62 protein-coding genes (2 of these 62 only partly in view) are annotated in these 57,671 nt (G+C 32.3%); 26 read left to right on the forward strand and 36 right to left on the reverse strand.

What is annotated here, in order from left to right:
- Window positions 1–879: the final stretch of a hypothetical protein gene (locus EZM65_RS01930; protein WP_136666830.1), read on the forward strand. The gene continues 2,061 nt to the left of window position 1, outside the view; only the last 879 of its 2,940 coding nucleotides appear in the window; its start codon lies off the left edge, out of view; it ends in the stop codon at window positions 877–879.
- A gap of 51 nt (window positions 880–930) precedes the next feature.
- Entirely contained in the window at window positions 931–1,083 is a 153-nt protein-coding gene (locus EZM65_RS15840; RefSeq protein WP_371682981.1) for a DUF6048 family protein, read from the forward strand.
- Window positions 1,084–1,118: 35 nt separating this feature from the next.
- On the opposite strand, the gene EZM65_RS01935 is transcribed toward EZM65_RS15840, so the two are convergent.
- Window positions 1,119–1,352: a hypothetical protein gene (locus tag EZM65_RS01935; protein ID WP_136666831.1), complete on the reverse strand. Its 234-nt coding sequence runs from the start codon at window positions 1,350–1,352 to the stop codon at window positions 1,119–1,121.
- 40 nt (window positions 1,353–1,392) lie between these two features.
- Window positions 1,393–2,556: a class I SAM-dependent RNA methyltransferase gene (locus EZM65_RS01940; protein WP_136666832.1), complete on the reverse strand. Its 1,164-nt coding sequence runs from the start codon at window positions 2,554–2,556 to the stop codon at window positions 1,393–1,395.
- Window positions 2,557–2,671: 115 nt separating this feature from the next.
- On the opposite strand from EZM65_RS01940, the gene EZM65_RS01945 reads away from it, so the two are divergent.
- The 7 genes from EZM65_RS01945 to EZM65_RS01975 all read left to right on the forward strand — a co-directional run bounded on the left by EZM65_RS01945 (window position 2,672) and on the right by EZM65_RS01975 (window position 7,859).
- Entirely contained in the window at window positions 2,672–3,415 is a 744-nt protein-coding gene (locus EZM65_RS01945; RefSeq protein WP_136666833.1) for a cyclopropane-fatty-acyl-phospholipid synthase family protein, read from the forward strand.
- Between the two features lie 81 nt (window positions 3,416–3,496).
- Entirely contained in the window at window positions 3,497–4,192 is a 696-nt protein-coding gene (locus EZM65_RS01950; RefSeq protein WP_136666834.1) for a ZIP family metal transporter, read from the forward strand.
- 316 nt (window positions 4,193–4,508) lie between these two features.
- A complete protein-coding gene (gene murQ, locus EZM65_RS01955) occupies window positions 4,509–5,321 on the forward strand; it encodes an N-acetylmuramic acid 6-phosphate etherase (protein ID WP_136666835.1) in 813 nt (270 codons plus the stop codon).
- A 279-nt stretch (window positions 5,322–5,600) separates the two neighbouring features.
- On the forward strand, window positions 5,601–5,828 hold the full coding sequence (locus EZM65_RS15685) for a DUF6095 family protein (protein WP_136666836.1): 228 nt from the start codon (window positions 5,601–5,603) through the stop codon (window positions 5,826–5,828).
- Window positions 5,815–6,390, forward strand: coding sequence for a DUF1572 family protein (locus EZM65_RS01965; RefSeq protein ID WP_136666837.1), 576 nt, complete (start codon window positions 5,815–5,817; stop codon window positions 6,388–6,390). Before EZM65_RS15685 ends, EZM65_RS01965 begins: the two co-directional genes overlap by 14 nt.
- A 211-nt stretch (window positions 6,391–6,601) precedes the next feature.
- Window positions 6,602–6,970: a DNA topoisomerase IV gene (locus EZM65_RS01970; protein ID WP_136666838.1), complete on the forward strand. Its 369-nt coding sequence runs from the start codon at window positions 6,602–6,604 to the stop codon at window positions 6,968–6,970.
- 34 nt (window positions 6,971–7,004) lie between these two features.
- Window positions 7,005–7,859, forward strand: a complete 855-nt coding sequence (locus EZM65_RS01975) for a TerC family protein (protein ID WP_136666839.1) — start codon at window positions 7,005–7,007, stop codon at window positions 7,857–7,859.
- Window positions 7,860–7,916: 57 nt separating this feature from the next.
- Here EZM65_RS01975 and EZM65_RS01980 read toward each other — a convergent pair whose 3' ends face one another.
- The 13 genes from EZM65_RS01980 to EZM65_RS02040 all read right to left on the reverse strand — a co-directional run bounded on the left by EZM65_RS01980 (window position 7,917) and on the right by EZM65_RS02040 (window position 20,128).
- Window positions 7,917–8,618, reverse strand: coding sequence for a response regulator transcription factor (locus tag EZM65_RS01980; RefSeq protein ID WP_136666840.1), 702 nt, complete (start codon window positions 8,616–8,618; stop codon window positions 7,917–7,919).
- Between the two features lie 2 nt (window positions 8,619–8,620).
- The gene (locus EZM65_RS01985; protein WP_136666841.1) at window positions 8,621–10,207 is read right to left on the reverse strand and encodes a sensor histidine kinase KdpD; all 1,587 of its coding nucleotides are present in this window, start codon (window positions 10,205–10,207) and stop codon (window positions 8,621–8,623) included.
- Between the two features lie 68 nt (window positions 10,208–10,275).
- The gene (gene coaE, locus EZM65_RS01990; RefSeq protein WP_136666842.1) at window positions 10,276–10,863 is read right to left on the reverse strand and encodes a dephospho-CoA kinase; all 588 of its coding nucleotides are present in this window, start codon (window positions 10,861–10,863) and stop codon (window positions 10,276–10,278) included.
- Window positions 10,863–11,864: a glycosyltransferase family 2 protein gene (locus EZM65_RS01995; RefSeq protein ID WP_136666843.1), complete on the reverse strand. Its 1,002-nt coding sequence runs from the start codon at window positions 11,862–11,864 to the stop codon at window positions 10,863–10,865. Before EZM65_RS01995 ends, coaE begins: the two co-directional genes overlap by 1 nt.
- Window positions 11,865–11,949: 85 nt before the next feature.
- Entirely contained in the window at window positions 11,950–13,143 is a 1,194-nt protein-coding gene (gene fabV / locus EZM65_RS02000) for an enoyl-ACP reductase FabV (protein ID WP_136666844.1), read from the reverse strand.
- A 13-nt stretch (window positions 13,144–13,156) separates the two neighbouring features.
- Entirely contained in the window at window positions 13,157–13,678 is a 522-nt protein-coding gene (locus EZM65_RS02005; RefSeq protein WP_136666845.1) for a tetratricopeptide repeat protein, read from the reverse strand.
- 4 nt (window positions 13,679–13,682) lie between these two features.
- On the reverse strand, window positions 13,683–15,335 hold the full coding sequence (recN, locus tag EZM65_RS02010) for a DNA repair protein RecN (RefSeq protein ID WP_136666846.1): 1,653 nt from the start codon (window positions 15,333–15,335) through the stop codon (window positions 13,683–13,685).
- A 9-nt stretch (window positions 15,336–15,344) separates the two neighbouring features.
- Window positions 15,345–16,232: a DUF4835 family protein gene (locus tag EZM65_RS02015; RefSeq protein ID WP_136666847.1), complete on the reverse strand. Its 888-nt coding sequence runs from the start codon at window positions 16,230–16,232 to the stop codon at window positions 15,345–15,347.
- Complete coding sequence (gene coaBC, locus EZM65_RS02020; protein WP_136666848.1) at window positions 16,225–17,433, reverse strand: bifunctional phosphopantothenoylcysteine decarboxylase/phosphopantothenate--cysteine ligase CoaBC; 1,209 nt, start codon at window positions 17,431–17,433, stop codon at window positions 16,225–16,227. The genes EZM65_RS02015 and coaBC overlap by 8 nt, the downstream gene beginning before the upstream one ends.
- An 11-nt stretch (window positions 17,434–17,444) precedes the next feature.
- Window positions 17,445–17,759, reverse strand: coding sequence for a DNA-directed RNA polymerase subunit omega (locus tag EZM65_RS02025; protein ID WP_136666849.1), 315 nt, complete (start codon window positions 17,757–17,759; stop codon window positions 17,445–17,447).
- Between the two features lie 8 nt (window positions 17,760–17,767).
- Window positions 17,768–18,562 carry an outer membrane protein assembly factor BamD gene (locus EZM65_RS02030; protein ID WP_136666850.1) on the reverse strand — a complete coding sequence of 265 codons (795 nt, stop codon included), beginning with the start codon at window positions 18,560–18,562 and terminating at the stop codon, window positions 17,768–17,770.
- A 102-nt stretch (window positions 18,563–18,664) separates the two neighbouring features.
- Window positions 18,665–19,546 (reverse strand): 4-hydroxy-tetrahydrodipicolinate synthase, encoded by an 882-nt coding sequence (gene dapA / locus EZM65_RS02035; protein WP_136666851.1) that lies wholly within the window; start codon window positions 19,544–19,546, stop codon window positions 18,665–18,667.
- A gap of 3 nt (window positions 19,547–19,549) precedes the next feature.
- On the reverse strand, window positions 19,550–20,128 hold the full coding sequence (locus tag EZM65_RS02040) for a hypothetical protein (protein ID WP_371682982.1): 579 nt from the start codon (window positions 20,126–20,128) through the stop codon (window positions 19,550–19,552).
- A 40-nt stretch (window positions 20,129–20,168) separates the two neighbouring features.
- Between EZM65_RS02040 and EZM65_RS02045 the strand changes: the two genes are divergently transcribed.
- Window positions 20,169–20,921: a 5'-nucleotidase C-terminal domain-containing protein gene (locus EZM65_RS02045; protein WP_136666853.1), complete on the forward strand. Its 753-nt coding sequence runs from the start codon at window positions 20,169–20,171 to the stop codon at window positions 20,919–20,921.
- Window positions 20,922–20,933: 12 nt separating this feature from the next.
- Entirely contained in the window at window positions 20,934–21,857 is a 924-nt protein-coding gene (locus EZM65_RS02050) for a bifunctional UDP-sugar hydrolase/5'-nucleotidase (RefSeq protein ID WP_136666854.1), read from the forward strand.
- 50 nt (window positions 21,858–21,907) lie between these two features.
- Here the strand turns inward: EZM65_RS02050 and EZM65_RS02055 are convergent, their stop codons facing one another.
- From EZM65_RS02055 to rpsF, 9 genes are all read right to left on the reverse strand, one after another.
- Window positions 21,908–22,597 carry a lysoplasmalogenase family protein gene (locus tag EZM65_RS02055; RefSeq protein ID WP_136666855.1) on the reverse strand — a complete coding sequence of 230 codons (690 nt, stop codon included), beginning with the start codon at window positions 22,595–22,597 and terminating at the stop codon, window positions 21,908–21,910.
- Entirely contained in the window at window positions 22,594–23,268 is a 675-nt protein-coding gene (locus tag EZM65_RS02060) for a hypothetical protein (protein WP_136666856.1), read from the reverse strand. Before EZM65_RS02060 ends, EZM65_RS02055 begins: the two co-directional genes overlap by 4 nt.
- The gene (locus tag EZM65_RS02065) at window positions 23,261–23,962 is read right to left on the reverse strand and encodes a hypothetical protein (protein WP_136666857.1); all 702 of its coding nucleotides are present in this window, start codon (window positions 23,960–23,962) and stop codon (window positions 23,261–23,263) included. The genes EZM65_RS02060 and EZM65_RS02065 overlap by 8 nt, the downstream gene beginning before the upstream one ends.
- A complete protein-coding gene (locus tag EZM65_RS02070; protein WP_136666858.1) occupies window positions 23,963–24,661 on the reverse strand; it encodes a lysoplasmalogenase family protein in 699 nt (232 codons plus the stop codon). It lies immediately after the preceding gene.
- On the reverse strand, window positions 24,654–26,657 hold the full coding sequence (gene ligA, locus EZM65_RS02075; RefSeq protein ID WP_136666859.1) for an NAD-dependent DNA ligase LigA: 2,004 nt from the start codon (window positions 26,655–26,657) through the stop codon (window positions 24,654–24,656). The genes EZM65_RS02070 and ligA overlap by 8 nt, the downstream gene beginning before the upstream one ends.
- A gap of 87 nt (window positions 26,658–26,744) precedes the next feature.
- A complete protein-coding gene (locus EZM65_RS02080; protein WP_136666860.1) occupies window positions 26,745–27,212 on the reverse strand; it encodes a DUF6495 family protein in 468 nt (155 codons plus the stop codon).
- A gap of 121 nt (window positions 27,213–27,333) precedes the next feature.
- Window positions 27,334–27,777, reverse strand: a complete 444-nt coding sequence (rplI, locus tag EZM65_RS02085; protein WP_136666861.1) for a 50S ribosomal protein L9 — start codon at window positions 27,775–27,777, stop codon at window positions 27,334–27,336.
- 64 nt (window positions 27,778–27,841) lie between these two features.
- Window positions 27,842–28,138, reverse strand: a complete 297-nt coding sequence (gene rpsR, locus EZM65_RS02090; RefSeq protein ID WP_073311282.1) for a 30S ribosomal protein S18 — start codon at window positions 28,136–28,138, stop codon at window positions 27,842–27,844.
- Window positions 28,139–28,143: 5 nt separating this feature from the next.
- Window positions 28,144–28,485: a 30S ribosomal protein S6 gene (gene rpsF / locus EZM65_RS02095; RefSeq protein ID WP_136666862.1), complete on the reverse strand. Its 342-nt coding sequence runs from the start codon at window positions 28,483–28,485 to the stop codon at window positions 28,144–28,146.
- Between the two features lie 169 nt (window positions 28,486–28,654).
- On the opposite strand from rpsF, the gene EZM65_RS02100 reads away from it, so the two are divergent.
- Entirely contained in the window at window positions 28,655–29,350 is a 696-nt protein-coding gene (locus EZM65_RS02100; protein WP_136666863.1) for a LytTR family DNA-binding domain-containing protein, read from the forward strand.
- 121 nt (window positions 29,351–29,471) lie between these two features.
- Here the strand turns inward: EZM65_RS02100 and priA are convergent, their stop codons facing one another.
- Genes priA through nadC form a run of 4 tightly spaced genes read right to left on the reverse strand, consistent with a single transcriptional unit; the run spans window position 29,472 to window position 34,146 of the window.
- Window positions 29,472–31,919, reverse strand: coding sequence for a primosomal protein N' (priA, locus tag EZM65_RS02105; protein WP_136666864.1), 2,448 nt, complete (start codon window positions 31,917–31,919; stop codon window positions 29,472–29,474).
- Window positions 31,920–31,922: 3 nt separating this feature from the next.
- Window positions 31,923–32,342, reverse strand: coding sequence for a DUF2147 domain-containing protein (locus EZM65_RS02110; protein ID WP_136666865.1), 420 nt, complete (start codon window positions 32,340–32,342; stop codon window positions 31,923–31,925).
- The gene (locus EZM65_RS02115; protein ID WP_136666866.1) at window positions 32,339–33,271 is read right to left on the reverse strand and encodes a YihY/virulence factor BrkB family protein; all 933 of its coding nucleotides are present in this window, start codon (window positions 33,269–33,271) and stop codon (window positions 32,339–32,341) included. Before EZM65_RS02115 ends, EZM65_RS02110 begins: the two co-directional genes overlap by 4 nt.
- A gap of 14 nt (window positions 33,272–33,285) precedes the next feature.
- Entirely contained in the window at window positions 33,286–34,146 is an 861-nt protein-coding gene (nadC, locus tag EZM65_RS02120) for a carboxylating nicotinate-nucleotide diphosphorylase (protein ID WP_136666867.1), read from the reverse strand.
- 98 nt (window positions 34,147–34,244) lie between these two features.
- Between nadC and rlmH the strand changes: the two genes are divergently transcribed.
- Complete coding sequence (gene rlmH / locus EZM65_RS02125) at window positions 34,245–34,718, forward strand: 23S rRNA (pseudouridine(1915)-N(3))-methyltransferase RlmH (protein WP_136666868.1); 474 nt, start codon at window positions 34,245–34,247, stop codon at window positions 34,716–34,718.
- Here rlmH and EZM65_RS02130 read toward each other — a convergent pair.
- Complete coding sequence (locus tag EZM65_RS02130) at window positions 34,712–35,533, reverse strand: 2OG-Fe(II) oxygenase (protein ID WP_136666869.1); 822 nt, start codon at window positions 35,531–35,533, stop codon at window positions 34,712–34,714. The two genes, rlmH and EZM65_RS02130, sit on opposite strands and share 7 nt — an antisense overlap.
- Before the next feature lie 28 nt (window positions 35,534–35,561).
- Entirely contained in the window at window positions 35,562–36,689 is a 1,128-nt protein-coding gene (locus tag EZM65_RS02135) for a glycosyltransferase family 4 protein (RefSeq protein WP_136666870.1), read from the reverse strand.
- A 64-nt stretch (window positions 36,690–36,753) separates the two neighbouring features.
- On the opposite strand from EZM65_RS02135, the gene EZM65_RS02140 reads away from it, so the two are divergent.
- Window positions 36,754–37,689, forward strand: coding sequence for a glycosyltransferase family A protein (locus tag EZM65_RS02140; protein ID WP_136666871.1), 936 nt, complete (start codon window positions 36,754–36,756; stop codon window positions 37,687–37,689).
- On the opposite strand, the gene EZM65_RS02145 is transcribed toward EZM65_RS02140, so the two are convergent.
- Together EZM65_RS02145 and EZM65_RS02150 are read right to left on the reverse strand one after the other, a co-directional pair.
- The gene (locus EZM65_RS02145; protein WP_136666872.1) at window positions 37,686–38,081 is read right to left on the reverse strand and encodes an FdtA/QdtA family cupin domain-containing protein; all 396 of its coding nucleotides are present in this window, start codon (window positions 38,079–38,081) and stop codon (window positions 37,686–37,688) included. The two genes, EZM65_RS02140 and EZM65_RS02145, sit on opposite strands and share 4 nt — an antisense overlap.
- Complete coding sequence (locus tag EZM65_RS02150; protein WP_136666873.1) at window positions 38,071–39,174, reverse strand: glycosyltransferase; 1,104 nt, start codon at window positions 39,172–39,174, stop codon at window positions 38,071–38,073. Before EZM65_RS02150 ends, EZM65_RS02145 begins: the two co-directional genes overlap by 11 nt.
- A gap of 45 nt (window positions 39,175–39,219) precedes the next feature.
- Between EZM65_RS02150 and EZM65_RS02155 the strand changes: the two genes are divergently transcribed.
- Window positions 39,220–39,918 carry a glycosyltransferase family A protein gene (locus EZM65_RS02155; RefSeq protein WP_248574805.1) on the forward strand — a complete coding sequence of 233 codons (699 nt, stop codon included), beginning with the start codon at window positions 39,220–39,222 and terminating at the stop codon, window positions 39,916–39,918.
- Between the two features lie 181 nt (window positions 39,919–40,099).
- Here EZM65_RS02155 and EZM65_RS02160 read toward each other — a convergent pair whose 3' ends face one another.
- The 4 genes from EZM65_RS02160 to EZM65_RS02175 are packed head-to-tail and all read right to left on the reverse strand — an operon-like array spanning window position 40,100 to window position 44,417.
- The gene (locus tag EZM65_RS02160) at window positions 40,100–41,389 is read right to left on the reverse strand and encodes an O-antigen translocase (protein WP_136666874.1); all 1,290 of its coding nucleotides are present in this window, start codon (window positions 41,387–41,389) and stop codon (window positions 40,100–40,102) included.
- A gap of 3 nt (window positions 41,390–41,392) precedes the next feature.
- Entirely contained in the window at window positions 41,393–42,388 is a 996-nt protein-coding gene (locus tag EZM65_RS02165) for a glycosyltransferase family 2 protein (protein WP_136666875.1), read from the reverse strand.
- Window positions 42,388–43,467 carry a DegT/DnrJ/EryC1/StrS aminotransferase family protein gene (locus EZM65_RS02170; RefSeq protein ID WP_136666876.1) on the reverse strand — a complete coding sequence of 360 codons (1,080 nt, stop codon included), beginning with the start codon at window positions 43,465–43,467 and terminating at the stop codon, window positions 42,388–42,390. The genes EZM65_RS02165 and EZM65_RS02170 overlap by 1 nt, the downstream gene beginning before the upstream one ends.
- Window positions 43,464–44,417: a FemAB family protein gene (locus EZM65_RS02175; protein WP_136666877.1), complete on the reverse strand. Its 954-nt coding sequence runs from the start codon at window positions 44,415–44,417 to the stop codon at window positions 43,464–43,466. The genes EZM65_RS02170 and EZM65_RS02175 overlap by 4 nt, the downstream gene beginning before the upstream one ends.
- A 98-nt stretch (window positions 44,418–44,515) precedes the next feature.
- Between EZM65_RS02175 and EZM65_RS02180 the strand changes: the two genes are divergently transcribed.
- The 11 genes from EZM65_RS02180 to EZM65_RS02230 form a co-directional block, all read left to right on the forward strand.
- Entirely contained in the window at window positions 44,516–45,304 is a 789-nt protein-coding gene (locus tag EZM65_RS02180) for an RNA methyltransferase (protein ID WP_136666878.1), read from the forward strand.
- 52 nt (window positions 45,305–45,356) lie between these two features.
- Entirely contained in the window at window positions 45,357–47,576 is a 2,220-nt protein-coding gene (locus EZM65_RS02185) for a bifunctional (p)ppGpp synthetase/guanosine-3',5'-bis(diphosphate) 3'-pyrophosphohydrolase (protein ID WP_136666879.1), read from the forward strand.
- A gap of 66 nt (window positions 47,577–47,642) precedes the next feature.
- A complete protein-coding gene (locus EZM65_RS02190; protein ID WP_136666880.1) occupies window positions 47,643–48,098 on the forward strand; it encodes a Fur family transcriptional regulator in 456 nt (151 codons plus the stop codon).
- Window positions 48,099–48,161: 63 nt separating this feature from the next.
- On the forward strand, window positions 48,162–49,433 hold the full coding sequence (locus tag EZM65_RS02195; RefSeq protein WP_136666881.1) for an adenylosuccinate synthase: 1,272 nt from the start codon (window positions 48,162–48,164) through the stop codon (window positions 49,431–49,433).
- 69 nt (window positions 49,434–49,502) lie between these two features.
- Entirely contained in the window at window positions 49,503–51,320 is a 1,818-nt protein-coding gene (locus tag EZM65_RS02200) for a chloride channel protein (protein ID WP_136666882.1), read from the forward strand.
- Window positions 51,321–51,443: 123 nt separating this feature from the next.
- Window positions 51,444–53,087: an OstA-like protein gene (locus EZM65_RS02205; protein WP_169051627.1), complete on the forward strand. Its 1,644-nt coding sequence runs from the start codon at window positions 51,444–51,446 to the stop codon at window positions 53,085–53,087.
- 93 nt (window positions 53,088–53,180) lie between these two features.
- The gene (locus tag EZM65_RS02210) at window positions 53,181–53,792 is read left to right on the forward strand and encodes a hypothetical protein (RefSeq protein WP_136666884.1); all 612 of its coding nucleotides are present in this window, start codon (window positions 53,181–53,183) and stop codon (window positions 53,790–53,792) included.
- A 1-nt stretch (window position 53,793) separates the two neighbouring features.
- Window positions 53,794–54,981 carry an aspartate aminotransferase family protein gene (locus EZM65_RS02215; RefSeq protein WP_136667155.1) on the forward strand — a complete coding sequence of 396 codons (1,188 nt, stop codon included), beginning with the start codon at window positions 53,794–53,796 and terminating at the stop codon, window positions 54,979–54,981.
- Between the two features lie 144 nt (window positions 54,982–55,125).
- Window positions 55,126–56,523 carry a tetratricopeptide repeat protein gene (locus EZM65_RS02220; protein WP_136666885.1) on the forward strand — a complete coding sequence of 466 codons (1,398 nt, stop codon included), beginning with the start codon at window positions 55,126–55,128 and terminating at the stop codon, window positions 56,521–56,523.
- Window positions 56,516–56,995, forward strand: coding sequence for an energy transducer TonB (locus EZM65_RS02225; RefSeq protein ID WP_136666886.1), 480 nt, complete (start codon window positions 56,516–56,518; stop codon window positions 56,993–56,995). The genes EZM65_RS02220 and EZM65_RS02225 overlap by 8 nt, the downstream gene beginning before the upstream one ends.
- A 33-nt stretch (window positions 56,996–57,028) precedes the next feature.
- Window positions 57,029–57,671: the 5' portion of a shikimate dehydrogenase gene (locus EZM65_RS02230; RefSeq protein ID WP_136666887.1), read on the forward strand. 95 nt of this gene lie beyond the right edge of the window; 643 of the gene's 738 nt are visible here — the first part of the coding sequence; it begins with the start codon at window positions 57,029–57,031; its stop codon lies off the right edge, out of view.

Below are 57,671 nucleotides of genomic sequence, written 5' to 3' on the forward strand. Positions count from 1 at the left end.
GGATTAATACATGAGGATCCTGTGAAGGGCTCTACAAATTACGCCTATGTAAAAATTAAAAATCGCGGAACCCTAACAGCAAATAATATCACGGTTAGAGGTTTCAATTGTATACCAGGTGGAGGTTTGGTATGGCCCGGTGATTTTCAGGAAATGGGACCAGTGGGAGGATTGCCAGTTGCAACATTAGGTGCTAATAGTTTAGAAGAGATTATTGTGGGGCCATTTACATGGTCGCCAAATGTTAATATATATGGTCATGATTGCATGCTTATGATAGCTTCCTGTGCAGAAGATCCAAGTAACATTGATAATTTTACCGTTGGAGATACAATTCCCGAATGGCGCCTAGTGCCGAATGATAATAATGTAGGTCAGCGTAATGTCGACATAGCACCCGCAGAATCTGGTGAGAGTTTGCTTGCTCATTTGGATGGCAGAAACTTTTTTATTGGGAATTCTTTCCCGAAAAAGGCAAATGCTGAAGTGCATATTCAACTGCCAAACTTTTTGACAAATAAGGGATGGAAAATTTCAGTAGCAGAAATGACCGGAAAATCTTTGTTATTGAAATCTGGAGAAAAGCGCATGTTATCTTTAAAAGTAACGAAAGGTACTGCATTTAATAAATCTGAACTAATGGACGCTTCCCAGAAAGATATTACTATTTCTATTTTGGTAAACGGTATACTTATGGGAGGTATGACTTACAGACTTGATGCCAACAAACATGCTGTTACAACGATAAAAGATGATAATTGCAAGATTGCAGCAACAGAATTGCTGAACTGCTTGAATTTAGGTACTAATCGTGTTAAAAAAGTTTGTGTTAAAAAAGTATCTCTTGATATCGAAATTGATAACGATTGTAAATGCTGATATATAAAATTATAGAAATACATTCTTGGTAATTCAGAGAGTAAATCATTAGTGTTATGCTACCGAATAGCTTACAGTGTACAGCCGGTTAATTCAACAGAATCAAAATTCATTATTGGTTGCAAAACCAGTTATGAGGGAAATTTTGATGTAGGCTGGAATTATACTTTGATTTATTTTATTCCTTTGTATAAGAAGAAGTAGTAGTAATAAAAAAAGCCTTCAATTGAAGGCTTTTTTTATTTAATTTCTTTAAGTCCTTTGGTGAAAATCCAACTCATAAAAAGCTTTTCACCATCTTTTGTCTTTACGGTTTGAAATTTAGGTGCGAGAATCGTACTCACTACAAAAGCAGTAAACGGAATCCAGAACCCTTCCAAATGAGTATAACTTACCACTAAATATCGGGTAGCAAAAAAGAATACCGCAAACCCAATAAAATTATAGATGAATCCTTTTGTTTTTTTGTTCATGTCTTACAATTATGAATTATAATTTGATTACTGAAAGTTATTACTCAGCTTTCTGGAATTTAGTTCTTTTACTTCCTTCATACATTTCGTATTTAACCAAACGTGCTTCAAGTTTCCCGTTAAACAATTTTATTTTACGTGATGGCTTTAATCCAACAAATTTCAGAGCTTCTAAATTACCTGTTATAAACCACGCATTTGTATTAGGATAACTCTGCTTTAATGTATCGCCTATCTCTCTGTAAAAACGTTCTAAATGAATATCCAATCGTTCCCCATAAGGCGGATTGAACACCATATGCAATGGTCCTTCCAATGTTTTTTCAGTATCAAAAAAGTTTTGCTCACGAACAACAATATACTCATCCAGATTGGCTTGAGTGATATTAGTACGCGCTTTCATCACAGCACTTGGTGCCTTATCATAACCAATTATTTTATAATGGAATTCGCGTGTTTTATTCAATAATGAATCGGTGATTTTATCAAACAAATCATTATCCCAATCCATCCATTTTTCAAAAGCGAATTCTTTTCTGTTAATATTTGCTGGAATATTACAAGCAATCATAGCAGCTTCAGCTAAAATAGTTCCTGAACCGCACATAGGATCCATAAAATTTCCATTACCATCCCAACCAGACAATAACAAAATACCTGCTGCAAGGACTTCATTAATTGGTGCAATATTAGTAGCTGTTTTGTAGCCTCTTTGGTGCAATGAATCTCCCGAAGAATCTAAAGAAACAGAGCAATTATCTCTGTCAATATGTACGTTGATACGCAAATCCGGACGGTCTTTTTCAATACTGGGACGATGACCATATTTTGCCTTAAACTGATCTACAATAGCATCTTTACATTTTTGTGCCACAAATTGTGAATGCTTAAAATTATCCGAATGTACCGTAGTATCAATCACAAACGTTTGATCTGCTTTCAAATAATCATCCCATTGTATTTGTTGAATACCTTTATACAGACTATTTTCATTAAATGCTCTAAACTGATGTATTGGTTTTAGTATTTTCAAAGCAGTGCGTAAAGCCAAATTCGCTTTATACATAAACCCTTTATCACCTACAAAACTCACCATGCGGGTTCCTATTTCAACATTTTGCGCACCTAACTGACGTAATTCTTTTGCTAATACTTCTTCTAATCCAAAAAGTGTTTTGGCAATCATTTTAAAGTTCTGCTCCATAATCTCTTGAAGTTCCAAATAAAAAATTCTAAATCCCAAATAAATTCGAAATAACAAATTTTGAATTTAGATAGGTTGGCAAAAATACTTTAAATTTGCATGTAAATCCGAATAAATGTCAGAAAACAATACTTCACAAACAAACAATTGGTTTGAAACCTGGTTCGATTCACCATATTATCATATTTTGTACAAAGACCGTGACGATACTGAAGCACAGTTGTTCATGGATAACCTTACTCATTACTTAAATTTACCTGAAGAAGCTAGAATTCTTGATTTGGCTTGTGGAAAAGGACGCCATGCCATTTATCTCAATCAGTTAGGTTATGATGTTACAGGTGTGGATTTATCTGAGAACAGTATTGCAGAAGCATTAAAATCAGGTAATGACAGACTTCATTTTAAAGTACATGACATGCGTGTGCCTACGGATGAAAAATACGATGCCGTTTTCAACCTGTTTACCAGTTTTGGGTATTTTGAAAATGAGGAAGATAATTTCAAAACCTTAATGGCAATTAAAGAGAGTCTGACCGAATACGGTTTTGCAGTAATTGATTTTATGAATGCCAATTATGTCATTGATAATTTGGTTCCTGAAGAAACTAAAACCGTTGACGGAATCGATTTTCATATCAAACGTTATGTGAAGGACGGACATATTTTTAAGGAAATCAACTTTGAAGATAAAGGACAAAAGTTCCATTTTACTGAAAAAGTAAGAGCTCTAAAATTAGAAGATTTTGAAGCAATGATGGAAAAAGCAGATATTTATCTTTTGGATATTTTTGGTGATTATAAATTGCGTAAGTTCTTCAAAAACGATTCAGAACGATTGATTATGATTTTTAAATAGGGTTAATTCGGTTATTTGGTTATTTGTTAATTTGATAATACTTTTTCAAATAACCAAATCCACAAATTGACAAACTAACAAATGATTTATATAATTCCATTTCTATCAGTAGTATTAGGGTATGTTCTAGCTACTTTTTTACAACCTAAAAACAAAAAGAATTTAAAGCTTTTATTGGCTTTCAGCGGTTCTTTCCTTTTGGCATTAACTATATCTCACTTACTGCCTGAAATATATTCAGGACACGAGGTATCAGAAAGCCACGAGCATACGCACAACAATACAGGAATGTTCATCATGATTGGGATAGTATTCCAAATCATTCTGGAATATTTTTCTCAAGGTGCTGAACATGGTCATGTACACGGACATCACAAATTGAATCATATTCCGTGGGCATTGTTTATCAGTTTGTGCCTGCATGCCTTACTGGAAGGAATGCCTGTGAGTAAGCACCATCATTTAGCCTGGGGAATTTCAATACACCACTTCCCTATTGCCATCATTCTGACCACGTTTTTAATTCAATCGCATTTAAATAAAATTTCACGTTTGATTTTTATGCTTGTATTTGCATTAATGACTCCTTTGGGCACTTTTTTTGCAACAGACTCGAGCTTTTTATTACAATTCCAAACCGAAATTACTGCTTTTGTAATAGGTATTTTATTCCACATTTCATCTACTATCATTTTCGAAAGCAGTGAAGGACATAAATTCAATATGGCTAAGCTGACAGCGATAGTTTTAGGGATTGTGTTGGCTTATTTTATGTAAAATATGAAAGCAATCAGAATATTTTTACTCATAATAACAACAATAATAATTGTATTTTTTTCACTATTCTACATTGGTAGTCAAGAACAATTAATAGAAACACTTAAGAATAATAAAATTACATTTTTATTGGGGCGTTTACTATTAAATTATATAGCTATGATACCTTATTTTTTAATACTTTTATTAATAAATCTAATATCAAAAGATAGTTCTTTAAAAAAATATTTTAAAACTGATTTCATAATTTTAAACCTAATTTCTTTAATCACCATAATATCCATTTATTGGTTTAAAATCATTTAAAACTAAAAAAATGTCATTCACAAAAACCACCGAGCAATCCTCAAAATACGAGCATTTAGAACAAATGTCGGTTCATGATTTACTGACTAACATCAACAACGAAGACAAAACTGTTCCGTTAGCTGTTGAAAAAGCGTTGCCACAAATTGAAACTTTAGTTACAAAAGTGGTGGAGCAAATGAAAAAGGGTGGACGTTTGTTTTATATTGGCGCAGGAACTTCAGGCCGTTTAGGTATTGTGGATGCTTCAGAATGTCCTCCAACTTTCGGAGTTCCTTTTGATTTAGTTATCGGACTCATTGCCGGTGGAGATACAGCTATCCGCAAAGCAGTAGAATTTGCAGAAGATGATAAAGACCAAGCATGGAAAGATCTACAGGAATGGAATATCAATGAAAATGATGTGGTAATAGGTATAGCGGCTTCGGGAACTACTCCCTATGTTATTGGCGGATTGGAAAAATGCAATGAAAACAATATTGCCACAGGTTGCATTACCTGTAATCAGGGAAGTCCGTTGGCGCAAACCGCTCAGTTACCTATCGAAGTAGTTGTAGGCCCTGAATTTGTGACCGGCAGCAGCCGTATGAAAGCCGGAACAGCACAAAAACTGGTTCTGAATATGATTTCTACTGCAGCCATGATTCAGTTAGGCCGTGTAAAAGGAAATAAAATGGTGGATATGCAACTCAGCAATGTGAAATTAATCGATCGTGGCGTACGTATGATTATGGGAGAAATTCCAGTTACTTATGAAGAAGCTGAAAAACTTCTGAAAGAACATGGAAGTGTGAGAAAAGCGGTAGAAAATTATAAAGGATAATGAAATTATATATACTCCTTTCTTTTTTGGCTTTGTTTCCAATTCTTTGGATAGTGAGCATTGTCATTCTAAAAAAATGGAAACATGTACTAAAATACAGTGTTTTAAATGTGGTTTTTACCTTGACTTATTTTATTGTCATTTTTTATTGCATGAATGACTATTTCATAAACGATAGCTACGGATTAGAAAGGATAATTTATTTTGTGGTTTTATTTATAATTCAATCACTGACTAGTTTTATTTTTGCTTTATATTATAAATATAAATTATCAAATAATGTCAACCAACAAAGAAATACTTTATAAAGGAATAAAACACCTTGGTTTTGCTTTACCACTTATGTTTATTGGCCCTTCAATCATACATATGTCGTTTAAAAACCAGAACCATCCTTTTTATATACCTGTCTTAGGGCTGGGAATCATATTCTGTTTATTATCCATATATTTGATATTCAAAGGAATTCAAACGATAATGAAAAGTTTATTCGATGGAAACAAATAGTATTTTTTTAGAAAGTGCAAAACGATTGTTTTTATACTATAAAACTTTAGCCGAGAAAGCTATTGATCAAATTGAAGAAGAACAATTGTTTTTTACAGCCAATGAAGACACCAATTCAATTGCTGTAATTGTACAGCATTTAGCAGGAAACATGTTATCGCGTTGGACGGATTTCCTCACGACTGATGGTGAAAAGGAATGGAGAAACCGTGATGGAGAATTTGAAGAAAATTACAAAACAAAGGAAAACCTAATGGCTTTCTGGTCTAAAGGCTGGGATTGTTTATTCAATGCCATCAATTCTTTACAGCCTGAACAACTTTCAGAGATTATATACATACGAAAAGAAGGGCACACAGTCATGGATGCAATCAACAGACAATTAGCCCACTACCCTTATCACGTAGGACAGATTGTTTTTTATGCCAAAATGATGAAAAAAACAGAATGGAACAGTTTATCAATACCGAAAAATAAATCAAACGATTACAACAATGATAAATTCTCTAAAGAAAAAAGTATTCGGAATTTTACGGATGATGAATTGAATAAACTGAAATAAATAATGTCAGATTTTTATAATCAAGCTGGAGGATTATTGTGGTGGATTATCATTCGGTTTTGTTCAACAACTCTTTCTGAAGAGCAATCAGAAAAAAATAAAACCAGAAATCAGTTTTTCTTGTACTTTATACAAATCATAATTACAACTTTGACAATATACTACTTTATATTTTAGCCAAAATACCTTTGGAAAAACTAAAAAGAATAAAATGAAAAAAATAATTTTACTATTATCGCTTACCATAGTTTCGTGTTACAATGTAGAACGCAATTGTACAGATTTTAAAAAAGGAAAATTTGAATTTATCCAAAATATTGACGGAAAGAAAATGACTTCGGTTTTTGAACGGAATGACTCGCTGCAAATCGAAACTTTTGATGGTAAAACCGATACAGCATCTGTCCGCTGGGTGAATGACTGTGAATATATTTTACAAAAAATGCATCCAAAGAATATGCAGGAAAAAAAAGCTATTCAAATCAAAATACTAAGCACCAGCAAAGAAGGATATAAATTTGAATATTCTTTTGTGGGTGATGCAAAAAAACAAAAAGGCAGTGTAACAAAAATAGATTAGTCACGTATAAGATAAGTATAAATCAAACTAACAAATGGAAATATTAATGAACCCGGATGCATGGATTGCATTATTGACTTTAACTTTTTTAGAAATTATTTTAGGTATCGATAACATTGTATTCTTATCGATTGTTTCAGGAAAATTAAAAGCAGAAGATCAGCCTAAAGCAAGAAGAATAGGATTATTACTGGCTATGGCTTTTAGAGTTATACTTTTATTTGGTATTACTTGGGTGATGAGTCTGAAAAATTCATTTTTTGATTTTGACTGGGGTCTAGTTTCAGGAGGTCTTTCAGGGCAAAGTTTAATCGTTTTTGGCGGTGGATTATTTTTACTTTATAAATCGGTTTCCGAAATACATCATAAATTGGAAGGTGAAGAAGAATCTGCATCAGGAAAAGCAAGTAGCTCATTAAGTGGTGCTATTATCCAAATAGCTTTATTAAATATTGTATTCTCATTTGACAGTATCCTGACTGCCGTAGGACTTGTAAGTGCGGCAGAACCTCCGGTAGGTTTTGGTCCGGCAGGAGCATTGGAAATCATGGTTGGCGCAATTATCATTTCAATTATAATTATGTTGATTTTTGCCGGTCCGGTTTCTAAATTCGTAAATGAACATCCAACAATTCAGATTTTAGGTTTGTCATTCCTGATCTTAATTGGTGTAATGCTTTTAGCTGAAGGTTCACATTTAGCAGAATTAAAATTCTTCGGAGGTACAGAAGTACATAGTATTCCTAAAGGTTATTTATACTTTGCGATTTTCTTCTCATTATTTGTGGAATTCCTGAACTTAAGAATGAAGAAAAAAGGTACTCCTGTTCAACTTCATAACAATAAGATTGTTGATGATAAGTTAACAGATGAAGATGTTACAAACTAATTAATCATAAAAAAGCCCTGTAAAATTAATTACAGGGCTTTTAAATTTTATGTTTATTTATTTCTTCACTACAAGTCTGAAACCTTCACCGTGAATATTCAGGATTTCAACGTTTTCATCTTGTTTCAGGTATTTACGAAGCTTGGCAATATAAACATCCATACTGCGGGATGTAAAGTAATTATCGTCTCTCCAAATCTTTGTCAAGGCTAATTCACGAGGCATTAAATCATTTTCATGCAAAGCAAGCATTTTAAGCAACTCATTTTCTTTTGGAGACAATTTAACCGGTTCATCCCCTGGAAAAGTCAGGAAACGAAGCTTGGAATTCAAATGGAATTTACCAATCTCAAATTCAAATTTAGCGGTATCAGCCTTTATCTCAGAAGCTTTGCGTTGAATAATCGCTTTGATTTTCATCAACAGCACCTCAGAATCAAAAGGTTTGTTCAAATAATCATCAGCACCAACTTTGTAACCTTTCAAAACATCTTCTTTCATTGTTTTTGCAGTTAAAAAGATAAGCGGCACTTCTTTATTTTTTTCACGGATTTCTTTAGCCAATGTAAATCCGTCTTTATAAGGCATCATTACATCAAGGATGCACAAATCATACTCGTCCTTCTTAAATTTTTCGAAGCCTTCCATACCATTTTTGGCAAGCGTCACTTCAAAATCGTTCATGGTTAAATAATCGCGGAGAATTGATCCAAAGTTTGGATCGTCTTCAACTAATAATATTTTTTTTGCTGTTTCCATAATTAAACAATTAATGGTAATTTTATTATAAATGTACTTCCTTTCCCTTTTTCGCTTTCTACCATCACTTCTCCATGATGGTCATCTACGATACGTTTTACATAAGCTAATCCAAGTCCGTGACCTTTCACGTTATGAATATCACCTGTATGTTCCCTGTAAAACTTGTCAAAAATTTTCTTTTGTGCCGTTTTACTTATCCCAATACCGTTATCTTTTATTTTGATAACGATAAAATTTTTAATATTCTCTGTTGAAACCTCAATAATTGGTTTGTCCGGCGTATATTTTACTGCATTTTCCAAAACATTTACAAGCACATTGGTAAAATGAATATCACTCAGTAATGCTGTTGTTTTTGTTGCTTTCAAATTAGTTCTGATAACACCTTCCCTGTCCTCAACTATAAGGCTTACATGCTCGATTGCCTCTTCAACCACATCATGAACATTATGATTTTCTTTTTTAATGTCCAGTTCTTTCTTTTCGAGTTTAGAAATACGCAATACATTTTCCACCTGTGCATGCATTCGTTTATTTTCATCTTTAATCATTTGAAGATAACGGTGCACTTTTTCCTTATCATCAATCACCTTCGGGTTCTTTATCGCGTCTAAAGCAAGATTTATAGTTGCAATAGGCGTTTTAAACTCATGTGTCATATTATTAATGAAATCGGTTTTAATTTCAGAAATATGACGTTGCGTATTCAATTGTTTTAAAGCTGTATAATAAGCCACTATAATAATCGATGTAAACAAAAAAGCGAGCATTGCAATTCCTATCAGATCAGAAGCAAGAAATACCTTCTTTTTAGGAAAACTCAGCATCAATTGATATTTGCTTACTCCGTCATTATCAGTAAAAAGAGGTGTGTCGTAGGTATTTTTTTTATCATACTTAAAACTTTCTGTTTTTACCTTGGTTGCCAAACCATTGTTATAGACACCAAACTCAAAAGGAGTGTTTATACCAAGTGATTTTAATTCCTGCTTGAATAAAGACTGAAGCTGTTCTACAGAAACTCTTTGACGGATTTGTCTGGTTGCCGCAATATCTTTGAAGTTAAGCTCGAAAGTTGCTTTATCCAGTACTTCAACTATACCTTTTTTTTCAATTCGTTCTGAAGGCATTACCTCTTGAGAGCTAATAGCCTTATCATTCATTGTACTTTCGTTATAAACTTCGGTTACACGTTTTGCAACATAATTTTTAATGCGGGTAGAATCATTATTTTTATCAAAGAACGATGATGAAACTGAATAATCTTCCGGAATGATACTATTTGAATAAATAATTGTCTGATTTGTCAATTCATTTTTTTCAACATAAAAAAACTTCATCAATTCACTACGTTCGGGAGCTTTACCTATACTATCCTTAATCTGGTTAAACCTGCTTAAAAAAGAATACGCTTCCTGCTCTTCTACGTTTTTTGCAACATTATCAATAACCTGCTTAACCTGATATTTAAATTGTTCTTCTTTATTTTTGAAAGAAGCATTGATTAAATAACCCTGTACCGCAATAATCCCCAAAAGGGAAATGGTCATTAAAAAAATTACAAAGCGAAACAAACTCTTATTCATTGAAACAAATATAATATTTTAACATTTGAATGTTAAAAAAATTAACCAAATATTAACAACTGAAGATTTTATTGAAAATTATTCAATTTTTTAAGAATATTTCGAAATTGTAGTTCAGTTTCCTCAAAATTTTCATTTTTTATAACAAAATTACTCTTCCCAATTCTTTGCTCATCTGTCCATTGATTTTTCATTCTGTCAAGAACAGCATTTTTTGTAGTATTATCTCTATCAATTACACGTTGTACTCTAATTTCTTCTGAAGCGACAACTGCTATAATTAAATCACAATATTTATAACTGCCGCTTTCAAATAATATTGCGGCTTCTTTAACAACAAACGGAAATTCTTCATGTGCTTTTACCCAATCATCAAAATGTTTTTTAACCAAAGGATGTACAATTCCGTTAAGTGTTTTTAATTTTTCAGGATCGTTAAAAACAATTTCTGATAATTTTTTCCTGTCAATTTTACCATCAAAAATTATGTTGCTACCAAATTTTTCCGATACTTTCTTAACAGTTTCCGGCAAATCCATAATTTTTTTTGCTTCTTCATCGGCTATATAAACTGGTATGCCTTCGGCTTGAAAAAGTCGGGCAACAGTAGTTTTTCCACTACCTATTCCGCCTGTTAAACCAATAATTTTAGTCATTACAATTTGAAGAATAATTCCGGAAATGCTTCCTGTGGTTCTTTTTTAAGGATATTAATCTTGTAATATGATTCTATAAAGCCCATTCCATAGCCAAAAAACTGGCGCCATAATGCAATTATAGTATAAAAACCAACCTTTAAGCTTCTGTTTTTGTAAGTAGAAGCAATAAAGATGATTATTGTATACAAAAAGTAAAGCTTTAAAATCCAGTCAAATAAAAAGAAAAAAGTTGCAATGATTCCCACAAATACACCTATAACAAATAAAGAAGGTAAATAGAATGTTGGTTTTGCATATTCAGGATACCATTTATTTAAAATAGGACGGACTTTTCCGAATTTGTTTACCTGAATGTAGAATTTCTCCCAGTCAATGCGTCGCTTGTGATATACAAATGCCGAAGGAATCAATTTGGTTTCAAAACCCATTTTCCATAAACGGATAGACAAATCAGGATCTTCACCAGGATGAATGTTTGAAAATCCTTTAGAAGCCTCAAAAGCTTTTTTGGAAATCCCCATATTGAAACTACGGGGCTGGAATTTTTCAATTTTTTCAGTACCGCCACGAACTCCTCCGGTGGTTAATACCGAAGTCATTGTAAAGTTGATTGCTTTTTGGATAGCAGTAAAACTTGGCAGCATATTATCCGGGCCACCAAAACAGTCAACATATTTTTCAGTTAAAGATTTTTCAACTTCTTCGAGATATTGTGGAGGCAAAATACAATCGGAATCCAAAATCAAGTAATAATCCCCTTTTGCATACTGCATTCCAAAATTACGGGAATCACCGGGTCCTGAATTGTATTTCAAGTAATACGTTAAATTTAACTTCGAACGATATTTATCTATAATATGTTCACAAGGCACAGTTGAACCATCTTCTACTATAATAATCTCAAATGCTTTAGTATACGTTTGTTTTGTCAAACTTTCCAAAAGCTCGTCAATTTCATCTGGTCTATTATAAACTGGGATTATGAAAGAGAAATCCATTCTTCAATAAAATTTTGACAAAGGTACGTTTTTAACAAAAAATGCCATCACAATTGATGGCATTTTTTAACATTTTAAGAATATTTTAAGCATGTATACTTTCAATCTGAACCATTTCGTTTGTATCGGCAAGATAATCTACCCCATCAAACCCGAAACCAAACAGGTTTAAGAAATCACTCTTATATCCTGCCAAGTCACCAATTTCCTTAAGAGTCTCAGTATCAGCCTGAGCCCAAAGTGCTTTAACAGCTTGCTGAACATCATCTCTCATTTCCCAGTCATCGATACGGATTCTTCCTTTTTCGTCAACAGGTACTTCAGATCCATTGAACAATCTATCTGCAAATAAACGCTGCATTTGTTCGATACAACCTTCATGAATTCCTTTGGCTTTCATTGTTTTATACAATAACGAAATGTACAAAGGAATAACCGGTATAGCCGAACTAGCCTGAGTTACCAGCGCCTTGTTTACAGACACAAATGCACGTCCGTTAATATCTTTTAATTTAGCATCGATTTCAAAAGCAGTAGCTTCCAAATGGTCTTTTGCGCGTCCGATAGTTCCTTTTCTGTAAACAGCTTCAGTCACTTCAGGACCAATATAAGAATAGGCAACTGTAGTAGCACCATCAGCCAAAACACCGGCTTCTTTCATAGCATCAATCCACATTGTCCAGTCTTCACCACCCATAACCACAACTGTGTTATCGATATCTTCCTGAACAGCAGGCTGAATAGAAACTTCAGAAACCACACCTGTATGAAAATCAACCGTTTTATCACTAAACACCTGTCCGATAGGTTTTAAAGCCGAACGGTATAAAACACCTGTTTCAGGATGCATACGTACCGGAGAAGCCAAACTGTATATAATTAAATCCACCTGACCTAAATCAGCTTTGATGATATCGATAGTTTGTTGTTTTACTTCTTTTGAAAACGCATCACCGTTGATACTTTTAGCATACAATCCTGCCTTTTTAGCTTCTTGCTCGAAAGCTGCTGAGTTATACCATCCCGGAGTTGCTGTTTTACCTTCTGCAGGTTCTTTTTCAAAAAAAACACCAATCGTTGCAGCATCACTTCCAAAAGCTGCTGAAATTCTTGACGCTAATCCAAAACCTGTTGAAGCTCCAACAACCAATACACGTTTAGGTCCGTTGATTTTACCTTTAGATTTTACGTATGCAATTTGGTTTTTTACACTCTGTGCACAACCTTCAGGGTGAGCTGTCAAGCATATAAACCCACGCATTCTAGGCTCTATAATCATATTTTCCAGTATTTTATTTAAAAGTTAGTTTTATTTTTTCAAAAGTACTCATTTTATCTTTAACCCTTTTCATATTCGTTTTCATATTTTCTATATAGGTAGGGTTAAAAGCTAAATCAGACGATTTTTTATACAATTGATAAGCCTGTATAAAATCTCTTTCAAACTCATAAATTCTAGCCAATTCACTGTAATAAGAAGCTTTATCAGCCCCTTCAACCTGCGTCAGCGCAATGTCAATCAATTTCTTTGCCTCATCAAATTTAGCTGTATCTACAAGTAGATAAGTATAATTCAAATACGAAGCAGGATATTTTGGATCAAACTTTATAGCCAGTTTATAATGGTATTCGCCTTTTTCATAGTTGCTCAGTTTGGTAGCATAAATCCATCCTAAATGATTATGTGCTTTACCAAAATCAGGGTTTTCGTTCAAAATTTCCTCAAGCAGTTCTTTTGCTTCCGATACTTTTCCTTCCCCTATTAATGAATCAGCTTTGATAAACTGATTTTCAATATAACTTATATCGTCCATAACATTAGTTTAAAAGTGATTTTGCATGACTGATAGCTGATTCAGAAACATTTTTCCCTGAAAGCATTTCGGCAATTTCAATTACACGCTCTTCAACTCCTAATAATTTTAATTCAGAAACTGTGGTATCTTCTTTATCCGATTTGAACACCTTATAATGCTGATTTCCTTTTGCAGCAATTTGCGGTAAATGAGTAATGGCAAAAACCTGCATTTTAGAGCTCATCACTTTCATAATATCACCCATTTTTTGGGCTATTTCACCGGAAACTCCTGTATCAATTTCGTCAAAAATAATTGTCGGTAATTTAGAATAATTAGCCAAAATAGATTTTACAGCCAACATTATTCTGGACATTTCACCTCCCGAAGCCACTTTTTTAAGTAAACCAAAATCGGTTCCCTTATTAGCCGAGAACAATAATTGTATTACATCTTTACCAGTTGGAAGATATGTTTCAGAAGGTTTAATATCGAACTGAAATCCTGCATTAGGCATTCCCAACTGCGAAAGCACATCAGTAATTTGATTAACTAAAACCGGAACAGCTTCATTACGTTTATCGGTTATTTTTGCAGCTAAAGAATCTAAAACTGTCTGCTCATCCTCTATCTTACTTTGCAGTTTTTGAATCTGGTTGTCTAAGTCATCAGCTAAAACCACTTTTGAATCCAAATCGTTTTGAATAACTATAAGTTCTTCAACAGTACCTACGTTATGTTTTTTTTGAAGATTGTAAATCATTTGCAGTTTCTGACTTACCAATTCCAATTTTTCAGGATCATTGAAGAGTTTTTCTCCTTGAACCAATATTTCTTTGGCAATATCATCAAATTCTATCAAAACACTTGAAACACGTTCAAACAAATTCTTATAATCATCAGATAGATTGGAAACTTTTTGAAGTGAATTTTTGACTTCTTTTAAATTTTGAATAATCCCGATTTCCTCTTCATTCGATAAGACTAATGACCTGTCAAGATTTTCCTTAATAAACTCAACATTATTCAGCTTTTCATAAGTTGCTTCCAACTCGGCTTGCTCACCTTCTTTCAGATTAGCAGCCAATAATTCTTCCAGTAAAAAGGCATTGTAATCAGCTTCTTTAGAAAGTGAATCTTTTTCTGAAACCAACTTTTTCAATTCACTTTTTGCCGATTTATAAGCAGACAGATGTTTTTTATATGCAACCAAAACACTTTCATGATTTGCAACAGCATCTAAAATTTCTATCTGATACGCTTCTTCTGTTAATTCGCGGGTTTGATGCTGTGAGTGGATATCAATAAGAAACTCTCCTAAATCCTGCAATTCAGTAAGATTTACAGGACTATCATTTACAAAAGCTCTTGATTTTCCTGACGGTAAAATTTCTCTGCGGATAATTGTTGAATCTTCGTAATCCAGTTCATTTGCATCAAAAAAATCTTTTAAATTGTATTTGGCAATATCAAAATGTGCTTCAATTACACATTTCTGTTCTTTGTCTTTTAACGAAGTTAAATCGGCACGGTTTCCTAATACCAAACCAAGTGCGCCAAGCAAAATCGATTTACCGGCACCCGTTTCACCCGTGATAATAGAAAACTGATTGGAAAAATTCATTTCCAATTGTTCGATTAACGCAAAATTTTTAATTGATAATGATGTAAGCATGCAGCAAATTTAATAAGTAATCTGACTCCACTTACTAGAATTTAATGGCGATAATTTATTTAATGTTTCAATCACCTGAGTTACATCTACTTTAGGTCCGTCAGTAAAAATATTTAAAATTTCATCTGCCTTTGCATCAAAGAAAACGCGGGTCAGATAGGCATTAGGCCGTACAGAAGCAACTTCTGACAATGTTTTTAATGCTTTTTTTATATTTTCCTTACCATCTTTTGGGTTAGCGGCCATTTTATCCAATGCGCCCAAATGGTATTCGTACAATGTTTTTCTATAAGGAGCATATGTATTGGCCAAAATATCGTTAACCAGATAATAGCGGTTTTGATTACCTGTCGAACTCCATCCGTTTTGCTGTGTTACCTGTGCCTGTGCCACAATGTTTGAGGCATTTTCAAAAGCCTTTGTCCCGCCTTCCAACGCAAAAGTATCTGCATCAAACCCCACAATCATGTTCGCATAAAAGGCAATAATAGAAACCAAATTCGAATCAAAGCTGTTAGGGTTAAAAGCTAAATTTTGAAATTCGGTATAAGTAAAACTTATTTCTTTATCATTTATATTCAGCAAAGGAGAATCGTAAGTAGAATTATAGATTGGTCTGGATGCATTTATCTGCAATGTGCCTCCAAACTGATTGACATTGTCAAACGAATTTATTGTAAAGAAAAAAGAACAGTTTATTTTTTCATTAGCCTTAAAAGCTCTTTCAGTCCATTTTGTATTATTAATAAATTCCGTAAGCGATTTTTGGAGCGTTTTAAAAATCTGCTGATTAGTTGCCGCAAGCTGACTGGTGTTAAACTGTACCGTACAGTTTAATTCCTGTGCATTAACAGCACTAAAAATAAGAACAAATAAACCAACAAGTATTTTACGCATAGTGACTTACAATTTTATTTACAATATCAACGGCTACTTCTTCTTTTGATTTTAATTCCTGAGGCTCGATAACAAAGTTTTTGTCAATAAAAGTTACTTTGTTTGTAGGTTTACCAAAACCGGCTCCGGAATCATTTAAAGAATTAAGTACAATCAAATCTAAGTTTTTTTTCTGAATTTTTTGCTTTGCATGCTCAATTTCATTTTCTGTTTCAAGTGCAAAACCTATCAAAAGCTGTTTCTTTTTGATTTGACCTAAAGAAGCTAATATATCTTTAGTTTTTTCCAATTCAATTGTAAACGACGCATCATTCTTTTTTATTTTTTGAGCTGCCACATTTTTAGGTCGGTAATCAGCAACTGCGGCGGCGGCAATGGCAACATCTACACTATCAAAATACTCATGACACGCAGTATACATTTCCTCAGCTGATGAAATTCTGACAACAGTAACAGCGTCGTTTTTAGGTTTTAAATGTGTAGGCCCTGAAATCAATACAACTTCGGCCCCCATATTTGCGGCAGCATCAGCAATATCGTACCCCATTTTTCCTGTAGAATGGTTACCTATAAAACGAACCGGATCTATAGCTTCATAAGTAGGTCCTGCAGTAACCAATATTTTTTTTCCTCTAAGAGGAAGTTTACTTTCTAAGTCTTTCTCAATAAAAGCGATAATATTTTCAGGTTCCGCCATACGGCCTTCACCTGACAAACCGCTTGCCAACTCTCCATTTTCGGCCGGTATCATAATGTTGCCAAAATGCTTTAAAGCCTCAAAACTGGATAATGTTGAAGGATGTTTATACATATCCAAATCCATTGCCGGAGCATAATACACTGGACATTTAGCTGAAAGATATGTAGCAATTAGAAGATTATCACAGTTCCCGTTTACCATTTTAGACATGGTATTTGCAGTTGCCGGTGCAATAATCATAAAGTCAGCCCAAAGACCTAAATCAACATGATTATTCCATTGAGCAGATTCATCTTCTTCATTAAAGAAATTGATGTGAACAGGATTTTTTGAAAGCGTTGATAATGTTAAGGGAGTAACAAAATCAACAGAAGCAGGTGTCATGATTACTTGAACCTGAGCACCTGCTTTTATAAAAAGTCTTACCAACGATGCCGTTTTATAAGCGGCAATACCACCAGTTACACCCAGTATTACTTTCTTACCACTTAAAACCGACATTTTAGGTATATTTATTTTGTATTCTTGTAGTAAATTTTACCTTCCATCCACTCCTGCACCGCTAAAGCGTGAGGTTTAGGCAATTTTTCATAAAACTTGGAAACTTCAATTTGTTCTTTGTTTTCAAAAACTTCTTCCAGGCTATCATTGTATGTAGCAAATTCATCTAACTTTTCAATTAATTCTTTTTTGATTTCAGAATTAATCTGGTTAGCTCTTCTTGCCATAATTGTAATAGCCTCATAGATATTTCCAGTAGGTTCTTCTATTTTACTTTTGTTATAAGTAACAGTATTTACCGGAGCAGTCGTTTTCTTTAAATCCATCCTTTACCCTATTTTTGAAATTGTTGTAAATCTTTTTCTATACGTGCCAACATGTCGTCAGCTTCTTTTTTAAATTCAGTATCCGCTTTAAATTTAATTAACGAATTATAAGCTGTTTTAGCTTCATTCAAACGTTCCTCCATCTTAGACGGAATACTGTTGACAGCTAACTGATAAGAAGAATCCAGTTTGTAAAACAAAGCTTTTTCTTTATAAACTGTTCCTGGATAATCAGCGATAAAATTATCCAATGCTTTAATCGCTGCCTTATAATCAGAAATTGTATTATATTGTTTTGCTATTTCAAAAGCTTTTCTTTCCAGTTTCTGCTGTAATTTTTTAACAACAGTATTCGCTTCTGTCAAGTGAGACGAATTAGGATATTTATCAATAAAATCCTGCATTTTAGTGATTGCTTTATTGGTATCTGTCTGATCCAGCGAATACACAGGAGACAAATGCGAATATGACTTGGCTCCTAAAAAAGCAGCTTCTTCAACATTTTTACTTCTGGGATATAAGGCGGTAAAACTTTCAAACTGATATCCCGCCAAATAATACTGTTTTGTCTTGTAATAAGACTGTGCAAACATGTAAAATAATTCTTCAGCTTCAGCTTTTCCTCTATATGCAGGAGCAATTTGTTCAAAAAGACGTATTGCCTTATTATATTTTCCTGCTTCGTATTTGTGAGTTGCTGCTGCTAATTTTACAGCTACATCTTCAGACTTTAATGCTTTTTGATATTCACTACAAGAAGCTAATAAAGCCGCCAGAAGAAAACCATATATAAATTTATTCATAAAATTTTTTAGCGTATATTGATTTTTCAGAGAAACAAAATCCCTAAAAAACAGAATGCAAAGTTAACTATTAATTTATTTTTACAAAACTTTATTTTTCTGCTATTTATTCATTTGCTTTGTAAAAGCATCCAATCTGCCGGCTAAGCTTTCATTTACATTAACCAAAGGCAGACGAACTGTATTTTCAGACAACCCTAAAGACTTGAATACTTCTTTGATTCCTCCGGGATTTCCCTGCTCAAAAATCATATCTATACTGTCCATTAATTTATAATGCAACGCATATGCCTCATCTACTTTACGCTGCAGACCTAAACGCACCATTTCTGAGAATTCTTTAGGAAAACCTTCCCCAATAACCGAAATAACACCTGCACCTCCTGCCAACACAATTGGCAACGTAACCATATCATCACCGGAAATCACTAAGAAATCTTTAGGCTTGTGTTGAATTAATTTCATAGCCTGAACAATATCACCGGCTGCTTCTTTAATACCTATTACATTATTGCAATCTTCAGCAATACGCAAAACCGTTTCCGGCAGCATATTACTTGATGTTCTTCCTGGAACATTGTAAAGAATTATTGGAAGTGGCGATGCAGCTGCAACCATTTTAAAATGCTGATAAATACCTTCCTGAGTTGGTTTATTGTAATAAGGAGAAACCGAAAGGATAGCCTGAAATTTAGATAAATCTCTTGTTTTTAATTCTTCAACCACTTTTAGAGTATTGTTTCCGCCTACACCTAAAACCAAAGGCAAACGTCCGGCATTGGCCTCAATAATTGTATTGATAACCAAATCTTTTTCATCAGCTGTCAATGTTGCTGATTCTGCTGTGGTTCCTAAAACCACTAAATACTCTACTCCGCCATCAATTACATAGTTAACAATTTTTTTTAAAGCTTCAACGTCAACTGAAAAATCTTTTTTAAATGGTGTAACTAAAGCCACACCAGTACCCATAAATGTCTGCATTGATTATATTTTGTTTAAAATTTTTAAATATCTGAACAACTCATGAACGAAAACCTTATAATTTTCAACATTTGTATTAATTAACAAATGGTTCAATCTTTTGTCTATTGTTGAAAAACCTGCTTTAAACAAAGCTTTTGAGCGATGTGTCATTAAAAGCAAAGGCGTTTTTTCCAGATCATAATAACTGATTAACAAATCAAACTCTGTATTAACAAAATCGATTGCATGATTTGATGAAAAATCACCTTTCCAATTCAAATCTTTCCGGCTGAATACCGGGAAAGAAAAAGCTTCATTTTTTTTGATTTTATCTTTATAAACCAATATTTTGATATTATCCCTTTTAAGACCTGAATTAATCAATTCATTAATCAGATCATTCTTTTGATTAAAATAAGTTTCATCAATTAAAACACCAACTGAACTAACCTGAGAATTCAACACAGCAGTTTTAACGTTTTTTAATGTTGATTTTAATATTTTTTTTAGAGATAATTCTTTTATATACTTAATAAACATATTACTTTTGTCGTCTTGTTTCTTTCGAAACGGTTTTAAGGGAGATTTATTTATTGGCATAATAAATGCTAGGTAAAAGTAAAAAAAAGAGTAATAACAAATGAAACATTTTGGTTTAATTTTAACGTTATTTACGTTATCACTTACTGCATATTCACAAAATGTAGTAACAGAAATCCACGGAAAACAGATTAGAGTTGATGCTTCGGTAGGTATTAAACAGGAATACGAAGATCTGATAGCACCTTATAAACAGCAAATTAACAAAGATTTGGACAAAATTCTGGCATACAATCCGCAGCTTTTGGACAAAACAAAAGGGAATCAATTTCAAAGCAACATTGGAGATTTATTTGCACAGATTACTTTAGACAAAGCAAACAAAGTTTTTTCTGAAAGAGAAAAGAAATTTGTTGACATCGCTATTTTAAACAATGGCGGTATAAGAGCAGTAATCCCTATGGGAAATGTTACTTCCAGAAGCGCTTACGAAGTTATGCCTTTTGAAAACACAGCTGTAGTTTTAGAAGTAAAAGGTCAAATCATTCTGGACTTTGTTAATTTTTTCATTAAAGACAAAAAACCGCATCCATTTGCCGGAATGACTTTCACAATTACTGCAGACAAAAAAGCAAAAGACATAAAGATAGGCGGTGCTGATCTGGATTTAGAAAAGACCTATTATATAGTAACAAACGATTATTTAGCCAATGGCGGGGACAAAATGGAGTTTTTATTAAAAGCTTCCAGAAAAGTTGACATTGACTACAAATTAAGAAATATGCTGATTGACTATTTTACAGATGTAGATGTTGTTTCTGTACCTAAAGCAATTAAAGTAACTCAAGAATAAACCTTAAGACACATGAAAAGAAGAGATTTTTTAAAAAATACAGCCGCTAGTTCTGCTTTATTTGGGCTTGGAGGTTTATCATTAAGCAGCTTTCAGGCAAACAATCCAACGGCTAAGAAGTTAACCATTTTACATACAAACGACACTCATAGTCAAATTGACCCTTTCCCTCAAAGTCACCCTAAAAACCCAAATATGGGAGGTGTGGCACGCAGAGCTGCTTTAATAAGCCAGATCAGGAAAGAAGAGGATAACGTTTTATTACTGGATGCAGGAGATATTTTTCAGGGAACGCCTTACTTTAATTATTACGGCGGCGAGATTGAATTCAAAGTAATGAGCATGATGAAATATGATCTGGCAACGATAGGTAATCATGATTTCGATAACGGTATAACCGGATTATACGGTCAGCTGCCAAATGCTTCATTTGAGTTTGTTTGTGCCAACTATGATTTTAAAAACACAATTTTAGACACACACGTCAAACCTTATAAAATATTCAATAAGGCAGGGATTAAAATTGGTATTTTTGGCTTAGGAGTAGAATTATACGGTTTAGTTGATCCAAGATATTATAAAGAAACCAAATACCTTGATCCGGTTGAAATTGCAACAGATATCACCAAAAAACTTAAAGAAGTTGAAAAATGTGATTTGGTTATTTGTTTATCCCATATAGGATTTGAATACAAAAATGAACCGGAAAGAATTTGTGATATTCTTTTAGCCAGAAAAACAAAAAATATTGATTTAATTATTGGAGGCCACACGCACACCTTCCTTGACAAACCAGTGATTGAAAAAAATCTGGACGGACAGGATGTTTTAATCAATCAGGTGGGAGCCTATGGTGTAAACTTAGGACGCATTGATTTTTACATTGATGACCAGAAAAACGTAACCACTTCAGCAGGAAGAAAAATAGTTATCTAAAAAGTATCCTAATCAATTATAGTATAAAGCGTATTCTACCCGGATACGCTTTATTTTTTTTCAGTTTCTGAAATAATCATATATCTGTACAATCCATATTGTGCAAATAAATACATCAGCATGGAAACCGGCTGAAACAACTGTATTGACAAATAAAAGTTTTTAAGCACTATAATAAACTGAATTACAGCAAAGAGAACCGCATTAAGCAACAGCCAAAAATTCTTTCTTGAATCATTCATAATATAATTTGAAACGGCTAAGCCACCTAAAAAAGAAAGAAAAAATATTTGAAACAAAAAAATATAAAAACCACTACCCAATTCATCTTCTGTCAGGTATGTCAAATACCCAAAAGCAGTTAAAAAAGGCAAACTACCCAAAAAAACGGGCAAATAATTTTTAACAGGATCTTTACAAAGGACAATATAAATCACCAATCCCCTGTAAATAAAAAAGAAAGAAGAAGCAATTACTATTGAAATATATTCCTTAGAAATAAAGAATATATTGGCCAACAGCACAAAAAAAAGTGCCATTAAAAAATATTTATTTCTCTCTTTTGAAACCCTCCAGTAAGTAACTGCGAGTATAGGCATCAACAAAGGTTTCAGAAAGTAAACCATAATCGTTTCGCTGAAAAACTCAGCAAAAATTTCCACTATACCTATTCCGAAGAAAAGTATCAGAAATGCTTTTTCTTCTAATTTTAATTTGATGGATAAACTTAATTCATTCATATCTTCTTAAGCGATACAGTAAAATAGTTGACAATAAAAAAATATGACACAAACTGAACTGCTAAATTAACTAACAAAAAAATTTTCATTGGCAGGTAAAAATTATACAAAACGTAAAATACATCAGTAATTATAAATGCAGTACTTATAATTACAGCATAAAATATTTTCAAATTATTATTATTCAAAATACTGTTATAAATAGCCACAGTTGACATAAAAGCAAGAACAAGTCCGTAAAACAGATAATAAATGATCTTATCAATATTCAAATCAGGAATCAATGTAAGACAAATCACTACCAATACCAGCAACCCAAGCAAAATAAGCAAAGCATTAAAAATCTGTTTGGTATTTAAAGTATTCAGTTTTAAATAATCTTTGACATAGCTTTTTAAAAAAAGCATATTTATTGCCAAATTCAATAGTATAACCAAAAGCTGTTTTTTATCCATATCAAATATTGAAATCATATCTGATGCAAAACTCAATATTAAAACTGAAGTAAAAGTACCACTGAGTTTAAAATCGCTTTGATACAAATAATAAACAAAAACTGCAGGAACAATCAGTGGCTTAAAAATAATCTCAATTAATTTAAAATCAAATAAAACAGCAAAAACTGCTATTAGTGAAGACAACACATATATTATAAAAACTGTTTTACGCATTTAAATTATCAACTTCTTCAATAGAGTTAGTGCAATATAAAAAATAACTAATAATAAAATAATACGATAATACATTACAAGTCATATTCAGCATCCTGAAAAGAATTAAATCATACGCATAATAATAAATAATGTAAAACACATCACTTATCAGATAACAATAAGTTGCAAGCATTAGATATACCAAGCCCTTTTCATTGGAAAAAGAATACAAAACAGTCGTTGCAATTGATAAACCCGATAGGATTAAAGAGTACAATACGATATAATAATAAAATTCAAAATCTTTATCGAATACTAAAAAAACTGAAATATATACCAGACAAAGTACAAAAACTACAGAAAGCAAAATATAAACAAGATTAATACCATCAACTGCTTTATTTCTAAAAAGAAGGATTTTTTTTACCACAACATACGAAAGCATTGCATACACAATTATATTTAGAATCAACACATATTTAAAATACCCCTCGAATAAATTAAATATGTCTCCAATAAAGTAAATCAATAAGATTACGAAATTAAAGCTGTTAAAATACTCTTTAGCTTCATTCCAATAATGAAATAGTATTGAAGTGGCAAAAATTGGCTTGCTTACAAATACGATGCTATCATACCTCAACAAAGAAGAAACAATATAAATCAATCCTGATAGTACATATAATATTATTGCCGGTGCAAATTTCCCCATTTATTTTACATACAATTCTTGATGTTCCAAAGCATTCAAATCCCGTTTAATGAAATACGCAACAATATAAAAGTAAGAAATTATTTGAAAAACAAATTCAATGTAAGTAAGTGCTTTAACATAAAATATCATATTGGCTATAATATAAAGCACATCGGCAATCAATCCAAAACAGGCTCCAATCATTATATACATTGTGAAATCATAACCAATCGCAAGATAATTATACAAGCTCGCACAGACATAGACAGCCAGTATAACCCCATAAACTACCACAGCAATTGCATATTCAGATGTTTCGGGATTCAATGAACTCACCATATAATACATAACAAGCATTAATCCCACATATCCTATACCTGACATTACAAGAGAAGCTTTATCATAACCTATTTTCAAGGAATCCTCCAACACAACCTTAACCAGAAGCAGATACGGTATAAAATCCAATACCATCGTGTAAACTTCCATTCCGTTTAAGTCAACCAATGTGAAAGCATCAGAAATAAAATAAATCAGCAATACTCCTAAAAGCACAATACTCAGGTATTTCTTTTCGCTTCCATAGTAATAAATCAATAGAGCTGGAATAATCATTGGCTTAAACAAAAGCAATAACCATTCATTCTCAATAACCATAGCTAAGACAGACATAATACTGGCTGCGATATAAAAATAGATTGGGGTATTTTTAATCATTTTGTATCATTTTTATAAAATCATCTTCGGATATAATTGGAATATTCAATTGACTCGCCTTATCCAGTTTTGCAGGCCCCATATTGGCTCCAGCTACCACATAATCAGTTTTAGATGAAATGGAACTTCCTACTTTACCTCCGTTATCTTCAATAGCTTTTTTCAAATCATCTCTTGAAAATTTTTCAAAAACTCCGGAAACCACAATTGTTTTTCCGTTTAATATAGCAGAAACAACTGTTGATTCCTGTTCATCAAGCTCCAGCTGTACTCCATACGATTTCAATCGGTCAATGATTGCTAAATTATTTTGATTTTCAAAAAATTCAATTACACTCTGAGCTATTTTAACACCTATTTCATCAACCGTGATAAGCTCTTCCAGTGATGCATTTTTTAAATTCTCAATTGATTTATAATGCTTTGCCAACTTTTTAGCCACTGTTTCACCTACATAACGAATACCTAAAGCATACAAAACCCTGTCGAACGGAATTTGCTTTGATTTTTCTATTCCTGCCAATAAATTTTCTGCAGATTTATCAGCCATACGCTCAAGCACAACAATTTCATCTTTTTTAAGCTCATACAAATCGGCATAGTTTGTAGCCAATCCGTTATTATAAAGCAAAGCAACTGTCTCTCCTCCCAGCCCTTCAATATCCATAGCCTTACGGGTAATAAAATGTTGAATTCTTCCTATAATCTGTGGTGGACAATCATAATAATTAGGACAATAATGCTGTGCTTCTCCTTCTTTTCTAATTAATTCGGTATCACATTCAGGACAATTGGTAATATATTTTGTAATTTCTGAAGAAGGGGTTCTTTGCGAAAAATCAACACCAATAATTTTAGGAATAATCTCACCCCCTTTTTCCACAAACACTTCATCACCTATCCTGATATCCAATTTTTCTATTTGATCTGCATTATGTAATGAGGCTCTTTTTACAACCGTTCCAGCCAATTGCACGGGCTCAAGGTTCGCAACAGGAGTAATCGCACCCGTTCTCCCCACTTGATATGATATAGAATTCAAACGTGTAGAAACCTGTTCAGCTTTGAACTTATACGCTATAGCCCAACGTGGCGATTTTGCCGTATAACCCAATTCTTCCTGAAGATGCAGATCATTTATTTTAATTACCACACCATCGGTTTCATAAGGCATCTCGTGGCGGTGTTTATCCCAATATTCAATAAATTCAAAAACTTCATCCATTGAATTGACCAGTTTTGATTGTGTAGGAACTTTAAACCCCCACTGACGCGCTTTTTCCAATCCTTCATAATGGCTTAAAATAGGCAGATTAGATCCAACCAATGAATAAAGCAAACAATCCAAAGGTCTTTTAGCAACTTCTGCACTATCTTGAAGCTTCAAACTTCCTGAAGCTGTATTTCTAGGGTTTGCGTAAGGAGTTTCGCCAATTTCAATCAGTTCCTGGTTCATTTTTTCAAAACCTGCAAACGGAAGTATAATCTCACCCCTTATTTCAAATTTCTGAGGGAAATCACCTTTTAATTTAATTGGTACAGCTTTGATTGTCTTGATATTATTTGTCACATCATCGCCTTGAAAACCATCACCACGGGTTAACGCTCTCTTCAATTTTCCATTTTCGTAAGTGATACTGATGGAAGCACCATCATATTTTAATTCACATGTATATTGAAGTACAACATTCCCTAATATTTTTTGAGCACGGTTCTCCCAATCTAATAAGTCTTCTTTTGAATATGAATTATCCAACGAATACATTCTGTATTCATGCTTTATGGTTTCAAAGTTTTTTGTCACAGCACCACCTACACGTTGCGTGGGTGAATTTTCATCAAAATATTCGGGGTGTTTTGCTTCAAGGTCGTGAAGCTCTTTTAATTTAATATCAAATTCGTAATCAGAAATCGTAGGATTATCTAAAACGTAATAATTGTAATTGTGTAGATTTAATTCTTCTCTTAAGGATTGAATTTTATTCAAAACATCCATATCTATAAATAAAAAATTGGCTGAATTAGTTTAATGCAACTAATTTAACCAATTTCTAACAAAGCCCTGCAATTTTTACAAATTTCTCTATTCTAAAATTGAAATCATCTGTTCAAATAATTCGCCTTTACTTAAAATAGCACCTTGTTTAATAAGTTCAAAGATTTCTTCGTTTCTATCGCCGGGGAAAACTTTATGTCCTTTTTGCACCTCGACAGTATTGGTAAACAAATTATCACTCAACCATTCCAATCCGTTTCTCGTCAGAAAATCTACATTTTCTTCAGTTTTTATGATAATTGTCTGCATATAAACCTCATCACAACTAAACAGAAATATATAGTTTTTTGAATAATGCTCCAAATATTTAGCCTTAGTCAAAACACCTTCCCATATCAAATCAGAAAAAACATCAATTTCCTGATCGGCAACTTCCGGTTTATGCTTTTTAATTAAATCCCACTCCTGTTTATCAATTTGCTGTGCAGCAAGAAAATTGATAAACTCTTCATGAAGTTCCTCTAATTGCTCTTTTGATAATCTTGCGTATTTCATTTCTTTAAGCCGTAAGCAATAAGCCGTAAGTTTTACAACTTACTTCCCAAAGCTATTTATTATAAATTTATAAAAAAAGTCCCGATTTGCATCGGGACTTTTCAACTTATTTTTTTAGAAATTAAGCTTGTTCAGCAACAATTTCGTATGGTAATTCAATGATTACTTCACGGTGTAAACGAACAGTAGCAGAATACTTACCAGTTCTTTTTACGATACCTGAAGTGATGAATTTTTTATCAATTGACTGACCGTTTTTAGCTAAAACTTCAGCTAAATCAGCACTGGTTACTGAACCAAAAAGTTTTTCACCACCTGCTTTAGCAGTAATTTTGATATCTAAAGCTTTTAAAGCTTCAGCTAACGATTTAGCATCAGCAACAATTTTAGCTTCTTTGTGCGCTTTTTGCTTTAAGTTTTCAGCTAAAACTTTTTTTGCCGATGGAGTTGCTAAAGTAGCAAATCCCTGAGGAATTAAAAAGTTACGGCCGTAACCAGGTTTTACAGTAACTACATCGTCTTTAAAACCTAAGTTTTGAACGTCTTGTTTTAAGATAATTTCCATGTTGATGTCCTTTATTTGAGAAGTTAGCCCGCAATTGGCGAGGCAACAACTATTATTTAATTAATTATTTTAATAAATCGGCTACGTATGGCATTAATGCTAAATGACGAGCTCTTTTTACCGCTACAGATACTTTTCTTTGGTATTTTAAAGAAGTTCCTGTTAAACGACGAGGAAGGATTTTACCTTGCTCATTTACAAATTTCAATAAGAAATCAGCATCTTTATAATCGATGTATTTGATTCCTGATTTTTTGAAACGACAATATTTTTTTTGTTTGTTCGTATCAATGTTTAAAGGCGTTAAATATCTGATATCTCCGTCTTTTTTTCCTTTTGCAGATTGCTCAATTGTTGACATGATAATTACGCTTTTTTAGATTTTAATTTTTCTCTTCTTCTCTCAGCCCAAGATACAGCATGTTTGTCTAAAGCTACTGTTAAGAAACGCATTACACGCTCATCACGTCTAAATTCAGTTTCAAAACCTTTTAACACATCTCCTTCAACTGTAAATTCAAATAAATGGTAAAAACCACTTTTTTTGTTTTGAATTTCGTAAGCCAATTTTTTTAAGCCCCAATCCTCTTTGGATACCATCTTAGCACCTTTTGAAGTCAAATAGTCTTCAAATTTGCTTACTGTTTCCTTTACCTGTTGTTCAGATAAAACGGGATTCAAGATGAAAACAGTTTCATAATGATTCATAGTAATAAAATTTATTTGTTATAAAATTGGGTGCAAAAGTAGTGTTTTTAATTTAATCAACAAATTATTTTCAACAATAATCGATGAAATTGAAGTTTTTTCAATAAAAAATTTGGTACATTATTTTTTTATTATATTTTTAACAAACCAATCTATTAAACTGTTGCTTATGAAGTTGAACTGTATTGTTGTTGATGATAGCTCTATCCAAAGAATTTTGGTCACAAAATTAGTAGATGCTCACCCGAACCTGAACTTAGTGGGCGAATTTTCAAACGCTGTCGAAACTAAGAACTGTTTGGCCACCAAACAAGTTGATTTGTTATTTTTAGACATTGAGATGCCTATTATTAATGGATTTAACTTATTGGACGGCTTAAAAGAAAAACCTCAAATCATTTTTATTACTGCAAAAGCAGAGTATGCGGTAAAAGCGTTTGATTATGAGGCGACTGATTATCTTCAAAAACCTATTACCAAAGAAAGATTTAACACCGCTGTTAAAAGAGCTATGGACATGTACATGCTTAGAAAAGACAACGGTATGGAAGAAGAAGGTGAACACATTTTCATTAAGAGTAATCTGAAAAAACTGAAGATTTACACTTCAAAAATCAAATGGATCGAAGCCTACGGGGATTATGTAAAAATTGTCACCGAAGACGACAGCCATTTAGTTCTCTCCACAATGAAGTCTTTTGAAAAAGATTTATCAAAAGAAAAATTCATCAGAGTACATAAATCGTTTATTATAAACGTAGATAAAATAGAAAAGTTTAACAGTAAATTCGCAGAAATAGGAGTAACAAAAATACCTTTAAGCAGAAATAAAAAAGATGAATTAATGAAGGTACTTGAATCATAAGCTTCTTAAACATTTATTGCAAACACAGATAAATGAAAAAAAATTTAATCACAAAATTATCGTAATAGGAGAAACAAAAATACTTTAGCAAAAAAGATAAATTAATGAAGGTTCTTGAATCTTAATTAACATCTACATTTACCGAAACCTTTATAGCCCTGTACTGGGAAATAGCATCGAAACTATTCAGTATCTTCTGAATAGTTTTTTTTGTGTTTCCTAAATGTTTTTCCTGTGGAATTTTAATCAAGATTGTTCTAATGTATTCATTCCTTATTTTACCCACTGGCGGTTCCTCAGGGCCTAACACAGGAATATCTAAATTTTGCTTAAAAACCTGATACAACCACATCGAACCTTCTTTAAGCTTTTCAAAATCCTTATGCTTAATCGTAAGCTTAATCAGTTTAAAATAAGGTGGATATTTATAAATATGTCTTTCATACAATTGCTCTTTAAACATACCTATATAATCATTATGTGTAACTTGCTGGATTGTATTATGAAGCGGATTATAGGTTTGAATAACCACATTTCCTTTTTTATCGCTACGCCCTGCCCTACCTGAAACCTGCGTCATCATTTGATAACTACGCTCAAAAGCTCTGAAATCCGGAAAATAAAGCATCGTATCAGCATTTAAGATCCCTACTAGCGAAACATTATCGAAATCCAATCCTTTAGCTAACATTTGCGTTCCTACAAGAATATCAATCTCACGATTTTTGAAGCTATCAATCAATCTTTCAAAAGCATATTTCCCACGGGTTGTATCCTGATCCATTCTCTTAACATTCTTAGTAGGAAATAAACTTGCCAATTCTAATTCGATTTGTTCCGTACCAAAACCTTTAGATGTCAGATCAATACTCGAACAAGCGTGGCAATTTGTTGGTTTTGCAATACTATGTCCACAATAGTGACAACGCAATTGATTTTTAAATTTATGATAGGTTAAGCTCACATCACACTGTGGACATTGTGGTATATGTCCACAAGTCATACATTCAAGAACGGGTGCGTAACCTCTACGGTTTTGAAACAGGATAATCTGCTCACCGTTTGACAAAGCTTCCGTCATGGCATCAATCAGTGTCTGACTAAAATGCCCTGTCATTTTTTTTCGGAAATAATTATCTTTTAAATCCACCAAAACTATTTCAGGAAGAACGGCATTACCATAACGTTCCGTCAATTCAACCAAACCATATTTTCCGTTTTGAGCATTGAAATAAGTTTCTAAACCCGGAGTAGCTGATCCTAAAACCACTTTGGCTTTATGAAAATGAGCCAAAACAATGGAGGCATCCCGGGCATGATAACGTGGCGCCGGATCAACCTGTTTAAAAGTCTGTTCGTGTTCTTCATCAACAATGATTAATCCTAAATCATGAAAAGGCAAAAACAATGCCGAACGGGCTCCGATGACAATTTGCGATTTATCCGATTGATTCAATACCTGATTCCAAACCTCAACGCGTTCATTATTGGAATATTTAGAATGAAAAACGGCTACTTTATTCCCAAAATGTTTTGTCAATCGGGAAACCAATTGAGTTGTAAGGGCAATCTCAGGCAATAAATACAAAACCTGTTGTCCTTTTTCCAGATACTCTTCAATTAATTTGAAATACACTTCAGTTTTACCCGAAGCGGTTACCCCATGAAGCAGACAGACATCTTTACTTACCAAAGACTCTTTTATCTCTTCCAAAGCCTTTTGCTGATGATTATTCAACTCAATATGTGAATTTTCAACCTCATCAAAAGAAACCCTGTCCTGCTGGATAAAATATTCTTCAAAAATACCTTTATCGATCAGAGATTTAACAACCGAAGTTCCAACATTTGCATATTCTGAAAGCTCTTTAACAGAAATTGGTTTGCGCTGTGAAGCATTCAATTGAAAATAACTTAAAATCAGCTCTTTTTGTTTTTTAGCACTTTTTAAAAACTGAAGAAGTTCTTCTAATTTATCCGCTGAATTAAATTCAGACTGTAAACGGATATATCTAATCAATTTAGGCTTGTATTCTTCAATCATTTCTTCCTGAAGGTAAACGATTCCTTTTTCCATCAAACTTTGAATAACGGGAAATACTTTTTTCTTGTTAAGTATAGCAGTTATTTCATTTATTTTTAAAGCTGTTTGATTTGATAAAGCCTCTACAATCAAATATTCATCATCTGATAAATCATTAGTTGTATAAACTTCTCTTTGGGCAGAAATAATAGTTTCACTTTCCAGCTGCAATGCAGATGGCAAAGCAGTGCGGTACACCTCACCAATAGCACACATATAATAAGTGGCTATCCAATTCCAGTGTTCCAATTGTATTTGCGTGACAATAGGTTTTTCATCAATAATCTGATGAATCTCTTTTGCTTCATATAATGCAGGCGGATTATGATGCTTATCAGCCACCAAACCGGTATAGAATTTACTCTTCCCGAAAGGCACCGCAACACGCATACCATTTTCCAAAAAAGAAAATTCCGCTTCCGAAACCTTATACGTAAAGGTCTGCGGAAGCGAAATTGGAATTATAACTTCTATAAAAAAGTGCATGAATTATATTCTAACCCAACTTTGTGAACGGCCTATCAATGCAAAGCCCATATAACCTCTCACTGTTAATTTATCTTTACCTTCGAGTTTGATAAAACATTTATAAACACTTCCGGTTTCTGGATCAGTTATTTTACCACCGTTATACTCCTCACCGTCTTTTGACAGACCTTTAATAACAAGCAATCCTAATACAGGTTTGTTTTTGTCAGCTCCTTCGCATTTTTCGCATTTTCTATCACGCTTGGCAGGGTCAAAAATCTCAACAATTTTTCCATATACTTTCCCGTTAGACTCAAAAATTTCCACAATCGATTTTGCCTTACCTGTTTTATCGTCAATGGTTTTCCATTTTCCTAAAACTGATTGTGCATTAATTTGTAAGCAGCCTAATAAAAGGGCAAAAAGTAAAATTTTCTTCATTCTTGTTCTATTTTTTTTAATTTTCTAATTGAGGCATCCAATTCAAAACCTAACAGCAATACCATGCAGTTTATCCATAGATAAAACATAAATACTAAAAGCGTGCCAATCGAGCCGTAAAGTTCGTTATATTTTGAAAACTTCAGCACCCAAATTCCAAAAAAATACGAAGACAATACAATAAGAATAGTGGTAAACACTGTACCAATGGTTATTAACTTCTTCTTTTTAGATTGTTTTATTCCATATTTAAATAAAATCGCAGTAGCCAAAAGTATCATTAAAACCACAAAAATATAACGACCCATTTCGATTAACGAAATTTTTTCGGATACTCTTGAAGTCAAAACATCCTGTATAATTGTCTTTTGAATAACTACCTCCAAAACTATAATAGCTGAAATGGTCACAATTAATATCATAGTTAACAGCAAAGACATTAACAGCGCTACAAAATACTGACGAAAATAAGCTCTTTTAACGGTTACATGTAAAGAGGTTTCAAAACCACTCATTACAGCATTTACACCGTTAGTCATTAAAAAAACAGATAGCACAACCCCCCAGGAAAGCAGTCCTGTTTGACTGTTATGCAATATATCTTTTATAATACTTTCAATTGCTTCATAAGTAGTAGGAGGTACATTATCCTGTACAAACCTTAGAAAATCGTCCTGAAAACCAGGTATTGGTATATAAGGAATGAGATTTAAAATAAATAAGGCAAAAGGAAACAAGGCCATAAAAAAGCTAAAAGCAATAGCTGCAGCTCTATAACTTATCCCTCCTTTTAAAACACCTGCAATATAAAAATCAATCAATTCAAAAAAAGACAAACCTTCAAGCCAAGGAAGTTTGATATTGTCCAAAATGATTACCAATTGTTTTAAAATTGGAATTTTAAGTAAAAAATCTTTATCGTTTGACATTAATCAGTTTTATTTTAATCAATAGCTTTTAAAGACAAATCCATATTATAAACCGAATGTGTTAAGGCACCTGAAGAAATATAATTAACACCGCATAATGCATACTCACGAATGGTTTTTTCATTAATATTTCCTGATGATTCTGTCAAACATTTAGTTCCAATCATTTCCACAGCTGTGCGAGTATCCTCAAAATTAAAATTATCAATCAAGATTCTAAACACTCCATCAGATTGAAGGATTTCTTCAATTTCTACCAAATTTCTAGCTTCAACAATAATTTTTAAGTCTAAATTATTTTCTTTTAAATATTGTTTCGTCTTATTTATAGCTTGAGTAATTCCGCCTGCAAAATCGATATGATTGTCTTTTAACATAATCATATCATACAAAGCATAACGATGATTTTCTCCACCACCTATTTTTACCGCCCATTTTTCACAGGCTCTAAAACCAGGTGTCGTTTTACGTGTATCCAACACTTTTGTATTTGTACCTTCAAGCAATTTAACATACTTATTCGTTTTAGTCGCGATGGCACTCATACGCTGCATTGAATTAAGCACTAAGCGCTCTGCCTTCAAAATAGACTGTGAACTTCCCGACACATGAAAAACTACATCTCCATATTTCACCTGAGTTCCGTCTTGAATAAAAGTTTCTACAACCAAATTTGAATCAATATAATTAAAAACCATTTTAGCGAACTCTACCCCTGCTATAATCCCTTCATCTTTTACCAATAATTTAGCTTTTCCTTGTGCCGAAGCAGGAATGCAAGCCAATGAACTATAATCACCAGGACCTATATCTTCTCTTACACCTGTTTTTATAACGGATAATAATTCTTCTTGAAACTGAATTTCTGAAATCATAAAATGTATTTATAATGCTAAAATAAGGAAAGTTTATAAAAAAAGTGATGGAAAATCTTCAAACAAAAATTATACCTTTGAACCAGAAAATTAACTCCATGAATATCAAACTGATTGCTATAGGAAAAACCGACAATAAAAATCTTCAAACACTAATTGATGATTATACTAAACGACTATCTTTTTACATTAAGTTTGATTTAGAAATAATTCCGGACATTAAAAACTCTAAAAATCTTTCGGAATCACAGCAAAAAGAAAAAGAAGGCGAATTGATTCTCTCAAAAGTCACCTCATCTGACCAGTTAATCCTTTTGGATGAAAACGGAAAATCATTTTCAAGTGTAGGTTTTTCGGAAGAACTGCAAAAAAAAATGAATTCAGGTGTAAAGACCTTAATATTTGTAATTGGTGGGCCTTATGGCTTTAGCAATGAAGTCTACAGTAAAGCAAATGGAAAAATTTCACTCTCTGCCATGACTTTTTCCCATCAAATGGTCCGTTTGTTTTTTATAGAACAATTGTACCGTGGGTTTACTATTTTGAGAAACGAACCTTATCACCATCAATGATTTTTATTTTTGTAATAATGTGGATTTTCAACAATTCCTTTCTTAAAAATCTTCCTTAGAGATTGTCTTAAAAAATTATCGAATTGTAGAACAATATCTTTTACCTTTTCATTTGGCCTACCTCTAAAACTAGTTACATGAAACGTATCTGTCTTTTTTAATGGATCATTTGAAAAATAGTAATTAGAAACACAACATCTGTTTTTAGTAACTTCTACTTTTGAAACGGAATGCAAAGAATCATTGTGCGTAGCCATAACCGCCAATCTATTAAATTTACTTTCAATGGTAACAGGATTGTCAGAAAGTCCTTCAGGCCAAAGTTCCAGATTTCCACCATACTCTAATTTCCAATCAGGAGTTACATAATATAATAAATTCAGAACCCTCCATCTTTGTCTTTCTTTGTCATGGGAATTATCTAAATGAGGATTCAAAAACTGATTTTTTTCCATTAAAGAAAGCCCTCCTGCATACAAATTATCGTCTGGAAAAATATCTTTCAATCCGCATATTTCTTCAATTAAACGGACAACCCTTATATCCTGAAAAGCATAAATAATTTCTTCAAGTAATGCATCATGTTTATCCATTTGAGCTGAAACGTATTTATCTTCTTTTAATGATTTTTTTAGAACCATTTGAGTTTTATCAGGAAAGACATTTGCAATTTCATTAACTATTTCAGCAGGTAATAAATCATCAATGAAAAAACAGCCTATAGTTGAAGCCGTATTCTTATATTGCACTTTACAAAAATCTTTTTCATTAACAATTCGTTCTACTATTTTTTCTGCCAAATATTCTCTATTCATATCGAAATTGTAATCAATTCATAATTTACTAAATCATTGAAATTTCTTTTTGCAATCTTTTTGCATTTTTTAAATCGCAATATTCTTCCATTAGATAGGAATTTCTGATTTCATTTGAAACATAAGGTTCTTTCAAAAGGTTGTCAACTATTCTTATCAGTTCATTTTCATTATCAACTAAATGGCAAAATTTCAAAATTTCTTCATCATCAATCATATTTCTGTTACAAACAATATGTCTTCCTTTAAACAAAGCATTGATTATTTTTAACTTAGTACCTGAATTTTGAAAAGAGAAAAGTAAATGAATATGAGCATTTATGATTAAATTCTCCAGTTGTTCATTTGATTCAATTAAAACATGATTTACATTTTTTAATCTTTCAATTTCTTTCTTTATTTTATTGGGTAAATAACCAGATGCAATAATCAATTTTTTATCATCATTTTTTTCAAAAGCTTTTAATAAAAAAAAGACTGCTTCTTGATTGTCAGAAGTTCTTAAATCTCCATGATAAAGACAATAATCACCTCTACCCGCTTTCGATTTAATCAAATAATTCCCGGAAAAAACAGGAATAAAATCACATTTTAAATTTAACTGTTTTAAAAGTGCTGTTTCATAATTAGATATTGTAAAAATTTTATCTGTTTTTTGAAAAATTTCTTTATACCTGGAATATTTTTTTGCCTCAATCTTAAATAATCCTTTATTAATAAAATTTGACTCTTTTTTAGCTAATCCATCAAAATAATTTTCCTCAATATTATGTAATCTCAAGTAAAACTTTCTTTGTTTTAATCGGCTATCATTTAAAACTGCGGTTGTCTTTAAACTTTCAAATAAAACAGGGAATAAATCTTCATTTAATCGCTTTACCAGTGTATTACTTTTTCTAATTATTACAGATAATGGCAATGTTGAAAAAAGGGAAATTATATTTTTTTTCTTTTTATAAAAATATAATTTTTCAACTATATTCTTTAACTCAGGGATTTCATCTGCAGGGATTTCATCTACAAAACAATGCAAATGTATTTTTAAACCTATCTCCCTTAAAGCTATTAATTTATAATAAACTTCTATAATTCCACCATAAACCGGCGGATAAGGATTGTCAAAACTTATTATATGAATCTTTTTATTTTGTTCCACAATTACAAAAATAATGTATTTTTGGCAGTATGTTTAACTTTTTGACTCGTTTTAAACTTATACAATGCCTATATTTTCAGTTATCATTCCTTTATATAATAAAGAAAAGTTTATCGAAGCAACACTTAAAAGTGTATTGGCACAAACTTACATTGATTTTGAAATCATAATTGTAAATGATGGAAGTACAGATTACAGCATTCAAAAAGTAAATCAAATAAAGGATTCCAGAATTAAAATTTATCATCAAGAAAACAAAGGTGCCGCAAGTGCCAGAAATCAAGGTATTGAAAAAGCTGTTGGTGAATTAATTGCCTTTCTTGATGCAGACGATATTTGGTTTGATAATCATCTTGAAGAACTCTACAAACTATACATTGATTTTCCAGAGTGTTCGCTTTTTGCATCAAGATATAATATACTTTTATCAAAGGAAAAAACTTACATTCCTGAATACAAAAAAATTAAGAATACCTACAGAGGTGTAGTTTTCAATTATTTTGTTTCAAGTGAATATTACCCAGTAGCGACTTCATCATCTATTGCAATAAAAAAGGATATCTTTGATAAAATAGGGTATTTTAAAACATATATCTCTAGTGGTCAAGATACTGATATGTGGATTAGAATTGCTTTAAAATATAAAATTGCAATAGGTAATAAAATTACAGCAACTTATTTACAATATATCCCTAATACACTTTCTAAAACTCATATTAGCTTTAAAACTATAAAAAAATTTGAGGAATATCAAGAATTTGAATCACAGAATGTCCATTTAAAAAAGTACCTTGATAAGTATAGAAAAGAATATGCTTTACATTACAAAATAGCCGGGGACAGCAAAATTTCAACTGAATTATATTCACAAATTGATCCTAAAAATATATCTACAAAATTCAAAATACTTTATTTTTTACCAAAACTAGTATTAATATACCTTCTTAATTTAAAACGGTATCTAAATAGAAAAGGTCTGGAATTTACTATTTACAATTAAATAGATATGTGCTTTTTAAAATCTTCATATTCTCTTATGTAGTCTTCTTCATCAAATTCACCAGATGAAATTACCAAACAAACTGCCCCTGAAGAAAAATTACCTAATTCCCTCCAAACATAAGTTGGAATCAACAAACCTTTATCAGGTTTGTTAAGTGTAACGACTTTTTTCTCATTACCATCGTCTAACAGAACGTCAAAACTACCAGATAGTGCAATTAAAAAGGCTTGTTGCTCCTTATGCGCATGTCCTCCTCTACTCGCACTACTTGGAACATCAAACAGATAATACACTCTTTTGATCTCAAAAGGGATTGTTTGTTTTTCTATTATACCTAGATTACCTCTATAATCTTCAACTTTAGGGATTTGAATTAATTCAATGTTCATTTTTATTCTTATTATTTAAAAGCTCTATCCAATTATTTGTTATTGTATTTACATCAAACTTAACAACTGAATTTTCTGCTCTATTTTTACAACTTTCCAATAAATTAATGTCACTAACGAATCTTTCAACAGCGTCCTTCAACTCATTAAAATCCTGGCTTTTAACCAAAAGTCCATTTTTTTTATGAATTATAATTTCATTCGGACCGGTTTGACAATCAAATGAAATTACCGGTGTTCCACAAGCCAATGCTTCTGCCAGAACCATTCCAAAACCTTCATATTTACTTGTCAAAACAAAAAATTCAGCTTTATTCATATAAGCATAAGGATTTGATTTAAATCCAATTAGATGAACAAATTTTTCTTCATCAAATCTTTCTTTAAAATCATTAAGAGTTTCCCCTTCTCCAACTATTACTAAATGAATATTTTTGTTTTTCAAATCAGTCTGCAGATAAGTTTCAATCAACTTATCGAATTGCTTAATATTTTGTTTTTCAAACCTACCAACAGAAACAATATATCTAAACGCAATATTAATTTCTTCTTTTGCCTTTTCCTTAATTTTTTCGATGTTAATAGTATTGTAAATAGTTTTAACATTATTTAAGGAATGTTTTTTTATCAACTCTTTTTCAATCCCTTTTGAACCGCAGACAATTGCATAATTTTTATTGTAAATAAATTTAGTCAGCATTCTATTTTCAAAAAAGTAAGTCCCTATTCTTGAACTTTGAACACTAAAAACAACTTTAGTATTATAAATCAGTTTACAAATAATTATTTCTGTGATTGGATTTAACCTAAATCTCAAATCAATGATGTAATCAAACTTAAACTTTCTGAAATAGAAAAAAAGATAAATATATTTAAGCAACTTCAAAAAAGGGTATTTGGCTAATCTTTTTTCAATATTAACAAGTTTTCCGGAATATGAATAACCAATATCATTATTCAAAATGATGTTATGAATTTCGAAATCATTTTCACCAAACATTAATGACAAATTAGAAATAACTTTTTCAAGCCCTCCTTTATTCAAAGAATATCCTACTAAAGCTATTTTATATTTCTTTTTTGGTATTGTCATTAAGGAATCTTTATTTTGTAGCTAAGATACTCTTTAAAAAAGTCTATGCAAAATAATCCTTTAGTAAGCATTATGTGCTTATGCTACAATCATTCAGAATTTGTTGAAGAGTCTTTAAATTCTGTAATCAAACAGACTTACAAAAACATTGAATTATTAATTGCAGATGACTGCAGCAGTGATAATTCAGTTGAAGTAATTAATGATTGGTTAAAAAAAAATCCTAACATTACTTTTGTCAAAAACTCTGTAAATTCAGGAAACACAAAAACATTCAATTCGCTTTATAAATTAGCAAAGGGAGAATATTTTATAGATTTAGCAGCAGATGATATACTTTTAGAAGACTGTGTAGAGAAACAAGTAAATGCTTTTCAAAATTCAAAATATGATGATCTTGCTATAGTATACGGTAACGCAGAGCTTATAGATAAAGACAATAATCATATTAAATTTTATTATCCAGTGGATCAATCGGGGAAGACGACAAAAAAACCGCCAACCGGTGATATTTACCTTTCTATAATTGGTCAAAAAGAAAAAATATGTTCTGTTTCATCTTTAGTTAAAAGCAGTGTTTTCGAAAAATTAGGAAAATATGATGAGAGTTTAGGATACGAAGATCTTGATTTATGGATAAAAGCATCCCGAAATTATAATTTTGATTTTATCGATAGCATTTTAGTCCAAAAAAGAGAATTAAAAAATTCATTATACCAGCATTTCTTTTTAAAAAAACAATAAAATCAGCAATCGCTTGGATATTTCAACTTATAAAATCCTTATCAAAACTTTCAGACTAAACATTTCCAGGGAGGAAGATTTGGCTATGCTTAAAAGAGTACATCATGAATTAGCATTAAATTTCAGGAATAAAAATTATTTACTATTAATCAAGTATATTATATTAAAAATAAAAATAAGTTTAGGAATTAGATTTTATCCCTAAAGTTTTCCTAAAATAGAAAACCAAAAAAAGCCAATATAAAAAATAATTTACAGCATGTGACAAAACTGCACCTTCTATACCAATCATTGGAATAAAAAATAGCGAAGCCACGTATAGTATAATGAAAGATAAAGCTTCAAAAAATAAAAAAGCCTTTGTCATTTGTTTTGCTAATAATTGCATTCCTAAAATCCATGACATTGTTTTGAATAAATCACCTATCAATTGCCATAAAAAAAGCTTTTTAACCATAAGAAAGTCACGATTAAACAATATCTCGATAATTAATCCTCTAAAAATGAAAATGATTATTGCTCCTACTAAAAACAACGGTACAATTATTTTATAGTAATCATACCAAACACTTCTTGTTGTCGATTCATCTCTAGCTTCTATTAATTTAGGGAAATAGTAAACACCTAAAAAGGAATTAATAAAAAGCATGTAATAAACCGATATTCTATTCATGGCTTCCCAATATCCTGCTGAATCTAATCCTGAAACACCAATAATTTTATTTCTAATAAATATTTGTATCATTTGACCTACTACTCCGGAAAAGACCATCATTAAAAGAAAATGGCTAAGATTTTTAACTATTTCAATATCAAAAAAATTAAAATTAAAAATCTGATTTAAATTCTCTCTTTCCGGCATAAAAGCAAAAACAATAAAAAAAAGAAATAAAGGAGTTATTATTATTGAAAGTAAAGCTCCCATGGTATTATAGTAATAAATAAAAATAATAGAGACAAGTAGAGTAATAATATTACTTATCATATTAATAAAAATGACTCTTTTGAATCTACCATAACCATTAATAACTGAAAGCATATAAATACCCAACACATTAGATGGCAGTAAAAAAGACATAATTTTAAATAATATCACATAACTTTTATTTCCTTTAAAAACTAAACTACTTATTTGAGAAGAAAACACGAATAAAATTATTCCAATAATTAAACTAACTATAAAAGTAATAAAGAAAAGCGTTGAAAACAGTCTTTTTAATTTTAGTTTATCTGATTTATTATCAACCACAAACTTAACAATACCGTTTTGAAAACCAAGCGTTGTCAGACTTTCAATTAAAGATGAAAAATTTCTAAAGCTCCCTACTATAGCTAAGCCTGTTGGGCCTAAAAAAAATGCTAAAAATTTTGAAGAAACAACACCTATAAGTATTCTCAACAATACATTTATACTGTTTAAAGAAGTAAATCTAAAACTTTGAGAAGATTTTATTTTTTTTAATAAATTCAAATGCTATTTTAATTTTAGAGTTACTTTAAGAAAAAAAGAATTATTTACAATAATTCTTGAAATAAAACATTTCAAACTTATATTAAAAAAATTAATATCAAAATTATCGTTAGAAAACAGATTAATTAGTCTATATCTAAATTCTATTAAAAATTTCTCAACATCATTTTTATCCTTTTGAGTTGCAAATTTATAATTGTTTACTTTTATTTTTTTCTTTAAAAAATCTCTAAAAAGAATATATTTTTTAAATTTAATTAATTTTTTATCAAAAAAATTCAACTCTAAAAGTTCTATAATTCTTAATTGAGTATTTAACTCAAAAAATCGATCTTTAGAATCTATTTTAGTAATTGCTAAACTATTATCTTGTCTGTAAAAAAACTTCGAATTACAAAAACTAACGCTATTACACTTAAGGAAAATTTTCCTTATCATAAATTCATCACTGTTAAAAGTATCTTCCGGAAAAACCTCATCTTGATATAAACTTAATTTAATAAGACCAAAACCATGAATACTCCAATCTAAACTTGCTAAAAAAGCAATTTTCCCATCTATGATACAATTCAAATTACCTCTTAATCCTTTAATTATTCTTTTCTGGATCTGATCTTCATAAAAATACTCCATTATAGGCAAAACACAATCAACTTGAGTTTCTCTTTGTTTCAAAACTAATCTTTCTATTAAATCATGTGAAAACAAATCATCTTGAGACGAATAAAAAACAAATTCACCTTTAATTTTAGGCAAAATAAAGTTCCATGAAGTGGAAGTATTTCCTCCTCTAGATTTAGTAAAAATTTTAAATCTATTATCTTTTTCAACAAACACATTACAAATCTGTAAACTATTATCAGTTGACGAGTCATTGACTAGTAAAACCTCTATATTTGTATAAGTCTGAGAAACTATTGAATTTAAAGTTTTTTCAAGATATTTTTCTCCATTATAAATCGGAACAAATATACTTATCAAAGGATTGTTAGATATCATCAATACATATTTACAAGTTTCACAACCTTATCAATTTCATCATCAGTCAATACAGGACTCATAGGCAAACTTAAGACTTCATCATGAATTTGTTCGGAAATAGGAAAAGATAAATTATTCCAATCAGACAATGCTTTTTGCTTGTGTGGAGGTACTGGATAATGTATTAAAGTTTCAATATTATTTTTAGCCAAATAATCCTGCAATCTGTCTCTCTCTTTTGATCGAATTACAAATAAATGAAAAACATGAGACTTTATATCAGTACATTTAGGCAAAATAATTTTATCGTTTTTGATTTCTGAAAGATAGCGGTTAGCTACAAAGCGTCTCTTTTCATTATCTTCATTCAAGTTCTTTAACTTACAATTTAAAAAAGCCGCCTGAAGTTCATCAAGTCTTGAATTAAAACCAATGGACTCATTGTGATATTTTTTTTCAGAACCGTAATTTCTAATCTTTCTCAAAGTAGCCACTAATTTTTCATCATTAGTCACCACTGCTCCACCATCTCCCAAAGCGCCTAAATTTTTTCCAGGATAAAAACTAAAAGTACGGGTATGACTGCCTTTAAATTCCAGTCCATGGGCTTGAGCACAATCTTCAACAATGAGTAAATTGTGTTTAAGTCCAATTTCAATAATAGCATCCATATCAGCCAATTGACCATATAAATGCACTATCAAAATTACTTTTGTTTTTGATGTGATTTTTTCCTCAATAAGATTTGGATCAATATTAAAAGTCTCAAGATCCGGTTCTACTAAAACAGGTACTAACCCGGCATGAAGTATTCCTAAAATAGAAGCAATGTAAGTATTTGCAGGAACAATAACTTCATCTCCTTTTTGTAGATTACCATTTTCAATATAAGCCAAAAGTGATAGCGTAATGGCATCTAAACCATTACCAACTCCAATACAATACTTTGAATTTGTGTATTCGGCAAAATTACCTTCAAATGCTTTTATTTCATTTCCTAGAATATACCAACCATTTTCTAAAACGCTCTTCAATTTTTCTTGAAAAGCAGTTTCATAATGCTGATTAATTTTTTTCAAATCTAAAAATGAAATCATAACTTTATTTGAATTGTATCTTGATTAAAAATTGCACAACCTAATTCTATTTTTTGTTTAACCAGACCAGGATTATAACCTAATTCATTTTTTTCAGTGGCAGTACCCATATCAAAAAAAGCAAATTCTTGGTTATTAAATTTCTGAATTAAAGTAATAAACAAATAATCTAATGCTCTATATTTCTGCCCAATTTCTGTTGAAGCTCCATATTGTGATTTAACTCCGTTTTTATTCTTAAACAAGGTAATTCCTGCTAAAATTTCTTCATTCAAATAAACTGAATACTGAATAATATTAGAAGGGAATTTTGATTTCAACTTTTGAATTTCTTCTAATGAATGAACAGGCTTTACATTGTGTTTCGATTCTAAACAAGGAATTAATACTTTATCCCAAAAAAAACTCATGTTTGATTCTTCAACTACCTTTAAACCTAACTTTGAAATTCTTTTAAAATGCTTTAATTTACTCTTTGATATAATCATTTTTTTTGAATAATCAATCATGAAATTCATTTCTCTTTTTAGTAATTCAGAATTAAAATATTGGAATAAAACATAATCTAACCCATAGTTACCGGCTATCAAATATAAAGTAGGTTGATTTTTTAAAATTATTTCATGAATTTTTTCTATTTTAAAGAAAAAAACAATAGAATTCATTATTTGCTCTACATGAAAGATTTCCAATTTATTAGAAAAAACAACTCCTCCATAAGTCAAACCCTGATGAGAATAAATTGTATCGTCAACCCTATTAGCTGGCAAAACAGCAACTAAGTTATCCTTATCATCAAAAACAAGCAATGAAAAATCTTCAAATCGGTCACTATGGTATTCCATAAAATCACGATGAAATAAAAAAGTTCCGTTTTTAGAATCAGCTATAAACTGATTCCAAATACTGTAAAACTGCGGTTCGTATTTTTTTATGGTATATTGACTCAAACTGTAATTTTGACCGAAAGTACATATTTTAATAAGGACGCGCAAATTTTAACTTCTCGGTTTTTTTAGATACTTTTGATTTTTAAGATATAATTTCAATGAAACAAATAACTTCTGTTCAAAATCCCTATATAAAATCGCTCGTTTTACTTCAGGAAAAAGCAAAAGAAAGAAAAAAAACCGGTACCTTTTTAATTGAAGGACTTCGGGAAATTGAGCTTGCTGTAAAAGGGGGTTATAAAATTGAAACTATATTATTTCTTCCAGAAATCATTTCAATAGATCAAATAAACAAATACACAAACAGCCAAATAGACCTGATTGAAATTTCAAAAGAAGTATATCAAAAATTAGCCTATAGAGATACTACAGAAGGTATTTTAGCTATAGCTAAAACCAAGTCGTTTTCATTATCTGATTTAAAACTACCTGAAAATCCTCTTATTTTAGTAGCTGAAGCTCCTGAAAAACCAGGAAACATAGGTGCAATGTTAAGAACTGCTGATGCGGCAAATCTGGATGCCGTAATTATAGCCAATCCGAAAAGCGATATGTACAGCCCTAATATTGTCCGTTCCAGTGTTGGTTGTTTATTTACGAACCAAATAGCAACCGGTACAACTGATGAAATCATTGCTTTTTTGAAAGATAACAGCATCAATTTTTACGCAGCAACATTACAAAATTCTACAGGATATCATACCCAGGATTATACAAAACCCACGGCACTTGTTGTAGGAACGGAAGCGACTGGATTGAGCGACGAATGGAGAAAAGCTTCAACACAAAATATAATTATTCCAATGCAGGGCGAAATTGACAGTATGAATGTATCTGTAGCTGCCGCAATTTTAATTTTTGAAGCCAAAAGACAACGCGGATTTTGATATTGTATATTAACATTCTAATTTGTAATTTTAAAGAACTGAAGAACGTGTTATGGTTGAGATAGATATTGAAAAAGAAAATAAAGCAATTGCTAAAGAATATAAAGAATTACTCCGTATAAGTTATCAGACGCTTAGTGACGATGATAAAAAGCTTATCCGGAAAGCATTTGATTTTGCCGTGGATGCCCATCAGGATCAACGTCGTAAATCAGGGGAAGCGTATATCTTTCATCCAATTGCTGTTGCAAAGATTGTTGCCGGAGAAATAGGTCTTGGTGCAACTGCTATTGCAGCTGCTTTAATGCACGATGTTGTTGAAGATACTGATGTGACCGTTGAAGAAATAGAAAAAGAGTTCAATCCTAAAGTTGCCCAACTGGTAGCCGGATTAACTAAAATTTCTCAGGTTAAAAAAGACATGAACATCTCGATGCAGGCAGAAAACTTCCGTAAGATGCTGCTGACTTTAAATGATGATGTCCGTGTAATTATTATCAAATTGGCTGACAGGCTTCATAATATGCAAACCATGGAGTCAATGGCTGATTACAAACAGCTAAAAATTGCATCAGAAACCTTATATATTTATGCTCCTCTGGCACACCGCCTTGGTCTATATAACATAAAAACACAATTAGAAGACTTAGGTCTGAAATATACTGAACCTACTGTTTATAATGATATTGTAAGCAAAATTAAAGAAACCAAAGAACAGCAGGATGCATACATAAAAAGTATTTCAGATGTTCTAAAAAAATCATTGGATGAGGAAGGTGTCGATTACGTGATTAAGGGCCGACCAAAATCAATTTATTCCATCAGAAGAAAAATGGCTACTCAAAAAGTTACTTTTGATGAAGTTTATGACAAATTCGCACTTCGGATTGTATACAAATCCAATCCGCATGATGAAAAGTTCCTGGCTTGGAAAATTTATTCGATAGTAACTGATCATTACCGTCCTTCACCCAGCCGTTTACGCGATTGGATTTCTTCACCAAAATCAACTGGTTATGAAGCATTGCACATAACTGTAATGGGACCTTTAGGCCGTTGGGTTGAAATTCAGGTGCGAAGTGAACGTATGGATGAAATTGCGGAAAAAGGTTATGCGGCCCATTACAAATACAAACAGGGAGCCAATGAAGAAAGCGGACTGGATACTTGGCTGAATTTACTTCGCGAAGCACTGGAAAATGCTGACAGTAATGCCGTAGATTTTGTTGAAGATTTTAAAATGAATCTTTATGCAAAAGAAATCTATGTTTTTACCCCTAAAGGAGAAATCAAATCATTGCCCAAAGGAGCTACAGCTTTGGATTTTGCCTTCGCTATTCACTCAGAAATCGGAATCAAAACCAGAGGTACCCGTGTGAATGGTAAATTAGTTCCGCTGAATCATGAACTTAAAAGTGGTGATCAGGTAGATGTTATTACTTCAGCAAATCAAAAACCAACAGTTACATGGCTGGACTATGTAACCACATCACGGGCAAAAAATAAAATCAGAAATGTTTTAAATGAAAATACTAAGAAAATTGCCGAAGACGGTAAAGAAATCTTAGAGCGTAAACTGCGTCATTTAAAAATAACTGTAAATGAAACAGTAGTCAATGAATTAGTTGCTTACTTAAAGCTGAAAACAAGTCTGGATTTGTTTTATCGAGTTGGTATTGGCTCTATAGACAATCAGCAGCTTAAAGATTATGCTGCTCAAAAAAGCAATACATTCTTCAATTTCTTTAAAGGAAAAATAAAAAGAAATCCATCTGCTAATCCTGATATAGTTCAAAAAGATGAAATTACCCAAAAATACGACCTGCTCGTTTTTGGGGTTGAACAGGACAGGCTGGATTACAAACTTTCTGCATGCTGCAATCCTATTCCCGGGGATTCTGTTTTCGGTTTTATAACCATAAATGAAGGAATAAAAGTGCATAAAAAAGATTGTCCGAATGCAATCAGTATGCAATCAAACTATGCCTACAGAATTATCCCTGCCAAATGGATTGATTCAACCCAACAGGATTTTAAAGTCACTTTGGAAATCACAGGAATGGATACTTTAGGTATCACTAACGAATTGACACGTGTAATTTCAAATAACATGAATGTAAATATCCAAAGTATATCATTAAGCGGTGAAGCCGGAATTTTTACAGGAAAAGTTACCGTTATTGTACCTAATAACACCATCCTCAAAAGAATGATTGACAATATCAAAAAAATTGACGGAGTTGACAGAGTAACAAGAGAATACACCAGTTAAGTTTTTAACAATGTATTTATAACTTTAATTTAATCTTTAAAAGTAAAGTTTTATCTTTGCGCTGTTATGACACAAATTACGACTGATAACAGCAGTAACCAGGAAACGGTAAAAAACGTATTTACCAAATATCTTGAGCAAAACGGACATAGGAAAACGCCTGAACGTTATGCTATACTTCAGGAAATCTACGATAGTTCCGAGCATTTTGATATTGAAAACCTTTATATCAAAATGAAAAACAAGAATTATCGTGTATCCCGTGCTACACTTTATAATACTATCGAATTATTATTGGATTGCGGATTGGTCCGCAAACATCAATTTGGTCAAAATCAGGCACATTACGAAAAATCATACTTCGACAAACAGCATGATCATATCATCATGACTGATACCGGAGAAGTAATCGAATTTTGTGATCCAAGAATTCAAACCATCAAACAAACAATGGAAGAAATCTTTGGCATCGAAATTCAAAATCATTCACTTTATTTCTACGCAACAAAAAAGAAAAATTGATAATTACAACACCCGGGGCGAGACCGAGCTGAATGGAGCGCAACGGAATTAAACAACAACACAATGACTGTAGACTTACTACTAGGATTACAATGGGGAGATGAAGGCAAAGGAAAAATTGTCGATGTATTAACCTCTAAATACGACATTATTGCACGTTTTCAAGGTGGCCCAAATGCAGGACACACATTAGAATTTGACGGAATTAAGCACGTACTTCGTACAATTCCTTCAGGTATTTTTCACAAAAATTCGATTAATATTATTGGTAACGGGGTAGTTATTGATCCTGTGGTTTTCCAAAAAGAAATTGAAGGTCTTGAAAAATTCAACATGGATATCAAGTCAAAACTTTTAATTTCCCGCAAAGCACACCTTATCCTTCCTACACACCGTTTACTTGATGCAGCTTCTGAAACCGCTAAGGGTAAAGCTAAAATTGGTTCTACTTTAAAAGGAATCGGACCAACTTACATGGACAAAACAGGCCGTAACGGACTTCGTGTTGGAGATATTGAATTAGCTGATTTTGAAGAAAAATACCGTTCTCTTGCAAACAAGCATGAAGAGATGATCAAATTCTATGATGTTTCAATTCAGTACAATCTTCCCGAAATGGAAAAAGAGTTTTTTGAAGCCGTAGAAAATTTAAAGAAATTAACGTTCATCGACAGCGAGGAATATTTGGCACAAGCACAAAAAAACGGAAAAACTATTCTTTGTGAAGGTGCTCAGGGATCATTATTAGATGTTGATTTTGGTACATATCCTTTTGTTACTTCATCTAATACTACTGCAGCCGGTGCTTGTACAGGTTTAGGTATTGCTCCAAATAAAATCAAAGATGTATACGGTATCTTCAAGGCTTATACTACCCGTGTAGGTTCAGGGCCGTTCCCAACTGAAGATTTTGGAACAGACGGTGACACTATGGCTAAAGTGGGTAACGAATTTGGTTCAGTTACAGGCCGTCAGCGCCGTTGTGGTTGGTTGGATTTAGTTGCTTTAAAATATGCGATCCAAATTAACGGTGTTTCTCAGTTAATGATGATGAAAGGGGATGTTCTTTCTGGATTTGATACTTTAAAAGTATGCACGGCATATAATTATAAAGGAGAAGAAATCAAACACCTGCCCTTTTCTATTGAAGAAGAAAACGTAACTCCGGTTTATACAGAATTCAAAGGCTGGAAAGCTGATTTGACAGGAATGGGTTCTTATGACGAACTTCCAACTGAATTAAAAGAATATATTTCATTTATTGAAAAAGAAGTTGAAGTTCCTATTACGATTGTATCAGTAGGCCCTGACAGAAAACAAACCATCATGAAATAAGTAAATGCCCCGCTCTAGGGGCATTTTAATTTTATGCCTATATTTGGGACTTCAATTATACAATTAAAAATGCCAAGGCGAATTTCTGCAAACATTCAACTTTTTATTAGAAAAATTTTCAGCAAACTGGAAATCTTTTTTCATTTAGCTAAAAATGTACTATCAGAAAGGAACTTCATATACTTATCATGTGTCGCTGTTGCAATTTCATGTGCTTTTGCAGTAATCTTTCTTAAAACATTTGCACACAGTGTATTTGTTTGGGCTAATTATGTCAACAAATACTTAAAACTGCCTTATTCCAATAGTATATTGCCCATTGTAGGTATTTTATTAACTGTTTTTGTCATTAAAAGATTTTTGGGTGGAAACATAGAAAAAGGAAGTGCCCGGATACTGCACTCAATTGCCAGAAAAGGAGGAATTATTCCCAGAAAGCAAATGTATGCACAAATCATAACCAGCTCATTAACCGTTGGTCTTGGAGGTTCTGCAGGATTGGAAAGCCCAATTGTTATAACCGGTGCCGCATTTGGTTCCAATTATGCTCAAAACTATTTACTTTCTAAAAAAAACAGAATTCTATTGCTTGCCTGCGGTGTAGCTGCTGGAATTGGCGCTGCTTTCAACGCTCCAATTGCAGGAGTTTTGTTTGCCATAGAAGTTATATTGGCAGACATATCAATTTCTGCTTTTATTCCCATCATGATTTCCGCAGCCACGGGTGCGTTGGTTTCAAAAATAATGCTAAGCGGCGATGTAATTTTAAGTTTCGAACAAGAACAGTCTTTTGATTTCAGAAATACGCCTTTTTATATTCTTTTAGGGATATTAGCCGGTTTCATTTCTATTTACCATGCCAGAACTTTCAGAAAAGCAGAACATTACATCAGTCATTTATCGCAAAGAGTGTATGTTAAAGCGATAATCGGTGCTTTATTTTTAGCGGTATTAATATTCTTTTTTCCGACACTTTTTGGTGAAGGTTATGAGAGCATTAAAACGTTATCTACCGCACACCCGGAAGCTCTGCTTGAAAACACACTTTTAGAAAATTTCAAAAACGAAAAATGGGTTTTACTTCTATTTGTAGGTGTTATCGTTTTTATTAAATCCATTGCTACAGGAATTACGCTGGGAAGTGGTGGTAATGGTGGTAACTTTGCCCCTTCTCTTTTTGTAGGTTCATATTTAGGTTTTTTTGTTGCAAAAACATCTAATTTAATAGGATTGACATCTAACTTACCAGTAACTAATTTTACCATAGTAGGTATGGCAGGAATTTTAAGTGGCTTATTCCATGCGCCATTAACTGCAATATTTTTAATTGGTGAGATTACCGGAGGTTATGACCTTATGATTCCGTTAATGATAGTTTCTTCAATCAGTTTTGCTATTTCCAAGCGTTTTGAAGAACATTCTATGGATGTAAAAGCGTTGGCTCATTCCGGTGATGTTTTTACAAGTGACAAGGATAAAAACATTTTACAAAGTATTGATGTATTAAAGTTAATCGATACCAATGTTGAAACTCTGGATAAAGAAGATTCATTGGATAAATTAGTTGTCGTCTTATCTGAAAAGAAACAGCAGATTTTTCCTGTTTTGGATGATAAAAAATTAATAGGAATTGTAGATTTTGATGATATCCGAAGTGTTATTTTCAATACTTTTCAAGTGAAACATACTAAAATAGAAGAAATCATGAAACCGGTTTCTTTTACAATATATTTTGAAGACGATATTGAAAATATCATGAATCAGTTTGAAACAGCAAACAGTCCAACACTGCCTGTTATAAAAAATAAAAAATTTTACGGATTGCTGTCCAAAAATGAAATACTGGAAAACTACCGCTCCATATTTAAAAACTTAGTAATCGACTGATGATAAATAATTCTTAAAAAGATGTTTTAAAAAACACTTTTAGTTAATTTTGACAAAAAAACAAATCCATTGAATACTAAATATTTCAAAATACTTTCATTCCTTTTATTGTTCAGCCAAAGTATGATCTGGGCACAAATCACCAAGCCTGATACAACTTTGCCGGTAAAAGGCAGCAAGCAGATAACCATAGAGAACTCTGATTTCATGGACATCTCGGAAACAGAAATACCCGGAGCAATTGTACTTACAGGAAATGTCCGTATCATACATCAGGGCGTACGGATGTCGTGTAATAAAGCCTACCATTTTACGAAACAGAATTATGTAAAAGCTTTTGGGAATGTTAATCTGGTTCAGGGTGACACACTAACCATGAGCAGTAAATATGCCGAATACAACGGTAATACAAAATTTGCTTTTGCCACAGGTAATGTTGTCATGACCGATCCAAAAATGACTGTAACAACAGATACAATCAATTTTGACAGAAATAGTCAGGAGGCCTATTATAATACTTATGGAACTATCCGTGATGCCGAAAACACATTAACCAGTAAGTCTGGTCGTTACCATCTTAATGAAAAGAAATTTGAGTTTAAAACTGCGGTAACAGTTAATAATCCAACACATACCATCAGAACCAATCATTTGGATTATTATACGAATTCGGGGCATGCTTATGTTTTCGGACCTTCAACAATTGCCTCAGCAAACAATACCATTTACACCACTAAAGGTTTTTACGACACAAAAAAAGATGAAGGAAAGCTCCAAAAAGGCTCTAAAATTAAATACCGGGATAGAATCATTGAAGGTGAGGATTTATACTATGACCGAAAAAAAGATTATGCCCGCGCCCGTAATAACGTAAAAGTAACTGATACCATCAATAAAATGGTCGTTCGTGGCCATTATGCAGAAGTTTTCAAACAAAAAGACTCGATGTTTATCACTAAAAAAGCGTTGGTTTCCGGATTGTTTGAAAAAGACTCAGTATGGTTTCATGCTAAAAAAATAGTGGTAACAGGCAAACCTAAAAACCGTGTAATCCGAGGGTATAACAACGCCCGTTTCTTTAAGAAAGACATGAGCGGTAAATGTGATTCTATCCATTGGAACCAGAAAAAAGGATTAACCCAAATGATTGGCTCTCCAATTTTTTGGAATGGAAAAAGACAGCTTACAGGCGATTTGATGCATTTGGTTTCTGATACAATCACGCAAAAAGTAGATTCTTTAAAAGTGTTGAATAATGCCTTTATCATTTCTAAAGACACTATTGGTGACGGATTCAACCAAGTCAAAGGAGTAAATCTTTATGGAAAATTTAAAGACAACAAGCTCAAAGAAGTAGATGTAATCAAAAATACCGAGGTTATTTTTTATATGCGGAATGACAAACAGGAGCTCATTGGCATAAATAAAAATGTAAGCAGTAAAATAAACATGATGCTTGGTGAAGGCAACGAAATAGAAAGTGTAACTTTTTTCACTAAACCAGAAGGTGATATTTACCCTGAAAACGAACTTCCTGAAAATGCCAGAAAACTGCGCGGATTCAATTGGCGCGAAGACGAACAAATCTTAAAACTGGAAGATATTTTCCCTAAAGAAGAACTCGAACTCGATGCCAAGGCAAAAGCCGAAGTCAAGAAAAAGGATGCCGAGCCTGACGTTCCTATGGAACCAAGCAAAGAAACATTGGAATACGAAAAACCAAAAAAAGTACAAAGTACGAAACCAAAGGTTAAAAAGAAAAAATAGTGTTCAGTGACAGTATTCAGTCTCAGTTAACACAGACTTATCTTTTCGACGAAGGAGAAACGAAAAATCGGCGCAGCAAAATCTGTTAATTAAATGAATAAAATAATCTTAATATTTTTCTTAACATTTCAGACTTTTTGTTTTGGACAAGATGAATATACTGCCACACTAATTTTCTACGATAACACTGTTTTCGAGGGTATTGGAAAAATTAAAAAAAATAAAATATTTTTCAAAATAGATAAAGCAGATGAATTTTCAGTTTGGAATCACGATACGATTAAAGGAATAATTATCCATGATGGTGAATATTCTGAAAAACATGAATACATCAAACCGGATAAATATTCAGAACCCGTTTTATTGTTATTAATAGATGAAGGCTTTGTTAATTTATATAGAAAAATTAATTCAGGATTAGATTTAAAATATATTGAAAACAAATCAATATTTGGCTATAAAGACGAAAATTCAAAAACTGTAGTACCTTATATAAATAAAAGCATAGGTGAAACTTATTATGTAAAAAAACAAAATGAAGATATAGCTACTGATATAACTTTTAGTTTTAAAAGTCGTTCACTTAAGTATTTTTCAGATTGTGAAATTGTTATAAAAAAAATAAAAGATAAAACTTTTACAAAAGAAAAAATAATCGAATTAGTTAATTATTACAATAATTATTGTGATGGAGAAGAAAATTAACATGCTCAAAGACTTTTACAAATACCAGGCACAAACTTCCCCTCATCCCTTAGGAATGGAAGTTTCTCATGCTGTGGGCACATACATATACGACACAAAAGGTAAAAAATATTTGGATTTTGTAGCAGGGGTTTCTGCTTGTACACTTGGACATCAACATCCAAGAATAAAACAGGCCATGATAGACCAAATGGACAAATATGCTCACGTAATGGTGTATGGCGAATATGCACAGGATCCTGCTGTAGCGTTTTGTAAATTATTGGCAGAACACATGCCTCCGCAGCTTAACAAAACCTATTTGGTTAATTCAGGCACTGAAGCTACTGAAGGTGCTTTAAAATTAGCCCGAAGGGTTACAGGCCGCAGTCAGCTGATTTCTTGTTTCAATGCGTATCATGGCAACACTATGGGATCGATGAGTGTAATGGGATTTGAGGAACGTAAACAAGCTTTCCGACCATTAATTCCGGATGTTGATTTCATCACTTTCAACAATGAGGAGGATTTACTTAAAATAACAAATAAAACCGCAGGAATTATTCTTGAAACCATTCAAGGCGGTGCCGGTTTTATCCAACCGCATAACGGCTTTTTGAAAAAAGTCCGTCAGCGTTGTGATGAAGTAGGTGCCATGATGATTTTAGACGAAATCCAGCCCGGTTTTGGCCGTACCGGTAAATTGTTTGGGTTTATGAATTATGATATCGCTCCGGATATTGTAGTTATGGGTAAAGGTATGGGAGGTGGCATGCCTGTAGGTGCTTTTACAGCCAATGAAAAACATATGGATCTGTTAAGCCATAACCCCAAATTAGGCCATATTACCACCTTTGGCGGGCATCCGGTTATTGCCGCTGCAAGTTTAGCCACTTTAAAAGAATTGGTTGAGACTGATTTGATGCCGCAATGCTTGGAAAAAGAGCAATTATTTCGTAAATTGTTGGTGCACCCTTTAATTAAGGAAGTCCGTGGTGAAGGATTAATGCTCGCTGCCATGACAGAAAGTCCTGAAATAACAAATCAGGTCATTTTTAAATGTCAGGACAAAGGTCTGATTTTATTCTGGTTATTGTTTGAAGGCAACGCTATCCGCATCACTCCTCCTCTGACGATTTCAAAAGAAGAAATTGAAGAAGGATGTGGCATTATTATTGAAGTTATGAATGAGGTAATGAATACTATTTAATGTACGTTGTCTGAAGCACCCAAAGACAGTATCATTGCAGTATCAGAACTGTTAATTAAATTGTTTACAACAATTCGGTTAAGCACCCAATAACAAATCAAAGCTTTACTAATTTTAGTAAGGATAATTTTAAAAACAATGAGTATGCACTTGAGTCACGATGAAGAAGATTACAATTTATCCTTATCTAAGTTTGAATCAATGCTTAAGACAAACAAAGTATTGTTTTTTGATTCAGAAGAATTTGAGGATATCATACTCCATTATATGGACGTTGGGAAGCCCGGTTTAGCAAAAAAAGCTTTAAAACTTGCACTGGAACAACATCCTAAATCTACAGGTTTAAAACTGGTTCAGGTAGAAATGCTGATTTTTGAAGACAAACTTGATCAGGCAGAAAAATTATTGAATGATTTGTATGCAATAGAACCTACCAACGAAGAAATTTTTATCCAGCAAGCCAATATATATTCCAAAAGAGACAATCATAAAAAAGCAGTAGAATGTTTAAAAACTGCTTTAAAATACACTGATGACTATGCTGATGTTCATAACCTTCTGGGCATGGAATATCTTTTTATGGATGAACTTGAGCTGGCAAAAGAACACTTCATCAAATGCCTTGAAGAAGAACCCGAAGAACAATCAGGTTTATACAATGTAGTATATTGTTTTGAATTTTTAGAGCAGTATGATGAAGCAATAGCATTTTTAACCAAGTACATCGATATCAACCCATACAGTGAAATAGCCTGGCACCAATTAGGACGCTTAAACTATAGTATCAAACGATATGAAGAAGCTTATACCGCTTTTGATTATGCGACCGTAATTGATGATCAGTTTATGGGGGCATTTATGGAAAAAGCCAAATCTCTTGAGCGTTTAGGCCGTTATGAAGAAGCTATTTACAATTATCAGGAAACCATCAATTTAGAAGACCCTACATCGTATGCCTTACTTCGTATTGGTAAATGTTATGAAAAGTTAGGCAACCATATAGAAGCATTAAAATATTATAATAAAACAGTACATGAAGATCCTCTTTTAGACAAAGGCTGGATTGCAATTACTGATTATTACGTGCGTCAGAAAAACTTTCAAAAAGCTTTATACTTTGTCAACAAAGCAATTGCAATTGACGGCGATAACCAGATGTACTGGAAACGCTATGCAGCGATAAACAAAGAATTGGAACAATTTGAAGAAGCTGAATACGGCTACCGTAAATCAATAGAACTGGGAGATGAAGAATTAGACACGTATTTATTTTGGGCAGATGCACAACAGTTTATAGGTGAATACGATGCCGCTATTGAAACATTATTACATGCTTCAGAAGTATTTCCGGATCAATTTGAAATCGAGTACCGTCTTGCCGGCCTCTATTTTACCGAAAAAGAAAACGAAAAAGGTTCTTTCCACTTAAGCAATGCATTACGCCACAGCTTTAAAAACAAAATTATTCTGAAAGAACAATTTCCTGATGTCTGGGAAATGAAAGAGGTTCAGGAAATTATTCAGAAATATAAAAATGACTAAACAATTATACATTTTAATTAGTTTCTTATCTTTTTCTTTAGGCTTAGCTCAAAATGAAGACAATCAGGCAAAAGTGACATTTGATCTCCCTTCAAACAATTCAAATACTTTTAAACTATCTGAAAATGAGATTTATAATTCTATAAGTTTAGAAAAAGTCGCTGAATATCCTGGAGGTGTAAAAAAATTTTATAAAGACTTTAATAGCAAATTCCGTTTTCAACAGGAAGTTGATATCGTGGGAAGGGTAATCTTTGAATTCGTAGTTGAACCAGACGGAACATTAACAGATATTAAAATTATAAAAGGATTAGGCTTCGGAATTGAAAAAGAAGCACTGGAAATATTGAAAAGTCTGGGAAATTGGAATCCGGGCATAAATTATGGAAAACCAGTCAGATCACGAATGTTATATCCTATCAGGCTAGACCTAAGAATGGAAACAGATTATAATCTTTATTTTCCAAAATAATTTGTAAAACTAAATTAATCTTCAAAATAAAAAATGAAAAAACTAGGATTACTAGGCAGGAATATAGGTTATTCCTTCTCACGAAATTATTTTGGTGATAAGTTTACAAAAGAAGGTATAGCCAACGTTTATTCTTATAATAATTTTGACATACCAAACATAAACGAATTTCCTGAAGTGCTGAAAAACAATACAGAACTCATAGGAATGAACGTTACTATTCCGTACAAGGAAGAGGTTATTCCGTTTTTAGATGAACTTTCTGAAAACGCATCAGCAATTGGCGCTGTCAATACCATAAAAATAACCCCTGAAGGAAAATTAATTGGTCACAATACTGATTATTTCGGATTTATGGAATCGTTAAAGCCACTGCTTAAACCACATCACAAAAAGGCTCTTATTTTAGGAACCGGAGGCGCTGCAAAAGCGGTCATTTTTGCTTTGGAAAAACTCGGAATTGAACATCAATCGGTTTCCAGAAGCCGTTCGGATCAAACGATTTCCTATGAAGATTTGGACGAAACTATTTTAAAAGACCATCTGATTATTGTGAATTGCACACCGCTGGGCACTTTTCCCAATATCGAAAACTATCCGAATATTCCTTATAAGCATCTCACAGACAAGCACATTGCTTATGATTTGATTTACAATCCTGAAAAGACAACATTTT

This window comes from Flavobacterium sp. H122 (assembly GCF_004959765.1).
Lineage (GTDB): Bacteria > Bacteroidota > Bacteroidia > Flavobacteriales > Flavobacteriaceae > Flavobacterium.

Excerpts from the sequence above, each read along its gene's own strand:
- EZM65_RS01935 (WP_136666831.1), bottom strand. The coding sequence starts at position 1,352 with ATGAACAAAAAAACAAAAGGATTCATCTATAATTTTATTGGGTTTGCG.
- EZM65_RS01940 (WP_136666832.1), bottom strand. The coding sequence starts at position 2,556 with ATGGAGCAGAACTTTAAAATGATTGCCAAAACACTTTTTGGATTAGAA.
- EZM65_RS01945 (WP_136666833.1), top strand. The coding sequence starts at position 2,672 with ATGTCAGAAAACAATACTTCACAAACAAACAATTGGTTTGAAACCTGG.
- EZM65_RS01950 (WP_136666834.1), top strand. The coding sequence starts at position 3,497 with ATGATTTATATAATTCCATTTCTATCAGTAGTATTAGGGTATGTTCTA.
- murQ (WP_136666835.1), top strand. The coding sequence starts at position 4,509 with ATGTCATTCACAAAAACCACCGAGCAATCCTCAAAATACGAGCATTTA.
- EZM65_RS15685 (WP_136666836.1), top strand. The coding sequence starts at position 5,601 with ATGTCAACCAACAAAGAAATACTTTATAAAGGAATAAAACACCTTGGT.
- EZM65_RS01965 (WP_136666837.1), top strand. The coding sequence starts at position 5,815 with ATGGAAACAAATAGTATTTTTTTAGAAAGTGCAAAACGATTGTTTTTA.
- EZM65_RS01970 (WP_136666838.1), top strand. The coding sequence starts at position 6,602 with ATGAAAAAAATAATTTTACTATTATCGCTTACCATAGTTTCGTGTTAC.
- EZM65_RS01975 (WP_136666839.1), top strand. The coding sequence starts at position 7,005 with ATGGAAATATTAATGAACCCGGATGCATGGATTGCATTATTGACTTTA.
- EZM65_RS01980 (WP_136666840.1), bottom strand. The coding sequence starts at position 8,618 with ATGGAAACAGCAAAAAAAATATTATTAGTTGAAGACGATCCAAACTTT.
- EZM65_RS01985 (WP_136666841.1), bottom strand. The coding sequence starts at position 10,207 with ATGAATAAGAGTTTGTTTCGCTTTGTAATTTTTTTAATGACCATTTCC.
- coaE (WP_136666842.1), bottom strand. The coding sequence starts at position 10,863 with ATGACTAAAATTATTGGTTTAACAGGCGGAATAGGTAGTGGAAAAACT.
- EZM65_RS01995 (WP_136666843.1), bottom strand. The coding sequence starts at position 11,864 with ATGGATTTCTCTTTCATAATCCCAGTTTATAATAGACCAGATGAAATT.
- fabV (WP_136666844.1), bottom strand. The coding sequence starts at position 13,143 with ATGATTATAGAGCCTAGAATGCGTGGGTTTATATGCTTGACAGCTCAC.
- EZM65_RS02005 (WP_136666845.1), bottom strand. The coding sequence starts at position 13,678 with ATGGACGATATAAGTTATATTGAAAATCAGTTTATCAAAGCTGATTCA.
- recN (WP_136666846.1), bottom strand. The coding sequence starts at position 15,335 with ATGCTTACATCATTATCAATTAAAAATTTTGCGTTAATCGAACAATTG.
- EZM65_RS02015 (WP_136666847.1), bottom strand. The coding sequence starts at position 16,232 with ATGCGTAAAATACTTGTTGGTTTATTTGTTCTTATTTTTAGTGCTGTT.
- coaBC (WP_136666848.1), bottom strand. The coding sequence starts at position 17,433 with ATGTCGGTTTTAAGTGGTAAGAAAGTAATACTGGGTGTAACTGGTGGT.
- EZM65_RS02025 (WP_136666849.1), bottom strand. The coding sequence starts at position 17,759 with ATGGATTTAAAGAAAACGACTGCTCCGGTAAATACTGTTACTTATAAC.
- EZM65_RS02030 (WP_136666850.1), bottom strand. The coding sequence starts at position 18,562 with ATGAATAAATTTATATATGGTTTTCTTCTGGCGGCTTTATTAGCTTCT.
- dapA (WP_136666851.1), bottom strand. The coding sequence starts at position 19,546 with ATGCAGACATTTATGGGTACTGGTGTGGCTTTAGTTACACCATTTAAA.
- EZM65_RS02040 (WP_371682982.1), bottom strand. The coding sequence starts at position 20,128 with ATGCCAATAAATAAATCTCCCTTAAAACCGTTTCGAAAGAAACAAGAC.
- EZM65_RS02045 (WP_136666853.1), top strand. The coding sequence starts at position 20,169 with ATGAAACATTTTGGTTTAATTTTAACGTTATTTACGTTATCACTTACT.
- EZM65_RS02050 (WP_136666854.1), top strand. The coding sequence starts at position 20,934 with ATGAAAAGAAGAGATTTTTTAAAAAATACAGCCGCTAGTTCTGCTTTA.
- EZM65_RS02055 (WP_136666855.1), bottom strand. The coding sequence starts at position 22,597 with ATGAATGAATTAAGTTTATCCATCAAATTAAAATTAGAAGAAAAAGCA.
- EZM65_RS02060 (WP_136666856.1), bottom strand. The coding sequence starts at position 23,268 with ATGCGTAAAACAGTTTTTATAATATATGTGTTGTCTTCACTAATAGCA.
- EZM65_RS02065 (WP_136666857.1), bottom strand. The coding sequence starts at position 23,962 with ATGGGGAAATTTGCACCGGCAATAATATTATATGTACTATCAGGATTG.
- EZM65_RS02070 (WP_136666858.1), bottom strand. The coding sequence starts at position 24,661 with ATGATTAAAAATACCCCAATCTATTTTTATATCGCAGCCAGTATTATG.
- ligA (WP_136666859.1), bottom strand. The coding sequence starts at position 26,657 with ATGGATGTTTTGAATAAAATTCAATCCTTAAGAGAAGAATTAAATCTA.
- EZM65_RS02080 (WP_136666860.1), bottom strand. The coding sequence starts at position 27,212 with ATGAAATACGCAAGATTATCAAAAGAGCAATTAGAGGAACTTCATGAA.
- rplI (WP_136666861.1), bottom strand. The coding sequence starts at position 27,777 with ATGGAAATTATCTTAAAACAAGACGTTCAAAACTTAGGTTTTAAAGAC.
- rpsR (WP_073311282.1), bottom strand. The coding sequence starts at position 28,138 with ATGTCAACAATTGAGCAATCTGCAAAAGGAAAAAAAGACGGAGATATC.
- rpsF (WP_136666862.1), bottom strand. The coding sequence starts at position 28,485 with ATGAATCATTATGAAACTGTTTTCATCTTGAATCCCGTTTTATCTGAA.
- EZM65_RS02100 (WP_136666863.1), top strand. The coding sequence starts at position 28,655 with ATGAAGTTGAACTGTATTGTTGTTGATGATAGCTCTATCCAAAGAATT.
- priA (WP_136666864.1), bottom strand. The coding sequence starts at position 31,919 with ATGCACTTTTTTATAGAAGTTATAATTCCAATTTCGCTTCCGCAGACC.
- EZM65_RS02110 (WP_136666865.1), bottom strand. The coding sequence starts at position 32,342 with ATGAAGAAAATTTTACTTTTTGCCCTTTTATTAGGCTGCTTACAAATT.
- EZM65_RS02115 (WP_136666866.1), bottom strand. The coding sequence starts at position 33,271 with ATGTCAAACGATAAAGATTTTTTACTTAAAATTCCAATTTTAAAACAA.
- nadC (WP_136666867.1), bottom strand. The coding sequence starts at position 34,146 with ATGATTTCAGAAATTCAGTTTCAAGAAGAATTATTATCCGTTATAAAA.
- rlmH (WP_136666868.1), top strand. The coding sequence starts at position 34,245 with ATGAATATCAAACTGATTGCTATAGGAAAAACCGACAATAAAAATCTT.
- EZM65_RS02130 (WP_136666869.1), bottom strand. The coding sequence starts at position 35,533 with ATGAATAGAGAATATTTGGCAGAAAAAATAGTAGAACGAATTGTTAAT.
- EZM65_RS02140 (WP_136666871.1), top strand. The coding sequence starts at position 36,754 with ATGCCTATATTTTCAGTTATCATTCCTTTATATAATAAAGAAAAGTTT.
- EZM65_RS02145 (WP_136666872.1), bottom strand. The coding sequence starts at position 38,081 with ATGAACATTGAATTAATTCAAATCCCTAAAGTTGAAGATTATAGAGGT.
- EZM65_RS02150 (WP_136666873.1), bottom strand. The coding sequence starts at position 39,174 with ATGACAATACCAAAAAAGAAATATAAAATAGCTTTAGTAGGATATTCT.
- EZM65_RS02155 (WP_248574805.1), top strand. The coding sequence starts at position 39,220 with ATGCAAAATAATCCTTTAGTAAGCATTATGTGCTTATGCTACAATCAT.
- EZM65_RS02165 (WP_136666875.1), bottom strand. The coding sequence starts at position 42,388 with ATGATATCTAACAATCCTTTGATAAGTATATTTGTTCCGATTTATAAT.
- EZM65_RS02170 (WP_136666876.1), bottom strand. The coding sequence starts at position 43,467 with ATGATTTCATTTTTAGATTTGAAAAAAATTAATCAGCATTATGAAACT.
- EZM65_RS02180 (WP_136666878.1), top strand. The coding sequence starts at position 44,516 with ATGAAACAAATAACTTCTGTTCAAAATCCCTATATAAAATCGCTCGTT.
- EZM65_RS02185 (WP_136666879.1), top strand. The coding sequence starts at position 45,357 with ATGGTTGAGATAGATATTGAAAAAGAAAATAAAGCAATTGCTAAAGAA.
- EZM65_RS02190 (WP_136666880.1), top strand. The coding sequence starts at position 47,643 with ATGACACAAATTACGACTGATAACAGCAGTAACCAGGAAACGGTAAAA.
- EZM65_RS02195 (WP_136666881.1), top strand. The coding sequence starts at position 48,162 with ATGACTGTAGACTTACTACTAGGATTACAATGGGGAGATGAAGGCAAA.
- EZM65_RS02200 (WP_136666882.1), top strand. The coding sequence starts at position 49,503 with ATGCCAAGGCGAATTTCTGCAAACATTCAACTTTTTATTAGAAAAATT.
- EZM65_RS02205 (WP_169051627.1), top strand. The coding sequence starts at position 51,444 with ATGATCTGGGCACAAATCACCAAGCCTGATACAACTTTGCCGGTAAAA.
- EZM65_RS02210 (WP_136666884.1), top strand. The coding sequence starts at position 53,181 with ATGAATAAAATAATCTTAATATTTTTCTTAACATTTCAGACTTTTTGT.
- EZM65_RS02215 (WP_136667155.1), top strand. The coding sequence starts at position 53,794 with ATGCTCAAAGACTTTTACAAATACCAGGCACAAACTTCCCCTCATCCC.
- EZM65_RS02220 (WP_136666885.1), top strand. The coding sequence starts at position 55,126 with ATGCACTTGAGTCACGATGAAGAAGATTACAATTTATCCTTATCTAAG.
- EZM65_RS02225 (WP_136666886.1), top strand. The coding sequence starts at position 56,516 with ATGACTAAACAATTATACATTTTAATTAGTTTCTTATCTTTTTCTTTA.